General features: G+C 71.9%; 51 protein-coding genes. 32 read left to right on the top strand and 19 right to left on the bottom strand.

The window, feature by feature from the left end:
* Positions 1 to 436 precede the first annotated feature (436 nt).
* Together ADK54_RS31270 and ADK54_RS31265 are read left to right on the top strand one after the other, a co-directional pair.
* Positions 437 to 1294, top strand: coding sequence for a helix-turn-helix domain-containing protein (locus ADK54_RS31270; RefSeq protein WP_234392274.1), 858 nt, complete (start codon positions 437 to 439; stop codon positions 1292 to 1294).
* Between the two features lie 135 nt (positions 1295 to 1429).
* Positions 1430 to 2437, top strand: coding sequence for a PhlD (locus tag ADK54_RS31265; protein ID WP_234392273.1), 1008 nt, complete (start codon positions 1430 to 1432; stop codon positions 2435 to 2437).
* Between the two features lie 24 nt (positions 2438 to 2461).
* Here ADK54_RS31265 and ADK54_RS31260 read toward each other — a convergent pair whose 3' ends face one another.
* Together ADK54_RS31260 and ADK54_RS31255 are read right to left on the bottom strand one after the other, a co-directional pair.
* Positions 2462 to 3604, bottom strand: a complete 1143-nt coding sequence (locus ADK54_RS31260) for an NADH-quinone oxidoreductase subunit D (RefSeq protein WP_053729125.1) — start codon at positions 3602 to 3604, stop codon at positions 2462 to 2464.
* Between the two features lie 353 nt (positions 3605 to 3957).
* Positions 3958 to 4941 carry an SAM-dependent methyltransferase gene (locus tag ADK54_RS31255; RefSeq protein ID WP_053729130.1) on the bottom strand — a complete coding sequence of 328 codons (984 nt, stop codon included), beginning with the start codon at positions 4939 to 4941 and terminating at the stop codon, positions 3958 to 3960.
* Between the two features lie 96 nt (positions 4942 to 5037).
* Here ADK54_RS31255 and ADK54_RS31250 point away from each other — a divergent pair, with 96 nt between their 5' ends.
* The 3 genes from ADK54_RS31250 to ADK54_RS31240 all read left to right on the top strand — a co-directional run bounded on the left by ADK54_RS31250 (position 5038) and on the right by ADK54_RS31240 (position 7653).
* Positions 5038 to 6246 carry a sensor histidine kinase gene (locus ADK54_RS31250; protein WP_053729124.1) on the top strand — a complete coding sequence of 403 codons (1209 nt, stop codon included), beginning with the start codon at positions 5038 to 5040 and terminating at the stop codon, positions 6244 to 6246.
* 81 nt (positions 6247 to 6327) lie between these two features.
* The gene (locus ADK54_RS31245) at positions 6328 to 7002 is read left to right on the top strand and encodes a response regulator (RefSeq protein ID WP_053729123.1); all 675 of its coding nucleotides are present in this window, start codon (positions 6328 to 6330) and stop codon (positions 7000 to 7002) included.
* Positions 7003 to 7047: 45 nt separating this feature from the next.
* Positions 7048 to 7653 carry an AAA family ATPase gene (locus tag ADK54_RS31240; RefSeq protein WP_053729122.1) on the top strand — a complete coding sequence of 202 codons (606 nt, stop codon included), beginning with the start codon at positions 7048 to 7050 and terminating at the stop codon, positions 7651 to 7653.
* 188 nt (positions 7654 to 7841) lie between these two features.
* On the opposite strand, the gene ADK54_RS31235 is transcribed toward ADK54_RS31240, so the two are convergent.
* On the bottom strand, positions 7842 to 8954 hold the full coding sequence (locus tag ADK54_RS31235) for a DUF5937 family protein (protein WP_053729129.1): 1113 nt from the start codon (positions 8952 to 8954) through the stop codon (positions 7842 to 7844).
* A gap of 163 nt (positions 8955 to 9117) precedes the next feature.
* On the opposite strand from ADK54_RS31235, the gene ADK54_RS31230 reads away from it, so the two are divergent.
* Positions 9118 to 9348: a hypothetical protein gene (locus tag ADK54_RS31230; RefSeq protein ID WP_053729121.1), complete on the top strand. Its 231-nt coding sequence runs from the start codon at positions 9118 to 9120 to the stop codon at positions 9346 to 9348.
* Positions 9349 to 9407: 59 nt separating this feature from the next.
* On the opposite strand, the gene ADK54_RS31225 is transcribed toward ADK54_RS31230, so the two are convergent.
* Positions 9408 to 10610, bottom strand: a complete 1203-nt coding sequence (locus ADK54_RS31225) for a threonine aldolase family protein (protein ID WP_078966778.1) — start codon at positions 10608 to 10610, stop codon at positions 9408 to 9410.
* A 132-nt stretch (positions 10611 to 10742) separates the two neighbouring features.
* On the opposite strand from ADK54_RS31225, the gene ADK54_RS31220 reads away from it, so the two are divergent.
* The 10 genes from ADK54_RS31220 to ADK54_RS31180 all read left to right on the top strand — a co-directional run bounded on the left by ADK54_RS31220 (position 10743) and on the right by ADK54_RS31180 (position 18680).
* Positions 10743 to 11666 carry a Rossmann-like and DUF2520 domain-containing protein gene (locus ADK54_RS31220; RefSeq protein ID WP_053729120.1) on the top strand — a complete coding sequence of 308 codons (924 nt, stop codon included), beginning with the start codon at positions 10743 to 10745 and terminating at the stop codon, positions 11664 to 11666.
* Positions 11663 to 12649 (top strand): pantoate--beta-alanine ligase, encoded by a 987-nt coding sequence (gene panC, locus ADK54_RS31215; RefSeq protein WP_053729119.1) that lies wholly within the window; start codon positions 11663 to 11665, stop codon positions 12647 to 12649. Before ADK54_RS31220 ends, panC begins: the two co-directional genes overlap by 4 nt.
* The gene (locus ADK54_RS31210) at positions 12646 to 14343 is read left to right on the top strand and encodes an L-aspartate oxidase (RefSeq protein WP_053729118.1); all 1698 of its coding nucleotides are present in this window, start codon (positions 12646 to 12648) and stop codon (positions 14341 to 14343) included. Before panC ends, ADK54_RS31210 begins: the two co-directional genes overlap by 4 nt.
* 2 nt (positions 14344 to 14345) lie before the next feature.
* A complete protein-coding gene (gene nadC / locus ADK54_RS31205; RefSeq protein ID WP_053729117.1) occupies positions 14346 to 15371 on the top strand; it encodes a carboxylating nicotinate-nucleotide diphosphorylase in 1026 nt (341 codons plus the stop codon).
* Positions 15371 to 16177, top strand: coding sequence for a type III pantothenate kinase (locus tag ADK54_RS31200; protein WP_053729116.1), 807 nt, complete (start codon positions 15371 to 15373; stop codon positions 16175 to 16177). Before nadC ends, ADK54_RS31200 begins: the two co-directional genes overlap by 1 nt.
* A gap of 122 nt (positions 16178 to 16299) precedes the next feature.
* Positions 16300 to 16890, top strand: coding sequence for a hypothetical protein (locus ADK54_RS31195; protein ID WP_053729115.1), 591 nt, complete (start codon positions 16300 to 16302; stop codon positions 16888 to 16890).
* A gap of 13 nt (positions 16891 to 16903) precedes the next feature.
* A complete protein-coding gene (locus tag ADK54_RS46910; protein ID WP_199827068.1) occupies positions 16904 to 17077 on the top strand; it encodes a hypothetical protein in 174 nt (57 codons plus the stop codon).
* 124 nt (positions 17078 to 17201) lie between these two features.
* Positions 17202 to 17645: a BlaI/MecI/CopY family transcriptional regulator gene (locus ADK54_RS31190; RefSeq protein ID WP_053729114.1), complete on the top strand. Its 444-nt coding sequence runs from the start codon at positions 17202 to 17204 to the stop codon at positions 17643 to 17645.
* 9 nt (positions 17646 to 17654) lie between these two features.
* Complete coding sequence (locus ADK54_RS31185) at positions 17655 to 18185, top strand: amino-acid N-acetyltransferase (RefSeq protein ID WP_053729113.1); 531 nt, start codon at positions 17655 to 17657, stop codon at positions 18183 to 18185.
* Positions 18186 to 18338: 153 nt separating this feature from the next.
* Positions 18339 to 18680: a histone-like nucleoid-structuring protein Lsr2 gene (locus tag ADK54_RS31180; protein WP_053729112.1), complete on the top strand. Its 342-nt coding sequence runs from the start codon at positions 18339 to 18341 to the stop codon at positions 18678 to 18680.
* Here the strand turns inward: ADK54_RS31180 and ADK54_RS31175 are convergent.
* Positions 18659 to 19291 (bottom strand): SCO3374 family protein, encoded by a 633-nt coding sequence (locus ADK54_RS31175; RefSeq protein WP_053729111.1) that lies wholly within the window; start codon positions 19289 to 19291, stop codon positions 18659 to 18661. The genes ADK54_RS31180 and ADK54_RS31175 overlap by 22 nt on opposite strands.
* Before the next feature lie 430 nt (positions 19292 to 19721).
* Here ADK54_RS31175 and ADK54_RS31170 point away from each other — a divergent pair, with 430 nt between their 5' ends.
* Positions 19722 to 22250: an ATP-dependent Clp protease ATP-binding subunit gene (locus ADK54_RS31170; RefSeq protein ID WP_053729110.1), complete on the top strand. Its 2529-nt coding sequence runs from the start codon at positions 19722 to 19724 to the stop codon at positions 22248 to 22250.
* A gap of 136 nt (positions 22251 to 22386) precedes the next feature.
* Here ADK54_RS31170 and ADK54_RS31165 read toward each other — a convergent pair whose 3' ends face one another.
* Positions 22387 to 25620 carry an NACHT domain-containing protein gene (locus ADK54_RS31165; RefSeq protein ID WP_063802087.1) on the bottom strand — a complete coding sequence of 1078 codons (3234 nt, stop codon included), beginning with the start codon at positions 25618 to 25620 and terminating at the stop codon, positions 22387 to 22389.
* A complete protein-coding gene (locus tag ADK54_RS31160; RefSeq protein ID WP_053729109.1) occupies positions 25617 to 26003 on the bottom strand; it encodes a trypco2 family protein in 387 nt (128 codons plus the stop codon). The genes ADK54_RS31165 and ADK54_RS31160 overlap by 4 nt, the downstream gene beginning before the upstream one ends.
* A 131-nt stretch (positions 26004 to 26134) precedes the next feature.
* Between ADK54_RS31160 and ADK54_RS47820 the strand changes: the two genes are divergently transcribed.
* The gene (locus ADK54_RS47820; protein WP_234392272.1) at positions 26135 to 26233 is read left to right on the top strand and encodes an FBP domain-containing protein; all 99 of its coding nucleotides are present in this window, start codon (positions 26135 to 26137) and stop codon (positions 26231 to 26233) included.
* A 268-nt stretch (positions 26234 to 26501) separates the two neighbouring features.
* Complete coding sequence (locus ADK54_RS31155) at positions 26502 to 27152, top strand: M23 family metallopeptidase (RefSeq protein ID WP_053729108.1); 651 nt, start codon at positions 26502 to 26504, stop codon at positions 27150 to 27152.
* A gap of 4 nt (positions 27153 to 27156) precedes the next feature.
* Here ADK54_RS31155 and ADK54_RS31150 read toward each other — a convergent pair whose 3' ends face one another.
* Positions 27157 to 27720 carry a TetR/AcrR family transcriptional regulator gene (locus ADK54_RS31150; protein WP_053729107.1) on the bottom strand — a complete coding sequence of 188 codons (564 nt, stop codon included), beginning with the start codon at positions 27718 to 27720 and terminating at the stop codon, positions 27157 to 27159.
* 173 nt (positions 27721 to 27893) lie between these two features.
* Here ADK54_RS31150 and ADK54_RS31145 point away from each other — a divergent pair, with 173 nt between their 5' ends.
* Positions 27894 to 29498: an MDR family MFS transporter gene (locus ADK54_RS31145; RefSeq protein ID WP_053729106.1), complete on the top strand. Its 1605-nt coding sequence runs from the start codon at positions 27894 to 27896 to the stop codon at positions 29496 to 29498.
* Between the two features lie 177 nt (positions 29499 to 29675).
* On the opposite strand, the gene cseC is transcribed toward ADK54_RS31145, so the two are convergent.
* The 6 genes from cseC to ADK54_RS31115 all read right to left on the bottom strand — a co-directional run bounded on the left by cseC (position 29676) and on the right by ADK54_RS31115 (position 35034).
* Positions 29676 to 31007, bottom strand: coding sequence for a two-component system sensor histidine kinase CseC (cseC, locus tag ADK54_RS31140; RefSeq protein WP_053729105.1), 1332 nt, complete (start codon positions 31005 to 31007; stop codon positions 29676 to 29678).
* A 105-nt stretch (positions 31008 to 31112) separates the two neighbouring features.
* Complete coding sequence (cseB, locus tag ADK54_RS31135; protein ID WP_053729104.1) at positions 31113 to 31817, bottom strand: two-component system response regulator CseB; 705 nt, start codon at positions 31815 to 31817, stop codon at positions 31113 to 31115.
* 119 nt (positions 31818 to 31936) lie between these two features.
* Entirely contained in the window at positions 31937 to 32608 is a 672-nt protein-coding gene (locus ADK54_RS31130; RefSeq protein ID WP_053729103.1) for a hypothetical protein, read from the bottom strand.
* Positions 32596 to 33153, bottom strand: coding sequence for a SigE family RNA polymerase sigma factor (locus ADK54_RS31125; protein WP_053729102.1), 558 nt, complete (start codon positions 33151 to 33153; stop codon positions 32596 to 32598). Before ADK54_RS31125 ends, ADK54_RS31130 begins: the two co-directional genes overlap by 13 nt.
* 251 nt (positions 33154 to 33404) lie before the next feature.
* Entirely contained in the window at positions 33405 to 34319 is a 915-nt protein-coding gene (locus tag ADK54_RS31120) for an A/G-specific adenine glycosylase (RefSeq protein WP_053729127.1), read from the bottom strand.
* Between the two features lie 88 nt (positions 34320 to 34407).
* Positions 34408 to 35034: a phosphatase PAP2 family protein gene (locus ADK54_RS31115; protein ID WP_053729101.1), complete on the bottom strand. Its 627-nt coding sequence runs from the start codon at positions 35032 to 35034 to the stop codon at positions 34408 to 34410.
* A gap of 165 nt (positions 35035 to 35199) precedes the next feature.
* Here ADK54_RS31115 and ADK54_RS31110 point away from each other — a divergent pair, with 165 nt between their 5' ends.
* Positions 35200 to 36024 (top strand): hypothetical protein, encoded by an 825-nt coding sequence (locus tag ADK54_RS31110; protein ID WP_078966776.1) that lies wholly within the window; start codon positions 35200 to 35202, stop codon positions 36022 to 36024.
* A gap of 290 nt (positions 36025 to 36314) precedes the next feature.
* On the opposite strand, the gene disA is transcribed toward ADK54_RS31110, so the two are convergent.
* Together disA and radA are read right to left on the bottom strand one after the other, a co-directional pair.
* Complete coding sequence (disA, locus tag ADK54_RS31105) at positions 36315 to 37439, bottom strand: DNA integrity scanning diadenylate cyclase DisA (RefSeq protein ID WP_053729099.1); 1125 nt, start codon at positions 37437 to 37439, stop codon at positions 36315 to 36317.
* Positions 37440 to 37529: 90 nt separating this feature from the next.
* A complete protein-coding gene (gene radA, locus ADK54_RS31100) occupies positions 37530 to 38927 on the bottom strand; it encodes a DNA repair protein RadA (RefSeq protein ID WP_053729098.1) in 1398 nt (465 codons plus the stop codon).
* 293 nt (positions 38928 to 39220) lie between these two features.
* Here radA and ADK54_RS31095 point away from each other — a divergent pair, with 293 nt between their 5' ends.
* Complete coding sequence (locus ADK54_RS31095; protein ID WP_053729097.1) at positions 39221 to 40885, top strand: BACON domain-containing protein; 1665 nt, start codon at positions 39221 to 39223, stop codon at positions 40883 to 40885.
* A gap of 24 nt (positions 40886 to 40909) precedes the next feature.
* Here ADK54_RS31095 and ADK54_RS31090 read toward each other — a convergent pair whose 3' ends face one another.
* The gene (locus ADK54_RS31090) at positions 40910 to 41725 is read right to left on the bottom strand and encodes a hypothetical protein (RefSeq protein ID WP_053729096.1); all 816 of its coding nucleotides are present in this window, start codon (positions 41723 to 41725) and stop codon (positions 40910 to 40912) included.
* Positions 41726 to 41777: 52 nt separating this feature from the next.
* Between ADK54_RS31090 and ADK54_RS31085 the strand changes: the two genes are divergently transcribed.
* The 4 genes from ADK54_RS31085 to ilvD all read left to right on the top strand — a co-directional run bounded on the left by ADK54_RS31085 (position 41778) and on the right by ilvD (position 46495).
* A complete protein-coding gene (locus ADK54_RS31085; protein WP_053729095.1) occupies positions 41778 to 42710 on the top strand; it encodes a Ppx/GppA phosphatase family protein in 933 nt (310 codons plus the stop codon).
* A gap of 123 nt (positions 42711 to 42833) precedes the next feature.
* Positions 42834 to 43655, top strand: a complete 822-nt coding sequence (locus ADK54_RS31080; protein WP_078966775.1) for a sugar phosphate isomerase/epimerase family protein — start codon at positions 42834 to 42836, stop codon at positions 43653 to 43655.
* On the top strand, positions 43652 to 44284 hold the full coding sequence (locus tag ADK54_RS31075; protein ID WP_053729093.1) for a TetR family transcriptional regulator: 633 nt from the start codon (positions 43652 to 43654) through the stop codon (positions 44282 to 44284). The genes ADK54_RS31080 and ADK54_RS31075 overlap by 4 nt, the downstream gene beginning before the upstream one ends.
* Positions 44285 to 44644: 360 nt before the next feature.
* Positions 44645 to 46495, top strand: coding sequence for a dihydroxy-acid dehydratase (gene ilvD, locus ADK54_RS31070; protein WP_053729092.1), 1851 nt, complete (start codon positions 44645 to 44647; stop codon positions 46493 to 46495).
* Positions 46496 to 46616: 121 nt separating this feature from the next.
* Here ilvD and ADK54_RS31065 read toward each other — a convergent pair whose 3' ends face one another.
* A complete protein-coding gene (locus ADK54_RS31065) occupies positions 46617 to 48779 on the bottom strand; it encodes a protein kinase domain-containing protein (protein WP_053729091.1) in 2163 nt (720 codons plus the stop codon).
* A gap of 127 nt (positions 48780 to 48906) precedes the next feature.
* Here ADK54_RS31065 and ADK54_RS31060 point away from each other — a divergent pair, with 127 nt between their 5' ends.
* From ADK54_RS31060 to proC, 6 genes are all read left to right on the top strand, one after another.
* Positions 48907 to 49200 carry an SH3 domain-containing protein gene (locus ADK54_RS31060; protein ID WP_053729090.1) on the top strand — a complete coding sequence of 98 codons (294 nt, stop codon included), beginning with the start codon at positions 48907 to 48909 and terminating at the stop codon, positions 49198 to 49200.
* Positions 49201 to 49235: 35 nt separating this feature from the next.
* The gene (locus tag ADK54_RS31055; protein WP_053729089.1) at positions 49236 to 49754 is read left to right on the top strand and encodes a hypothetical protein; all 519 of its coding nucleotides are present in this window, start codon (positions 49236 to 49238) and stop codon (positions 49752 to 49754) included.
* A 789-nt stretch (positions 49755 to 50543) separates the two neighbouring features.
* Positions 50544 to 51305 (top strand): class I SAM-dependent methyltransferase, encoded by a 762-nt coding sequence (locus ADK54_RS31050; protein WP_053729088.1) that lies wholly within the window; start codon positions 50544 to 50546, stop codon positions 51303 to 51305.
* Positions 51306 to 51397: 92 nt separating this feature from the next.
* Positions 51398 to 52225, top strand: coding sequence for an ABC transporter ATP-binding protein (locus ADK54_RS31045; RefSeq protein WP_053729087.1), 828 nt, complete (start codon positions 51398 to 51400; stop codon positions 52223 to 52225).
* Positions 52226 to 52343: 118 nt separating this feature from the next.
* Entirely contained in the window at positions 52344 to 53129 is a 786-nt protein-coding gene (locus ADK54_RS31040; protein WP_053729086.1) for an ABC transporter permease, read from the top strand.
* Positions 53130 to 53219: 90 nt separating this feature from the next.
* Positions 53220 to 54029 carry a pyrroline-5-carboxylate reductase gene (gene proC / locus ADK54_RS31035; RefSeq protein ID WP_053729085.1) on the top strand — a complete coding sequence of 270 codons (810 nt, stop codon included), beginning with the start codon at positions 53220 to 53222 and terminating at the stop codon, positions 54027 to 54029.
* Positions 54030 to 54061: 32 nt separating this feature from the next.
* On the opposite strand, the gene ADK54_RS31030 is transcribed toward proC, so the two are convergent.
* A complete protein-coding gene (locus ADK54_RS31030) occupies positions 54062 to 54538 on the bottom strand; it encodes a hypothetical protein (protein WP_159047953.1) in 477 nt (158 codons plus the stop codon).
* Positions 54539 to 55038: the final 500 nt, after the last annotated feature.

Genomic DNA, 55038 nt, shown 5'->3' with positions numbered 1-55038 from the left:
CCCCCAAGGCCTCAAGGGCCAGGGGGGACACCCATGACAGGCTGACGATGCCTGTACCCGGCGCTCCTAGGGGCGCGGGGAACTGCGCGACCAGCCACGCACGGCCCGCAGTGAACCGAAGACATCCAGGAGGGGGCGGGGGCCGCAAGCCCCGGGGTTGATGGGGGCCCAGGGGGCTCAACAGCCCCCAGAACGAGGTCTGCGGCCGGTACCGAGGCCGCGCATCGTGGCGAGTGTCGGTACCGTCCGCAGAGTCCGGATGCGCGGGGCAGCCGGCATCCGGGCGGGCTCCTCCCCCGAGTGGGCCCGCGCGATGATTGTCGTCGGGAGCCCCGCCGTCTTTCCAGGGGGCACGGATGCAGATAATTGCTCCGGCGACCGCCCCGCGCCCCGCGACCGCCCCCACCGACCGCCCCCACCACGGAAGGCGCTCCCCTTGCCCCTCGCCGCCGCCGACCGCGCCGCCCTGCGGGCGCTGCTGCGGGAGCGGCGCGCCGCCGTCAGCCCCGGCTCCGCCGGCTTCCCGCCGCGCCGGCCCGGCCCCGGCCGGCGCGCGGCCGGGCTCAGCCAGGAGCAGATGGACCTGCTGCTCGACCGTACGCCGGGCACGTACAACCGGTTCGAGAACGGTCAACTGGGCACGCCCTCGGCCGAGTTGCTGACCGCCGTTGCCACCCTGCTCAGGTTCGACGAGCAGGAGTGGGCGTTCCTGTGGCGGCTCACCCGGCGCGAGACGCCGCCGAGCCCGCTGCACCGCGACTCCGGCCTGTCCGTGCCCGGCGAGTGGCGGCGGGCCGTCGACGGCATCAGCGGGGCGCTGGCGTACATCAACGACGCCGAGTGGAACCTGCTCGCCCACAACCGGGAGTTCGCCGCGCTCTTCCCGGGCGGCGAGCCCCCGGCCAACTCCATGCGCTGGATGCTCCTGGACCCCGAGGCGCGCGAGGTGGTTCTCGGAGACTGGGTCAATTCCTGGGCGCCGGTGGTGATGCCGCAGCTGCGGCACGCCGTGGAGCTGCATCCGCAGAACGCGGCGCTGGCCCGCCTGGAGGACGACGTACGCCGTGATCCGGTGGCCGGGCCGCTGTACGAGGTGGCCTCGGTGGCGCCCATCGCGTACCCCGACGGAACGGAGCGGCCGATCAACCACGCGCTGTACGGCCCGGGTTGGGTGACGACGTGCGTCGCCGAGCCGGTGACGTCGCCGGGCGCCCGCGTCATGCTGCTGCTCTACACGGCGGGCGACTCGCTCGCGAGCCGAAGCCAACTCGACCCGGCATCGCTGACGAGTTGACCAAGTTTTTGGATTTGTGGGGTTGATTCTAGCCATCTGGCGTACGGTGATGATCCACCCGTTTTCGATTTGTGGGGGAGATCGTCCGTGCCCGCTCACATAGCCCCTCCCTGTGTTGTTCTGCCGGGGAACGTTGTGACGACCGACGAGATCTGCGCCGACATCCGCCGTGCTCATCCGGAACTCCCGCGCCTGGAGGCCGTGTTGCGGGTCGCCCGGGCGACGACTGTGCGGACCCGGCACTTCACCCGCCCGCTGGGCGCGCCGACCGTGGCCGGAAAGGCTCTGGTCGAGGAGCGCAACAGGGCGGCCTACGAAGACGCGTTGGACCTCGCGGCCGAGGCGGGCCGGCGAGCACTGGCCAGGGCGCGGCTGCGGCCCGGGGACATCGACGCGATCGTCACCAGCCACACCACCTCGTGGACGGTGCCCTCCCTCGACGTCCACCTGGTCACCGAACTCGGCCTGCGGCCCGACGTCCGGCGCCACCCCATGGGCACGGTCGGCTGCGCGGGCGGTGCCCAGGGCCTGGTCCGCGCCCACCTGGACATCGCCGCCCACCCCGGCGCGAACGTCCTGGTCGTCACTTCCGAGTGCCTGTCGGCGGCGACGTACAACCACGAGGACACCAGCCTCGAATCCATGGTCTACAAGGTGCTCTTCGGGGACGGCGCCGCCGCCGCGGTCGTCTGCGAGCGCCCCACCTGGGACGGGCCGGGCTTCGTCGTCGAGGACACCTTCGAGTACGTGCTGCCCGACAGCGCCGACCGTTACCGGGGCCGGCTGAGCGGCGCCGGGCTGCACTTCGACTCCACCCGGGCCGCGACCGCCGCCTTCAACGACTGCCTCCCGGCGCTGCGGGAATGGCTCGGCGACGATGCGCTCGACTTCGCGGTGGTGCACCCCGGCGGCCCGCGCATCCTGGACGACACGGCGGCGGGCCTCGGGCTCGACGGCGCGGGCGGCGCCCTGCGGCATGCCTGGGAGAGCCTGGCCGCCAACGGCAACCTGGGCGGCTCCGCGGTCCTGGACGTCCTGTTCCGCACGTCCGTCCAGCCGCCGGCCGTCGGCGCCGCGGGCCTGATCATCGCGTTCGGCCCGGGTTTCGTACTGACGGCGGCGAGAGGCCACTGGTCCAACTAGGCGCGCTGGACGGGTACTTGTCGGCTACTTGTCGATGTCACCGACGACGAAGAACAGCGAGCCCAGGATCGCGACCATGTCGGCGACCAGCGTGCCCGGGAGCAGCACGGCGAGCGCCTGGATGTTGTTGTACGAGGCCGAGCGCAGCTTCAGCCGGTACGGCGTCTTCTCGCCCTTGCTGACGAGGTAGTAGCCGTTGATGCCGAGCGGGTTCTCGGTCCAGGCGTACGTGTGGCCCTCGGGCGCCTTGAGGACCTTGGGGAGGCGCTGGTTGATCGGCCCGGGCGCGAGCCCGGCCATCCTGTCGAGGCAGGCGTCGGCGAGGTCGAGGGCGTTGTGGGTCTGCTCCAGGAGGCACTCGAACCGGGCGAGGCAGTCGCCCTCGGTGCGGGTGACGACCTTCAGGGTGTCCTGCAGCTCCCCGTACGCCAGGTAGGGCTCGTCGCGGCGCAGGTCGAAGTCGACGCCGGAGGCGCGGGCGATGGGCCCGCTGACGCCGTACGCGTGCACGGCCTCGGCGGGCAGGACGCCGACGCCGCGGGTGCGCGCCCGGAAGATCTCGTTGCCGAGCACGAGCCGGTCGTAGACGTCCATGCGCGAGCGCACCGAGGCGACGGCGTGCCGGACCCGGCCGAGCCAGCCCAGCGGCAGGTCCTCCTTCAGGCCGCCGACCCGGTTGAACATGTAGTGCATGCGGCCGCCGGAGACCTCCTCCATGACCGCCTGGAGCTCCTCGCGCTCGCGGAAGGCGTGGAAGACGGGGGTGATGCCGCCGAGCTCCAGGGGGTACGAGCCGAGGAACATCAGGTGATTGAGGACCCGGTTCAGCTCGGCGAGCAGGGTGCGGGTCCACACGGCGCGCTCGGGGACCTCCATGCCGAGCATCCGCTCCACGGCCATGACCACGCCGAGCTCGTTGGAGAACGCGGAGAGCCAGTCGTGGCGGTTGGCCAGCATCACGATCTGGCGGTAGTCGCGGGCCTCGAAGAGCTTCTCGGCGCCGCGGTGCATGTAGCCGATGACCGGCTCGGCGTGCTGGATGCGTTCGCCGTCCAGGACGAGCTTGAGGCGTAGCACTCCGTGGGTGGAGGGGTGCTGGGGGCCGATGTTGAGCACCATGTCGGTGCTCTCCGCCCCGCCCCCGATCCCGACCGTCGTCTCCGTCATGGGGGTCAGTATCCCCTGCGGTGAGACGGCCGGGACGCGCTGGGGCTCCGCCCCAGACCCCGATGGCCCCTCCCCGCCCCTTCCCTGGACCCGCCGGGGGTGGGTGGGGTCGGCTGCGGACCGTGGGTGGCTGGTCGCGCAGTTCCCCGCGCCCCTGGCAGCGCCGGGTACAGGCATCTTCAGCCCGTCATGGGGGTCCCCCTGGCCCTTGAGGCCTTGGGGGAGTTTGAGGACGAGCGCCCTTGAGGCGCGAACGGGGTCTGGGGCGGAGCCCCAGGAAACCCGGCTTCCCTTCCCCCACCCCCGGAGGGTCTCGGGAAGGGGCGGGGTGGGGGCTCAAATCCGGTTGGGGGTCAAACCCGCTGGATCAGCCACCCGAAGTCCCCCAGACCGCCCCGCGCGGTGAGCTCCGCCGCCTCACCCGCCCCGGCCAGCGCCCGCACGTACCCCGCCGGGTCCGACGACGCCAGGGACAGCGGGGGGCGGGCCCCCGAGATGCCGAGGCGGGCCAGGGCCTCGCGCTGCGGGAGCAGCTCCGCGCCCGGCAGCGCGGACGCGTCCAGGGCGACATGCGCCGTGATGTCGCACGACCCGTCCGGCACGGGCGGAACCTCCCGCCCGCCCCGAAACCCGCTCAGCGTCCCGAAGAGCGGCCGAGAACCCGACGCGTGCGCATAGTCGACGGCCACGGCGACCCCCGCGTCCAGCGACGCGACCGCCCCCGCCCACGCCTCGTCCCGAGGCCACCCGATCTCGGCCCGGGAGCCCGGCTCGCTCAGCGGCCACCAGCGCGCGAGCCACTCCGCGTCCGCCCCCGACACCGGCACCCCCAGCGTCTCGGTGCCGTCGGGCCGTACGAGGACGAGCCGGGCCACCCCGTCCGGGTCGGCCTCCGCGACGTCCACCGGCACGTTGTCGAGCCACTCGTTGGCGAAGAGGAGGCCCCGGATGCCCGAGGGAATGGACGCGCGCCAGGAGATCCGGTCGTCGAGACCGTCCGGGCGGGCCGCGCGCTCGACGGCGTACGCCCGCACCGGGAACCCGGCGGGCAGCGCGGCCAGCACCCCGCTCAGGAGCTCCCCGCGCCCGGCGCCGATATCGACGAGGTCGACCGGTCCGGGCCCGAGCCCGGCCGCGACCTCCGTAAGGAGGCGGGCGACAGCCCCCGCGAAGAGCGGCGAGGCATGCACCGACGTACGGAAATGCCCGGCCGGCCCCTCGGGCCGCAGATAGAACCCGCCGTCGCCGTAGAGCGCCCGCTCGGTGGCGGCCCGCCATCCACAGGGCGCCCCGGGCCCGCTCGTACCCGGGGAGTGCTGACACGTCTCATCCGTCACGGGGCCAAGTCTCCACCTTGCGGAGTACGCCGCCGGGATCAGGATCGCCCCGGCGGTTGACCCCTGCACCTATCCGCTTTCCCTACGCTGGGTTACGTGCAGCGCCTCTACGACTTCATCCGCAGACACCCGACCGGGGTCGACACCTTCTGGGCCGTCATCCTGTTCGGGTTCTCCGGCCTGCAGATCACGTCGGTCGCGCACGACCCGAAGCAGGCCTCCTGGGGCATCCAGGTCCTGGTGGCGCTCGGGATGGGCACGGCCGTGGCGCTGCGCCGCAGGGTGCCCGAGAAGATGCTCCTGCTCGTGATCACGATGGGCCTGGCGCAGCTCGCGCTGAACGTCCAGCCCCAGATCCAGGACTTCGCGATGCTGGTCATCGTCTACACGGTGGCCTCCGCGGGCGAGCGCTGGGCCTCGCGGGTCGCGCTGGTCGGCGGGCTGTGCGCGGCGCCGCTCGCGCACTTCCGGTGGATGGACACCGGCGGCATCAACACCGCGACGGAGAAGGTCTTCTTCGTCATCATCATGACCGTCCCGTTCGTCCTCGCCTGGGTGCTCGGCGACTCGATGCGCACCCGCAAGGCGTACTTCGCGCAGCTGGAGGAGCGGGCCTCGCGGCTGGAGCGCGAGCGCGAGGCGCAGGCCAAGGTGGCGGTCGCCGCCGAGCGGGCCCGGATCGCCCGCGAGCTGCACGACGTGGTCGCGCACAACGTGTCGGTGATGGTCGTGCAGGCCGACGGCGCGGCGTACGTGATGGACACCTCGCCGGACCAGGCGAAGACGGCCCTGGAGACGATCTCGATGACCGGGCGCCAGGCGCTCGCCGAGATGCGCCGGCTGCTCGGCGTGCTGCGCACGGGCGAGCACCAGGAGGCGGGGGAGTACGTGCCGCAGCCGGACGTCCAGCAGATCGAGGACCTGGTCGAGACGGTCCGCGGGGCCGGCCTCACCGTGGACTTCAAGATCGAGGGCACCCCGCGCCCGCTGCCCAGCGGCGTCGAGCTCACGGCGTACCGCATCGTGCAGGAGGCGCTCACCAACACCCGCAAGCACGGCGGCCCGGACGCGGGGGCGAGCGTGCGGCTCGTGTACTTCGACGACGGGCTGGGCCTGCTCGTCGAGGACGACGGCCGCGGCGCCGCCCACGAGATGTACGAGGACGGCGGCGCGGACGGCCAGGGCCACGGCCTGATCGGCATGCGCGAGCGGATCGGCATGGTCGGGGGCACCCTTGACGCGGGGCCGCGCCCCGGCGGCGGCTTCCGCATCAGCGCCCTGCTGCCGCTGAAACCGGCCCACTGATTTCCTGTACATGTCTTGTGTAGTACGTGCTGCTCGACCGTTGTACGCCGTGATGTTGTTCGCCGTGATGGAGAGGGAACGATGACGATCCGCGTGATGCTCGTCGACGACCAGGTGCTGCTGCGCACCGGGTTCCGGATGGTGCTCGCCGCCCAGCCGGACATGGAGGTCGTCGCGGAGGCGGGCGACGGCGCGGAGGCGATCGACATCCTGCGCGCGACCGCCGTCGACGTGGTCCTGATGGACGTGCGCATGCCGAGGCTGGACGGCGTGGAGGCCACCCGGCGGATCTGCGAGGCGCCGAACCCGCCCAAGGTGTTGATCCTGACCACGTTCGACCTCGACGAGTACGCGTTCTCCGGCCTGAAGGCGGGCGCCAGCGGCTTCATGCTGAAGGACGTGCCGCCCGCCGAACTCCTCGGCGCGATCCGCTCGGTGCACAGCGGCGACGCGGTGGTCGCGCCGTCGACGACCCGGCGCCTGCTCGACCGGTTCGCCCCGATGCTCCCGGCCGCCGGCAAGGAGCCCGAGCACAAGCAGCTGCAGAAGCTGACCGAGCGCGAACGCGAGGTCATGCTCCTGGTCGCGCAGGGCCTCTCCAACGGCGAGATCGCCGCCCGCCTGGTCCTGTCGGAGGCCACGGTCAAGACCCACGTGGGCCGCATCCTGACCAAGCTGGAACTGCGCGACCGCGTCCAGGTCGTGGTCCTGGCCTACGAGACGGGCCTGGTGCGCGCGGGGGGCGGCGCGGTCTGACCTGATCCCGCCAGGCCCCGGCCGCCGCCGGTACGCTCGGGCGGCATGTTGCTCTGGATCAACGGTCCCTACGGCGGCGGCAAGACGCAGACCGCGTACGAGCTCCGGCGGCGGCTGCCCGGCAGTGTCGTGTGCGATCCGGAGCACATCGGCTTCGGGCTGCACCGCACGCTGCCGCCCGAGCTGCGCACGGACTTCCAGGACCTGCGGGCCTGGCGCGAGGGCGTCCACGAGGTGCTCGACCTGGCGCTGCGCGAGGTGAAGGGGCCGGTGATCGCCCCGATGACGCTGGTCGAGCCGCGCTACTTCGAGGAGATCATCGGCCGGCTGCGCGCCGAGGGCGGCCACGAGGTGCGCCACTTCGCGCTGCTCGCGGAGCGCCGGCTCGTACTGCGCCGGCTCAGCGAGCGGGGCCTCGGGCGGGGCCTCAAGCGGGACAGTTTCGCCGTCCGGCACCTGGACCTCTGCCTGGAGCGGCTGAGCGGCCCCGAGTTCGCCGAGCACATCCACACCGATGAGCTGACGGTCCCTCAGGTCGCCGACCGGGTCGCCGCGTCGGCCGGGCTGCGGCCCCTGCCCAACACCGACGGCGCCCTGCGCCACCGCCTGCGCCGCACTCGGATCGGGCTCCGCCACATCCGCTTCGACTGAGAGCCTGTGGCGGGCCCATTCACCCAAGGTGCTTCTGCGACCGGGCAGCGCCGGGTCTCCTACAGGGGCGCGGGGAACTGCGCGAGCAACCACCCACGACCCGCAGCCGAAAGAGGGTTCAGGGGGCGCGGGGAACTGCGCAAAGCCCCGCGACGGCCAGCAGTCGAATGCCTCCCACCCTGCCGGGGCTACCGCAGCACCCCTTCAAGGAAGTCGCTCCCCAGGCGGGCCACGACCGTCAGGTCGAGCTGGTGCAGCACGTACCGGCCGCGACGCCGCGTCGTGATGAGCCCCGCCTTCTTCAGGACGGCCAAGTGGCGGGAGACCTCCGGCGCCGTGATCCCGTGCGAGTCGGCGAGCTCGCTCGTCGTGTACGGGGAGCGGGCCAGGTTGCGGCACAGGCGCATCCGCATCGGGTGGGCCAGCGCCTCCATCCGCAGTTTGAGGATCTCGACCGAGGCCGGCGAGGGCAGTTCGGGCCCGTGCACCGGGTAGTGGATCACCGGCCGCCAGCCCGGCGCGTGCAGCACCATCAGGTGCGGCCAGCCGAACGAGGTGGGCACGAAGGTGAGCCCCGCGCCGGGCTCGGGGTCGGTGGCGGTCGTGCGGCCCTCGGTTAGCTTGTCCACGCTGATCCGCGTCCCGCCCTCGTCAAGGCTGAGCGCGGCCGACACCGAGGCGACGGCCTCGTCGAGCCCTTTGCGGCGAAGGATCTCCGCCTTGTGCCGGGCGTCGGTGGCCAGTTGGACCCGGACCCGCTGCCAGGTGTCCGCGAAGAAGGCCTGCTCGCAGTCCTCGAACAGGCGCCGCAACCAGGCCCGTATGGAGTCCGGATCGCTCAACAGGCGCTGGGCGAACTCCACTTGGCGCGGACCCCGGACCGCCGCCATCTCCAGGGCGCGCGCCCGCATCGCCGGGTCGTGCAGCGGGGACGGCGTCTTGACCGTGTACAGGCTGGAGCAGGTGAACTCCAGGGCGGCGGAGGCGAACCGCTCGTCGGGGAGGCGGTCGAGCAGGTCGAGGTCCTCGGCGAGTGTCGAGCCGGGGCTGCCGTCCCCGCCGGGGATGCCCGCGAACGGCATGAACACGTCGGAGAACGTGTTGCGCCACAGGAACTCGGCCTCGTGCAGCCGGTCCGCGAGGTCGGGTTTCAGGGCGGCCGCGGTCGCCGTGACCCAGCCGTGCAGGCCCGGGTGGTGGCCGGGCTCGGAGAGCGCGTGCAGGGCCAGGCCCAGCTCGGCCAGCGGCGAGACGGCGAAGCCGATGCGCTCGGGCGGCAGGCCCGTGATGTCGATGGTCACGCTCATGGGCCCATGGTGCACCGCGGCACCGACAGAGCGGCCGCCGATTGACGGTGCTGGTCAATCGACGGCGCCGGTCAGGGCCTCAGGCGCCCCAGGCTCCCATTTGACGCGGCTCGTCAATCGGCGCGACGCCCGGCCGGAACGGGTTCACCGTGGAGGCATGGACGTGATGCAGCAGCACATGATCGACAGCTACCGCGCGGCCCGGCTCGGCGCGCCCGCCCCGCCGGTGCCGGGCACCCACGACGTGGCGGTCCTGCGCGGGATGCGGGACCACCGCCGCTTCGAGGCGGTCCTGGCGGGCCGGCTCGCCACGGGCCGGCTGCGGGCGGCCCTGGCCCGCCTGTTCGCCCCCCACCACCCCCGGAACCACCCGCCCGCCTGCCGCTGAGCGGGCAGCCTTCCCAGCCGCCGCCCGGGACTCCGGTCAGCGCACGCCCGAAACCTCCGCTACGGCAGCAGCCGTACGAACTGCGCCACCGCGGCCCGTACGTCCTCGGCGCTCCACGCGAGGCCTGGGGCGTTCACCGTGACCTCCGTGACGGCCAGGCCCGCGGGGCCCGAGGGGCTCGGGAACCAGCGGCGGAACAGGCAGACGCCGCTCTCCTCGGCCTGCCGCAGGGAGGCGGCGTTGAGCACCTCGGTGTCGTAAGGCAGCCACACCTGGAACTGGTGGGTGTGCGGCGGCTCGGGATGCACCCGGAACCACGGCACGCCCGCCTCGGCGAGGCCTTCCTTCACAGCCGCGGCCACGACCTTGGCGTGGGCCACGTACGAGGGGAGTTCGGGCAGTTCCTTGCGCAGGCCGAGCAGGCCCGCCAGGGCGGCGGGGAACTGCTGGAAGAGCTGGCCGCCGTAGCGGTGGCGCCAGGTGCGGGCCTCGGCGATCAGCGACTCGGAGCCGACCAGGACGGCGCCGGACAGGCCGCCCAGCGTCTTGTAGAAGGACACGTACACGCTGTCCGCGAGGCCCGCGATCTCCCGTAGGGGGCGGCCGAAGTGGGCGGTGGTCTCCCAGATCCGGGCGCCGTCGAAGTGCACCACGGCGTCCCGCTCGCGGGCCGCCTCCACTACGGCGACGAGCTCGTCCCAAGTGGGCAGGACATACCCCGCGTCGCGCAGCGGAAGCTCCAGCATCAGGGTGCCGAACGGCTCCTCGAAGGCGAGCACCTCTTCCGCGTTGGGCAGCCGGGGCTCGTCCGTCGGGTGGACCGTACGCAAGCCGCTGAGCTGGCCGAACGCCTGGCGTTCGTGCACTTCGGGGTGGGCGAGCGGGTGCAGGGCGACCGTGGGGCTGCCGGTGCGGGCCGCCCAGCAGCGCAGCGCGACCTGCTGGGCCATCGTGCCGGTGGGGAAGAAGACGGCGGCCGGGAAGCCGAGCTCCTCGGCGGTGCGGCGCTCCAGCTCGGTCACCGCGCCGTTGCCGTAGATGTCGGCGAACTCGTCCAGGTCGTAGACCTCGGCGCCGTCGGCCAGAAGGGCCGTCAGGCGCTCCGCGAGGGTGTGGTCGACCGTATGCTCCGCCAGCGTGCGCTTGGCGCTCCTGAAGACGGCCAGGCGGCGCTGGTGGGCCTGATCCGGGGTTTCCTCCGGTGCACCGCCCGGGGTGTCGGCGGGTGATTCGGGGAGGGAATTCCGATGGGTTTCTGCCATGGGGCGATGATCGCCCACACCCTGTGGACAACCAAGGGGGTTTCCGGGGCCTGGGCGTAGCATGACGGGGCCGTTTGATTTTGGTTTGGCGTCCGGTACCCCTCGCGGACTGGAACGGAAGGCCCCCACCGCGTGAACGCACCACCAGAGCACCGCCACGAACACAGCCCGGCGGACCGCCCCGCCCGCCTCACCGTGGGCGTCGTCGGCGCGGGCCGGGTCGGCCCCGCGCTCGCCGCGTCCCTCCAGCTGGCCGGGCACCGCCCGGTCGCGGTCTCCGGCGTCTCCGACGCGTCGGTGCGCAGGGCCGCGGCCCTGCTGCCCGACGTGCCGCTGGTCCCGCCCGCCGAGGTGCTCCGGCGCGCCGACCTCGTCCTGCTGACCGTCCCCGACGACGCGCTGCCGGGCCTCGTCGAGGGGCTCGCCGAGACCGGCGCGATCCGGCCGGGCCAGCTCCTGGTGCACACCTCCGGGCGGTACGGCACGGCCGTCCTGGACCCGGCCCGGCGGGCCGGCGCGCTCCCCCTCGCGCTGCACCCGGCGATGACGTTCACCGGCACCGGCGTGGACGTCCAGCGCCTGGCCGGCTGCTCGTTCGGCGTGACCGCCCCCGAGGAGCTGCGCCTCGCCGCCGAGGCGCTGGTCATCGAGATGGGCGGCGAGCCCGAGTGGATCGAGGAGGCGAACCGCCCGCTCTACCACGCGGCCCTCGCCCTCGGCGCGAACCACCTGGTCACGCTGGTCGCCCAGTCCATGGAGCTCCTCGGCCAGGCCGGCGTCGCCGCCCCCGACCGGATGCTCGGCCCGCTGCTCGGCGCGGCCCTCGACAACGCCCTGCGCTCGGGCGACGCGGCGCTGACCGGCCCGGTCGCGCGCGGCGACGCCGGCACGGTCGCCGCCCACGTGGCCGAGCTGCGCAAGCACGCGCCGGGCACGGTCGCCGGATACCTCGCGATGGCCCGTACGACCGCCGACCGGGCGCTCGCCCACGGACTGCTCAAGCCCGAGCTCGCCCAGGACCTGCTCGGGGTGCTCGCCGAAGGAGACGACAGATGACCGCCCTGGTGCGTACGGCCGCGGAGCTCGCGGCCCTGGAGCGGACCGGCCGCCGGGCCGTCGTCATGACCATGGGCGCGCTCCACGAGGGCCACGCGACCCTGATCCGTACCGCCCGGCAGCTGGCCGGTCCCGGCGGGCAGGTCGTGGTCACGGTGTTCGTCAACCCGCTGCAGTTCGGCGCGGGCGAGGACCTGGACCGCTATCCGCGCACCCTGGACGCGGACCGCGCGATCGCCGAACGCGAGGGCGCCGACGTGGTGTTCGCGCCCTCCGTCGAGGAGGTTTATCCCGGCGGCGAGCCCCAAGTGCGCGTCACCGCGGGCCCCATGGGCGAGCTCCTGGAGGGCGCCGTGCGGCCCGGCCACTTCGACGGCATGCTGACCGTCGTCGCCAAGCTGCTCCACCTGAGCGCGCCCGACCTCGCCCTGTACGGCCAGAAGGACGCCCAGCAGCTGGCGCTGATCCGGCGCATGGTGCGCGATCTGAACTTCCCCGTGGAGATCGTCGGCGTGCCGACGGTCCGCGAGGACGACGGGCTCGCCCTGTCCAGCCGCAACCGCTACCTCGACCCGGCGGAGCGGACCGCGGCGCGTGCCCTGTCCCGCGCGCTGTTCGCGGCCCGCGACCGGCTCGCCGCCGAGCACGCCCTGCACGCGCGGGCCGCCGCCGAGGGCGCGGTCTCGGGCCGGGCCGACGCGCTCACCGCGATCGGCGAGGCCAGGGCCGCCGCCGACGCCCACGCGGTCGCCGCGGCCGCGCCGTCCCCCGCGTCGATCAAGGCCGTGGCCCAGGGCGTGCTCGACGAGGCGGCCAAGGTCGAACCCCCGGTCGTGGTCGACTACTTGGCGATGGTCGACCCGGCGACGTTCAGGGAGGCCCCCGAGGGGTTCGGCGGCGAGGCGATCCTCGCGGTGGCCGCCCGCGTCGGCACCACGCGCCTCATCGACAACATCCCGCTCACGTTCGGAGCACCGGCATGACAAGCACCGGAATACGGCTCGACGCCCCCGCACCCGGCTGGGCCATCGACGCGGACGTCGTGGTCGTCGGCTCCGGCGTCGCGGGCCTGACCGCGGCCCTGCGCTGCACGGCGGCGGGCCTGGCCACCGTCGTCGTCACCAAGGCCCGCCTGGACGACGGCTCGACGCGCTGGGCGCAGGGCGGCATAGCGGCCGCCCTCGGCGAGGGCGACACCCCCGAGCAGCACCTGGACGACACCCTGGTGGCCGGCGCGGGCCTGTGCGACGAGGACGCGGTACGCCTCCTGGTCACCGAGGGCCCGGACGCCGTACGGCGGTTGATCACCACCGGCGCCCACTTCGACACCGACGACTCGGGCGCGATCTCGCTGACCCGCGAGGGCGGCCACCACCGCCGCCGCATCGCGCACGCGGGCGGCGACGCCACCGGCGCCGAGATCTCCCGCGCGCTCGTCGAGGCCGTCCGCACCCAGGCGGTGCGCACCATCGAGAACGCCCTGGTCCTCGACCTCCTGAAGGACGAGCACGGCCGCACCGCGGGCATCACCCTGCACGTCATGGGCGAGGGCCAGCACGACGGCGTCGGCGCGGTCCGCGCGCCCGCGGTGGTCCTCGCGACCGGCGGCATGGGCCAGGTGTTCTCGGCGACCACCAACCCGTCCGTGTCCACGGGCGACGGCGTGGCCCTCGCGCTGCGCGCGGGCGCCGAGATCTCCGACCTCGAATTCGTCCAGTTCCACCCCACGGTCCTGTTCCTCGGCGCCGACTCGGAGGGCCAGCAGCCCCTGGTCTCGGAGGCCGTACGCGGTGAAGGCGCCCACCTCGTCGACGCGGCCGGCACGCGCTTCATGCTCGGCCGGCACGAACTGGCGGAGCTCGCCCCGCGCGACATCGTCGCCAAGGCCATCACCCGCCAGATGCAGGCGCAGGGCGCCGAGCACATGTACCTGGACGCCCGGCACTTCGGCGCCGAGATGTGGGAGCAGCGCTTCCCGACGATCCTGGCCGCCTGCCGCTCGCACGGCATCGACCCGGTGACCGAGCCGATCCCGGTCGCCCCGGCCGCGCACTACGCCTCCGGCGGCATCCGCACCGACCTGCGCGGCCGCACCACCGTGCCCGGCCTGTACGCGTGCGGCGAGGTCGCCTGCACCGGCGTGCACGGCGCCAACCGGCTCGCCTCCAACTCCCTCCTGGAGGGCCTGGTCTTCGCCGAGAACATCGCGGCGGACATCGCGGCCGGTGCCTCAACTCCCGTACGGGACAAGGTGGTTGACCCGAGCCTGCCCGCCGGTCCGAACGACGGGCCCGTGCCGCTGCTCGACCCGGCCGCCCGCATCCACATCCAGCGGATCATGACCGAAGGCGCCGGGGTGCTGCGCTCCGCCGACAGCCTCGCCGAGGCGGCCGGCCGCCTGGAGGCGATCCGCGCGGACGAGCACAAGGCCGCCGTGCCGGGCGTCGAGGCGTGGGAGACCACCAACCTGCTGCTCGTCTCCCGGGTCCTGGTCGCCGCGGCCGCCGCCCGCGAGGAGACCCGCGGCTGCCACTGGCGCGAGGACCGGCCCGACCGCGACGACGCGGCCTGGCAGCGCCACCTCGTCGTCCGCATCACCCCCGAGCGGTCCCTGGACATCCGTCCCACCGCCAGCGCCACCTTCCCCCCGACCGCCGCCACCCCCCTGGAGCCGTAACCGTGAGCACGCCCGAGGAACTCCGTCCCCAGCCGGTGGACGTCCCCCTGATCCAGATCGGTGCGCCCGCCCAGGGCGGCGGCTGCGGCGACGACTGCGGCTGCGGCGGCGAGGAGGAGGTGTACGAGTGCGGCCTCGACCCCGCGCTCGCGGCCCTGCTCGCCGAGTCGGGCCTGGACCCCGTCCAGGTCGAGGACATCGCGCACCTCGCCATCGAGGAGGACCTGGACGGCGGCGTGGACGTCACGTCGGCGGCCACCGTCCCCCAGGACGCCGTCGCCACCGGCGACTTCACGGCCCGCGAGGCCGGCACGGTCGCGGGCCTGCGCGTCGCCGAGGCGATCCTGTCCATCGTCTGCACCGAGGAGTTCGAGGTCGAGCGGCACGTCGCGGATGGCGACCGCGTCGAGGCCGGCCAGAAGCTCATCAGCGTCACGACCCGCACCCGCGATCTGCTGACCGGCGAGCGCAGCGCGCTCAACCTGCTGTGCCGCCTGTCCGGCATCGCGACGGCCACCCGCGCCTGGGCGGACGCCCTCGAAGGCACCGGCGCCAAGGTCCGCGACACCCGCAAGACCACCCCGGGCCTGCGCGCACTGGAGAAGTACGCGGTCCGCTGCGGCGGCGGCGTCAACCACCGCATGTCCCTGTCGGACGCGGCGCTTGTCAAGGACAACCACGTGGTCGCGGCCGGCGGCGTCGCCGAGGCCTTCAAGGCCGTACGCGACCGCTTCCCGGACCTGGCCGTCGAGGTCGAGGTCGACACCCTGCCCCAGGTCACCGAAGTCCTGGACGCGGGGGCCGACCTGATCCTGCTCGACAACTTCACCCCCGAGCAGACGGCCGAGGCGGTCGCCCTGGTCGCGGGCCGCGCGATGCTCGAATCCTCGGGCCGGCTCACCCTGGCGAACGCCGCCGAGTACGCCGCGACCGGCGTCGACTACCTGGCGGTCGGCGCCCTCACCCACTCCTCGCCGATCCTCGACATCGGCCTGGACCTGCGCGAGGCCGGAGAGGGCCGGGCCTGATGCTGCTCACGATCGACGTCGGCAACACCCACACCGTCCTCGGCCTGTTCGACGGCGAGGAGGTCGTCGAGCACTGGCGGATCTCCACTGACGCCCGGCGCACCGCGGACGAGCTGGCCGTGCTGCTCAACGGCCTGATGGGCACCCACCCGATGCTCGGCGCGGAGCTCGGCGACGGCATCGAGGGCATCGCGATCTGCGCGACCGTCCCGTCCGTCCTGCACGAGCTGCGCGAGGTGACCCGCCGCTACTACGGCGACGTCCCCGCGATCCTGGTGGAGCCGGGCATCAAGACGGGCGTGCCGGTCCTGACCGACAACCCGAAGGAGGTCGGTGCCGACCGCATCGTCAACTCGATCGCAGCCGTCGAGCTCTACGGCGGCCCGGCGATCGTCGTCGACTTCGGCACGGGCACGACGTTCGACGCGGTCAGCGCGCGCGGCGAGTACATCGGCGGCGTCATCGCCCCCGGCATCGAGATCTCCGTCGACGCGCTCGGCATCAAGGGCGCCCAGCTCCGCAAGATCGAGGTGGCCCGCCCCCGCTCGGTGATCGGCAAGAACACCGTCGAGGCCATGCAGGCCGGCATCGTGTACGGCTTCGCGGGCCAGGTCGACGGCGTCGTCAAGCGCATGAAGCGCGAACTGGTCGGCCCCGACGGCGACCCGGACGACGTCACCGTCATCGCCACCGGGGGCCTGGCCCCGATGGTGCTCGGCGAGGCCGAGGAGATCGACGAGCACGAGCCGTGGCTGACGCTGATCGGCCTGCGCCTGGTGTACGAACGCAACGTCTCGCGCTCCTGAAGCGGCGGCCGGGCGCGCCGGGACCACCCCGACACGCGCCCGGCATCGGCCTGTTAAGCGGATTTTGTCCTTTCAGGTCGTATCGTCGCCGCATGCCCACGCCCTACGGATCCCGAGGCGGCATGGCGTTCGGCGCGGACGAGCTGCGTGTGCTCCGACGCGCCCTGGCCATCGCCCTGCACCCCACCGCCGTCAAGGACCAGGACATCCAGGACTGTCTGCGCCTGGCCGACTCCGTGGACGAGGCCGTCCGCGAGGCGGACCGGCTGCGCGCCTTCCTCCTGGCCGACCTCGCCCGTTACCGTGACGCGCTGCCCGGCTCGCTGCCCGGCTACACCGAGCTGCTCCAGGACGCCCTGGCGGCCGGCTACGACCCCGGGCCCGACGACCTGGCCGCCCTGCGCGCGCTGCGCTCGGACCCGGTCTGCGCGGCCCTCCTGGAGCGCTGCCGCCGGATCGCGGAACGCTCGGTGCGGGCCCGCCTGGCCGGCCGCGCGGTCACCGCTCCGGCCCAGCGCACCCGGCTCCTGACGCTGGTCGACGGAGGCGCCGCGGACAAGGGCAAGGACAAGTCCGCCGAGCCGCGCCCCGCCACCCCGGCCCGCCCGGCCCCCGCGCACCCCGCGCCGGACCGCCCCGTACCGAAGCCCTCCGAGGTCTTCCCGCCGCGCCGCCGACCCGTGCCCCCGCCAGAGGAGCGCAGGGCGGGCTAGCTACTCTGTCGGTATGGACTACGTTTCCGCGCTTCTGCCCCCCGTGGTGATGGCCATCTTCTTCATCGCGCTCGTCGTGACGATCGTGAAGAGCCAGGGTGGTCCCAACAAGGGCAAGGAGGACGCGGCCGTGGACAGCGCGCTCGCCCGCGCCGAGGCCGCCCGGCAGAAGCCCGCCTCGTCCTGACCTCACCGTCCGGACGGGCACACACAGCGGGGGCGCACGGGGTATTTCCCCACGTGCGCCCTTTTTGCTGCGCGCTAACTGCAAATAACCAGCCATTCGCGACATCTCCCACTATGGTGCAGATGTGCCCCGCCAATTGGGAGAGCTGGAAGACGCCGTCATGACCCGCGTCTGGCAGTGGAACCGTCCCGTGACCGTCCGGGAAGTCCTCGAAGACCTTCAGCAGGAACGGTCCATCGCGTACACCACGGTCATGACCGTAATGGACAATCTCCATCAGAAGGGCTGGGTCCGCCGGGAAGTCGACGGGCGGGCCTATCGATATACGGCGGTCTCCACCCGCGCCGCGTACGCCGCGGCCCTGATGAACGAAGCCTGGTCCCAGAGCGACAACCGGGCGGCCGCACTCGTCGCCTTCTTCGGCATGATGTCCCCCGAGGAGCGCGAAGCGCTGCGCGATGCCGTGCGCATGGTGCAGGAGCCGGAACCAGAACGGGACCGCGAAGCCGAACACGGATCCGAAGAGTCCCGAGAGGGCGATGCGCCCGGGGACAGTGCGGGGCGATAGCGTCCAGGCATGTCTTATCCCGCCGCAAATGCGGTCACCGTCCGCCGGGCCAGGACCGGCGATGTACCGTCCGTGCGAAGCCTTCTCGATGCGTACGTCGGCGACGGGATCCTGCTCGACAAAGCAACGGTCACCCTTTACGAGTCCATCCAGGAGTTCTGGGTGGCGGAACGCGACTCGGACGCCCGGGTGGTGGGGTGCGGGGCGCTGCACGTGATGTGGGAAGACCTCGCCGAAGTGCGCACTCTTGCCGTGGACCCCGAGTTCCACGGATCCGGGATCGGACATCTCGTACTCGGCAAGCTGCTCCAGACCGCGCGCTGGCTCGGAGTGCGCCGGGTTTTCTGTCTTACCTTCGAGGTCGCCTTCTTCACGAAGCACGGGTTCACGGAGATCGGGGAGACTCCGGTCGATACCGTCGACACAGATGTCTACAGCGAGCTGCTGCGCTCCTATGACGAGGGCGTCGCCGAGTTCCTCGGTCTCGAACGAGTGAAGCCGAACACCTTGGGCAACACCCGGATGCTTCTGCACCTGTGATCGGGGAAGCGGCAGGAAGCTGTCAGAACCCTATGTCCGAATCGCGTACGTTTCCCGCAGAGCAAGGATCCTGAACCTCTCCTGGGGGTTTGTGTTTTCCAGGCAAAAGCGGTTTCCTTTCCGCGTACTGCATTTTCGATGAAAGGAAATCCGGTGGCACAGAAGGTTCAGGTCCTTCTTGTCGATGACCTCGACGGTGGCGAGGCTGACGAGACCGTGACGTTCGCTCTTGACGGGAAGAGCTTCGAGATCGACCTCACCACCGCCAACGCGGACAAGCTCCGGGGTCTCCTTGAGCCGTACGTGAAGAGCGGCCGGCGCACCGGTGGCCGCGCGGCGGGCGGTCGCGGCAAGGCCCGTGGCGCGCTGCTCGGCACCGGCAACCAGAACACTGCCGAGATCCGCAAGTGGGCCAAGGAGCAGGGTTACAACGTGAACGACCGCGGACGCGTCCCGGCCGAAATCCGTGAGGCCTACGAGAAGCAGAACGGCTGAGTTCCCGCGTTCCCCGCACCACCTGGGGATTTCGCGTGAAACAACCGGGCCCGGTGGCATTCCGTCGCCGCCGCTGCCACCAGCCTCACGAGGCTGAGGCACGCGGCGCGACCGCCCGGCAGGGTCCCCGGACCCTGGGAAGCACCCTTTTCACCGGCACCACCGCACTGAGTGAATCCGGTGAATGAGGGCAGCCGCGCTTCCACCTCGCACCCGGGCTCGGGGGGCCGCAGCCAGACGGCGGCCCCCCGCGAGCCGGACCATCCCGGCGGCACGGGTGCGGTGATCCGGCCTCCGGCGCCGACGGCCGTCAGATCGAGGCCGACGCCGCCCCACTCCAGCCAGTCGAGCAGCCCCGGCAGCTCGTCCGCGCTTCCGGCCGCCACGAGCAGCCGCATCCGGCACCCCACCAGGGCGACCGGTCCCGTCCGCTCGTGCCGCTTCAGCAAGGCGAATCCGGCGGTCGCCGGGAGCTCCAGGACGTCGAAGCGCAGTCCGGTGAGCAGCTGGACGGGGGGACCGGACGAAACGGCCCAGCCGAGCTCGCGTTCGTACCACTGCGCGAGCGGGCCATCCAGGGGGGCGCGAGGTGCCGGCACGGTGAAGGCCATGCCCGGAGCAACTGGAGAAACGTCGCTGGGTTACGCTGAGTTTCCGGACGACTGCGCTCCGTTGTGGAAAGTGCGGCGCTTGGGGGCGTGAGCGGGCGCAAGGTTGTTCGCCCGTAGCTTACGGAACCGGGGTGCGCCGCATGGAGTGTCAGTCCGGACGGGTAAGACATTCCTAGTGGGGAGGGGCGACACGCTCGTCAGGCGGTCTCACGTTCGCCATCGGCGTACTGGAGACAGGGGTATCTGCCTGGCCTGCGGGAACATCGTCTCGCACCATCGGGTTGGAGCAGTTGTCGGCTGTTCGGGCCGGGAGGCAATGAACGGGTGTCGGCAGTTGGAATGAGCTGTCCCGCCCTGCGGGACTAGCATGCGGAAGGACAGGGAGGGGACCGCCCCCTTACTGCCCGACCGCTCTGAGGAGCGATTAACGATGTTCGAGAGGTTCACCGACCGCGCGCGGCGGGTTGTCGTCCTGGCTCAGGAAGAAGCCCGGATGCTCAACCACAACTACATCGGCACCGAGCACATCCTCCTGGGCCTGATCCACGAGGGTGAGGGTGTCGCCGCTAAGGCCCTGGAGAGCCTCGGGATTTCGCTCGAGGCGGTCCGCCAGCAGGTGGAGGAGATCATCGGCCAGGGCCAGCAGGCCCCGTCCGGGCACATCCCCTTCACGCCCCGTGCCAAGAAGGTCCTGGAGCTGTCGCTCCGCGAGGCCCTCCAGCTCGGCCACAACTACATCGGCACCGAGCACATCCTGCTCGGCCTGATCCGCGAGGGCGAGGGCGTCGCCGCCCAGGTCCTCGTGAAGCTGGGCGCCGATCTCAACCGGGTGCGGCAGCAGGTCATCCAGCTGCTCTCCGGCTACCAGGGCAAGGAAGCCGCCACCGCCGGCGGCCCTGCGGAGGGCACTCCCTCCACGTCCCTGGTGCTCGACCAGTTCGGCCGCAACCTGACGCAGGCCGCTCGCGAATCCAAGCTCGACCCGGTCATCGGGCGCGAGAAGGAGATCGAGCGCGTCATGCAGGTCCTGTCGCGCCGTACCAAGAACAACCCGGTGCTCATCGGCGAGCCCGGCGTCGGCAAGACCGCCGTCGTCGAGGGCCTGGCCCAGGCGATCGTCAAGGGCGAGGTGCCCGAGACGCTCAAGGACAAGCACCTGTACACGCTGGACCTCGGCGCCCTGGTCGCCGGATCCCGCTACCGCGGTGACTTCGAGGAGCGCCTGAAGAAGGTCCTCAAGGAGATCCGCACCCGCGGCGACATCATCCTGTTCATCGACGAGCTCCACACCCTGGTGGGTGCGGGTGCCGCCGAGGGCGCGATCGACGCGGCGAGCATCCTCAAGCCGATGCTGGCCCGCGGTGAGCTCCAGACCATCGGTGCCACCACCCTCGACGAGTACCGCAAGCACCTGGAGAAGGACGCGGCCCTTGAGCGCCGCTTCCAGCCGATCCAGGTCGCCGAGCCGTCGCTGCCGCACACCATCGAGATCCTCAAGGGTCTGCGCGACCGCTACGAGGCCCACCACCGCGTCTCGATCACGGACGAGGCCCTCGTCCAGGCCGCGACGCTGGCCGACCGGTACATCTCGGACCGCTTCCTGCCGGACAAGGCGATCGACCTGATCGACGAGGCCGGTTCCCGGATGCGCATCCGCCGGATGACCGCGCCGCCGGACCTCCGCGAGTTCGACGAGAAGATCGCGGGCGTGCGCCGCGACAAGGAGTCGGCGATCGACTCCCAGGACTTCGAGAAGGCGGCCTCTCTCCGCGACAAGGAGAAGCAGCTGCTCGCCGCGAAGGCCAAGCGCGAGAAGGAGTGGAAGGCCGGCGACATGGACGTCGTCGCCGAGGTCGACGGCGAGCTGATCGCCGAGGTCCTGGCCACGGCCACGGGCATCCCGGTCTTCAAGCTCACCGAGGAGGAGTCCTCGCGGCTGCTCCGCATGGAAGACGAGCTGCACAAGCGCGTCATCGGCCAGAAGGACGCCATCAAGGCGCTCTCGCAGGCCATCCGGCGTACCCGTGCCGGCCTGAAGGACCCGAAGCGCCCCGGCGGTTCGTTCATCTTCGCGGGCCCGTCCGGTGTCGGTAAGACCGAGCTGTCCAAGACGCTCGCCGAATTCCTCTTCGGCGACGAGGACGCACTGATCTCCCTCGACATGTCGGAGTTCAGCGAGAAGCACACGGTTTCCCGCCTCTTCGGTTCGCCCCCCGGCTACGTGGGTTACGAAGAGGGCGGCCAGCTCACCGAGAAGGTGCGCCGCAAGCCGTTCTCCGTCGTCCTCTTCGACGAGGTCGAGAAGGCCCACCCCGATATCTTCAATTCCCTGCTCCAGATTCTGGAAGACGGTCGCCTGACCGACTCCCAGGGCCGGGTCGTGGACTTCAAGAACACGGTCATCATCATGACGACCAACCTCGGGACCCGGGACATCTCCAAGGGCTTCAACCTGGGCTTCGCCGCCCAGGGCGACGTCAAGACCGGCTACGAGCGCATGAAGGCCAAGGTCAACGAGGAGCTGAAGCAGCACTTCCGCCCCGAGTTCCTCAACCGTGTCGACGACACGGTGGTCTTCCACCAGCTCACCGAGGAAGACATCATCGAGATCGTCGACCTCATGATCGCCAAGGTGGACGAGCGCCTCAAGGACCGCGACATGGGCATCGAGCTCAATGCCGAGGCCAAGTCGCTGCTCGCCAAGAAGGGCTACGACCCGATCATGGGCGCCCGGCCGCTGCGCCGGACGATCCAGCGGGAGATCGAGGACATCCTCTCCGAGAAGATCCTCTTCGGTGAGCTGCGCCCCGGTCACATCGTGGTCATCGGCACCGAGGGCGAGGGTGAGGAGAAGAAGTTCACCTTCCGCGGCGAGGAGAAGTCGGCTCTGCCCGACGTCCCGCCGATCGAGGACGCGGCCGCCGGCGGCGCGGGTCCGAACCTGAGCAAGGAGGCGTAGTCCTCTCCGGAGGCCTTGCCTGAAGGGGCTGCCCCGGCTTGTACGTGACGAACGTACGAACCGGGGCAGCCCCTTTTTCGTGCCGCTGTGGAAGCGCCTTCGTAACGCAACGGCAGCGCACCAACTCCCTTATTTCTCAGGTGAGTTCGGGTGGTGGCGGCCCGCCGTTGACCGTGACCGTCAGGCCGGGGCGACGCAGCAGGGCGGCCGGGTTCCAGGAGCCGGCCTGGACGATGCCCACCGCGAGGTCCACTGTCGTCAGCGCGGGGAACACCGTGAGGACCGCGCCGAGGTCGCCGTCGGAGTTGGCGAGCCACAGGTCGAGGTGGCGCACGCTGGGCAGCGGCGCCACCCCGGCGAGGGCCGCCACCGAGCTGAGCGCGACCCCGAGCCGGGTGATGCCGGGCCGCCCGCGTACGTACGCCAGGAGCCGCCGGGTGGTGGCCGAGGAGGAGGGGGCGAGCTCCAGGTAGCTGAGGGCGGGCCAGTGGCTCAGGGCGTCGAAGCCGGCGACCTGGTCGGCCTCCAGGTGCAGGGTGGTGACGCCGTTCAGGACCGGCAGCTGCGCCAGGTGCAGGTCGGTGCTGCTGCCGAACAGCAGGGTGCGCAGCGCGGGGAGCTCGCCGAGCGGGGCCAGGTCGACCTCCTGGGCGGACACGTCGAGCAGTCCGAGCGAGGTCAGGCCCGGCAGCCGGGCGAGCTGGGAGAGGTCGCGCAGTCCCGAACCCCGCAGCACCTCCAGGTCTTCGAGGCGTTCCGCACTGTCCCGCAGGAACGCCAGGTCGGTGAGGCTCTCGCAGCCGTTCAGGCGCAGGGCCGCCACCTTCCTGCCGCGCAGCGCGGTGTGCAGCTCGTCCGCGGTGAGGTCGGGCGGCACGGTGATCCACAGCCGGCGGGCGTCGGGGACGTGCGGGAGCTGGGCGAGCTGCCAGCGGGTCTCCACGTGCAGCCGGGCCTCGCGCAGGTCGAGGCGGGCGAGCACCTCGCGGGCGTACCGCTCGGCGGGGTAGCGCGACCACTCGGTGGCGAACAGGTCGACGGCGTCCGGGTGGGCGGCGGACCAGGCGCGGGCGTGCTCGATGGACTCCGCGTTGCCGACCCGGTTGATGAGCCCGACGACGTTCGCCAGTGCTTCGGGGGGCGTCTCGCACGGGGCCGGCAAGTGATCGAGGACGGTCGGGCCGAGGCGGGCCAGGAGCGTGACGGTCTCCAGGTCGCGGGGCGGGAGCAGCGCGCTGATGTGCTCGCGGACCCGGCGGGCGGTCGTCTCGTCCAGGTAGGCGGCGTGCTGGGCGCAGCGGGCCGCGAGCACGTGGATCTTCGCCTTGTCCTGGTGGCTCTGCCGGCGGGAGCCCGCGTCCAGGAGGCCGTTGATGAGGACCGGCCGGTCGCGGCGGCCGCAGTGCCCGGCGGCGAGCAGGATCACGTCCTGCCACTGCTGCTCCTCGGAGGCGTGCCGCAGGAGCTCGCCCAGGTGGCCGTCCTCCACGAACTCCTTGGCGGCCAGGAAGTCCTGGAAGGTGCGGTGGGTGAACTGGAAGACGTCGTCGGCGCGTTCCTGGAGCAGCCCGCTGCGGTTGAGCAGATGCCGCAGCACGTCTTCGGGGGTGCCCTGGCCGCGTACGTTCTCCATGCCCGACAGGGCCCGCTTGAGCTGGCGCAGCGCCTGGTCGCGGGAGAACTCCGACTGGCCCTCGCGCACCAGCCACACCGCGATCCGCTGGAGCAGCTCGGTGCACTCGTCCGCGCTGATCTGGATGCCCTCGGGCGCCTCGACCTTGCGCTGCTGGTCCCGGTTGCCGAGCAGCATCCGTAAAGCCGCCTCGTACAGCTTCCAGCGGGTGTCCGGCAGGAAGCCCTGGCGCAGCCGGTGCAGGGCGCAGATCACCGCGCACAGCAGCGGGGTGCGGGCCAGGCCCCGCAGGGTGCTGTTCTGTTTGAACTGTTCGGACAGGTCGCGCTCCAGCTCGTCCAGGTCCTCGTGCGGGCCGCTGTCGAGGCGGGCCGCGCGGTGCCAGGCGGCGATGAACGCGGTGATGTCCTCGTCGTTCATGGGGAGCAGCCTGAGCTCCTCGAAGCCCGCGTACTTCAGCCAGTCCGGCTCGACCGCCATCGGCCGCACCGTCACCACGCAGCGCGTGCGCGGATAGCGGTCCAGGAGGGCGGCGAGCCAGCGGTGCGCCTCCTCGCGGTCCTCCTGGGGAACCTCGTCGAGGCCGTCGACCAGGAGCAGCGCCTGCCCGGTCTTCAGGACGCGCCCGGCCCAGCCCTCGGGCGCCGCGTCCACCACGAGCCGTGCGGCGGTGGGGAGTTGGGCGGGCAGCGGGAAGGTGGCGCCCTGGGCGCGCAGGGTGCGCAGCGGCACCACGAACGGGACGAGCGCGTTGAGGTCCGCGAGCCCCGGGCCGAGCCGGCCGGCCGCCGCGTGCGCCGCGAGCCACCACACCAGGGTGGTCTTCCCGGCGCCCGCCTCGCCGCGGATCAGGACCCGGGGTCGGGAGGCGAGCAGGGTGTCGATGCGCTGCGGCGCGCTGTCCATCAGGGGGCGGCCGGCCTGCGGGGGCTCGGTGGCCTTGGGTCTGGCCTCCAGGCTGAGGTAGGCGGTGTCGAGGTCCCATTCGGAGTCCCGCTTGTTCAGCTCGTCCAGGCCGAAGATCTTCGTCTTGCGGTACGAGGCGCCGATCGCCTCGGCGTACTCGTGCTCGTAGCGCTGGTCCTCCGGGGGGACGCCGGTGACCAGTTCGAGGGTGGTCACGGCGGCGAGCGTGGCGAACGCGGCGCGGAATCCCTCCGAGGCGAAGATGCCCCGCAGCGGCACGCACACCACCCGGCGGTGGCCGCGCCCGCGCGGGATCTCCTTGACCAGGCCGAGCAGGGTGGCCGCCGCGAAGAGCGGCGCGCCGGACAGACCCGCGAGCGGCGAGCTGCCGTCCGCGCGCTCGGCGGCAGGGGGCCGGTGCAGCTCGCAGACCAGGTCGTCGCGCAGGCTGCCCGCGACCGGCAGGACCGTGCCCACGAACTGGTCGTAGTCGAGGTGGTGGTCCGCGCCGTAGCGCTGGATGTCGGGGAAGCCGATGATCTCGCAGCCGGGCAGCGACTGCGCGGTGTCGACGGTGCCGAGCCGCAGAAGGCCGGGCAGCAGCTCCTCGGCGCTGTAGATCAGCGCGGCGTCCAACTGGGCGTCCTGCCACAGGACTTGGGCGGTCACCTCGCCGATCGCGGGGTGCGCGAGCCGGACCGGCGGGGCGCCGACCAGGTTGTGCGCACAGGTCAGCACCAGCCACGGGGACACGATGACCCCGCTGCCCTGGTGCCCGTCGGACAGCACGGCCACGACCCGGTCGGCGGTCGTGGGCAGTGACGTACTCACCGCGGCCCGGTCCCGAAGCCGCCGCCGGGCCGGTCGTTGCCGACCTTCCAGGCGGCGCCGTCGTCGGCGGCGTGCGGCTTCAGGGTGAAGGACACCTTGTGCGTACGCCCCGTGCTGCGCCCGGCGTCGGCGCCCGCGTCCACCACCCAGGCCCGGACCTTGAGGCCGCCCTTGACTTCCTTGCGCAGTTCGAGCGTGAACTCCATCTGGATGTCGCCGAGTTCGAAGACCAGCGGCTGCCCGGTGGCCCGGGCGGCGGCTTCGGTGAGCTGATCGCGTACGGACTCGATGGCGTCGGCCAGCTCGATCCCGTCGAATGCGTGCGTGCCGTCCTCGTGCGTGCCGTCGTCATGCGCGTCGTCGGTATGTCTGTCGCCGGTCATGGTGCGGCCCCCTCGCCTCACCCCAATTCTGGCTCTGTGAACGGGAGTTGGGACAGAGGCGTGCGCCTGCGGCGCTCGGCCTCGAAATGTTAGGTTGCTGCCTAATGGTCCTAGTATCAGCGTCCCGCGGCATGAAGGCCGTAACCGAGCGGGACATCCGCGCATCGTTCATCAACTGCCCCAAGGGCGAGTTCGCGCGCCTGGCGAGGCTCGCGGGACCTTGGTCCTGAAAGGGACGGGCTTGCGACCCGGCGGCGGTGACAAGGCGCACAGGGGGTTTCGCGCCTACTAGGCGACATAGGCGTTGTTGGCCGGGGATTCGCGGTATTCCCGTTCTGATCGTTACGGCTTTCGTTAGTAGATGGGCGGTTTGGGTGGCAATGGGGGTTTGGGTTACCAAGGTGGGGCGACCCGGTGTGCCGTTGTGCGTGCCGGGTCCTCGCACGCCGCCGGCCTCGTTCGGTGGCCGACCCTGTCGCCGTACGGAAGAGCTCCCGCATGCCCCAGCGCACCCCGTCCAAGCCCGCCCGCCCGTCCGCGTTCCGTCTGCGTGCCGCGGCCGTGACCGCCGTCGCCGCGATGGGGGGCGCCGCCCTCCTCGGCACGGGTGTCGCGGTCGCCGACGAGGTGAACGCGGCGCCGCTCGCGACCGCCTCCGCCACCACGAACGCGGTCGCCAAGCAGGCCAAGGCTCAGACGAAGGCTGCCGCGGTGAAGCAGGCCAAGGCCGCCTCCTGGGTGCACCCGGTCGCGCGCTACACGCTGAGCGCGAGCTTCGGCCTGGGCGGTTCGATGTGGGCGAGCAAGCACTCCGGGCAGGACTTCGCGGTGCCCAGCGGCACGCCCGTCTCCGCCGCGCACGCCGGAACCGTCGTCAAGGCCGGCCCGGTCGGCGCCGGCGACGGCCCCGCGTACGGCAACGCGATCGTGATCCGGCACGCCGACAACACGTACTCGCAGTACGCCCACCTGTCGAAGATCAACGTACGGATCGGCCAGGGCGTGGCCACCGGCGAGCGCATCGCGCTGTCCGGCAACACCGGCAACTCCAGCGGCCCGCACCTGCACTTCGAGATCCGCAAGACGCCGAACTACGGCTCGGCCGTCAACCCGGTCGCGTTCCTGCGGACGGTGGGCGTGACCGTCTGACCGCCTATGCGCGGGTGTTGTGGTGGGCCTGGACGACCAGGTCGTTGGCGACTTCGAGGATGCTGGTGCGCTTCTCCTCGGGGTCGCCTTCCATGTCTTTGAGGACGAACATCCCGGCGTGCATCGAGAACAGCGCCGTGAAGCACCGGATGCGGTCGGCCATGGCGGAGTCCGGGTCCTTGAGCAGGTCGACCATCGCGTGCATCCGCTCCTTGAACATCTCGCCGATGCTCAGTTCGCGCATGGTCGCCTGGTTCTCCTGCATGAAACGGAAGAGCGGCTCGGCCCCGATCAAGGCCTCGCTGTAGCGGCCCAGGATCTCCAGCTTCACGTCCAGCGTCTTCGGCTGCGTGCGGCCCCACTCGATCACCTCGTCCATGGGCCTGGTGAGGTCCTGGAAGAGGCTGATGATGATGTCTTCCTTGGTCTTGAAGTGGTAGTAGAGCGCGGCCTTCGTCACATCGAGCCGCTCGGCGATCTCGCGCAGCGAGGTCTTCTCGTACCCCTGCTCACCGAAGAGCTCCAGGGCAACGTCCTGGATCCGCTGGCGGGTGTTTCCTCTGGCCATGCCGCTCTCCCGAATGCGTACGGCCGCCGTCCCCCGACGGCCGTGCCGTTTGTCATTTTACTTACTTGACGCCCGGCAAGTTGGGGTCTACCTTCCCCAGTGTAGTGGTAACTAGCCGGGCGACAAGTAAGTGCCTCGCCCGGTGGACGGCAGGTTTCAGGGAGTTGGGGACGATGGCGACGGGGATACCGGAAGAAACGGCGGCCGAGGCGGGGGTGACCGACGGGCCACAGCCCCGCAGCGTCCGCGTCGTGCTGCTCGCGCTCATGATCGCGATGCTGCTCGCGATGCTGGACAACATGATCGTGAACACGGCGATGCCGACGATCGTGGGCGAGCTCGGCGGGCTTGAGCACCTGTCCTGGGTGGTGACCGCGTACACCCTGGCCACCGCCGCGTCCACGCCGATCTGGGGCAAGCTCGGCGACATGTACGGGCGCAAGGGCGCCTTCCTCACCTCCATAGTGATCTTCCTGATCGGCTCCGCGCTCAGCGGCATGGCGCAGGACATGGCCCAGCTCATCGGCTTCCGCGCGATCCAGGGCCTCGGCGCTGGCGGCCTGATGGTCGGCGTCATGGCGATCATCGGCGACCTGATTCCGCCCCGGGACCGCGGCAAGTACCAGGGCATGATGGCCGGCGTCATGGCGCTCGCGATGATCGGCGGCCCGCTGGTCGGCGGCGCCATCACCGACCACCTCGGCTGGCGCTGGACGTTCTACATCAACATCCCGCTGGGCGCGGTCGCGCTCGCCATGGTCACCGCCGTACTGCACCTGCCCAAGAAGCGGGCGCGCGGGCGGATCGACTACCTCGGCACGATCCTGCTGACCGTCGGCATCACCTCGATCGTCCTGGTCACCACGTGGGGCGGCTCGCAGTACTCGTGGGGCTCCGCGATCATCATGGAGCTCATCGCGCTCGGCGTTGCCTCGATCGTCGGCTTCCTCTTCGTCGAGACGAAGGCCGCCGAGCCGATCGTGCCGCTGCACATCTTCCGCAACCGCAACTTCTCGCTGATGTCCGGGATCGGCTTCCTCACCGGCTTCGTGATGTTCGGCGCGATGCTGTTCCTGCCGCTGTACCAGCAGTCCGTACAGGGTGCCTCGGCCACCAACTCCGGTCTGCTGCTGCTTCCGATGCTGCTCTCGATGATGGTCGTCTCGCTCATCGCGGGCCGGGTCACCACCAACAGCGGCAAGTACAAGATCTTCCCGATCCTGGGCGGCGCGCTGGTCGTGGTCGGCCTGTTCCTGCTCTCCACGATGGACACCACCACGACCCGGCTCATGTCCGGTGTCTACATGGCGGTGCTCGGCGCGGGCATGGGCTTCCTGATGCAGATCACGATGCTGGTCGCGCAGAACAGCGTCGAGATGAAGGACATGGGCGTCGCCTCGTCCTCCACGACCCTCTTCCGTACGCTCGGCTCGTCCTTCGGCGTCTCGATCATGGGCGCGATCTTCACCAACCGGGTGGGCGACGAGATGACGCGCCGCCTCGGCTCGGCGGCCTCTTCGGGCGCGGGCAAGCTGGCCAACGCCCAGCTGGACCAGGCGAGCCTGGCGAAGCTGCCGGCTCCGGTACGTGAGGCGTACCAGTACGCGGTGTCCTCCGGTACGCACGGGACGTTCCTGGTCGGTTCGATCATCGCGGTGGCCATGTTCGTGGCGGCCCTCTTCGTCAAGGAGGTCCCGCTGCGGGGCTCCGCCCCGGCCCCCGAGCCGGAGAAGTCCGCCCCGGCGGACGCGGCGGCCCTCTCGGAGCCGGTGGCTTAGGTACGCCAACGCTGGGGCTCCGCCGTTGGGGGTGGCGGAGCCCAGGGGGCTCTTCCACCCCGGCCGGCCAGCGGGACCAGCGCCGAGATCAGCAGTGCCGTCGCCAGGCGGCCGGCCGAGCCGAGCGTCGGCTCGGCGCTGATCGGTGCGCGTACGGACCACGTATACGCGTAACGACTACACCTGCCGCGCGTCCTTCGGCGGCGGCTGGACCGGGAAGCTGCCCGTGTTCGTCGGCGCGTGTTCCGGGAGCCAGAGCACCGCGATCGCGCCGCCCGTGCCCGGCACGTGGGGCGCGCCCTCGGGGGCCACGTTGCGGAAGGTGAGCCGGGCACCGAGCACCTTGGCCTGGCCCGCGGCGATCGTCAGACCCAGGCCGTGCCCGTTGCCCGCCCGGTCGCTCGACCCCGTACGGAACCGGCTCGGCCCCTCGCGGAGCAGCGCCTCGGGGAAGCCGGAGCCATGGTCGCGGACCCGTACGACCCGGCCCTCGACGGTGACCTCCACCGGCCCCTCGCCGTGCTTGGCGGCGTTGCCGAGCAGGTTGCCCAGGATGCGTTCCAGGCGGCGGGGGTCGGTGGAGACCCACGACTCGTGGACGACCCGCACCTTCACCTCGGGGTCGAACACGGCGACCCGCCGGCTCACGAACTCGCCGAGCGCGATGTCCTGCAGCTCGGCCCGCTCGGAGGCGCTGTCGAGCCGGGCCACCTCCAGGACGTCCTCGACCAGCGTGCGCATGGCCTGCGCCCGGTTGCGCACCAGCTCGGTGGGGCGGCCGGGCGGCAGGAGTTCGGCGGCGGTGAGCAGCCCGGTGACCGGGGTGCGCAGCTCGTGCGCGATGTCGGCGGTGACCCGGCGCTCGGCCTCGATGCGCTCCTGCAGCGCGTCGGTGAGCGCGTCCACGGCGCGGGCGAGCTCGTCGGTCTCGTCGCGCACGACACCGCCGATGGCGTCCCTGACCCGTACCTCCGTGTTGCCCTCGGCGACCTTGCCCGCGGCGTCCGCCGCCTTGCGGAGCCTGCGCGAGATCTGGCCGCCGATGAGGATGCCGAGCGCGCAGCCGCCGAAGACGACCGCGACCGAGCCGATGACCAGGGCGCGGTCGAGGTCGGCCATCACGTTGGAGCTGCGGTCGGTGAAGGTGGAGTGCAGCGACAGCACGTCGCCGTTGCCCACCGGCACGGCGGCCCAGATGTCGGGCGGGCCGCTGCCGCGCTCCTGCACGGACGAGACCTTGCGGCCCTGCAGCGCCTTGGACTTCAGCACGGCCGGCAGCGCGGGATCGTTCAGCTTGGTGCCGAAGCGGACCCGCTTGTTGCTGGTCTCGTAGTAGTTCTGCGCGAAGTTGAGCCGCTCCATCTGCACTTCGCGGGCGTTGTCGAGCATGGAGACGCGGGCCGCGTTGTGCACGACGAGGCTCAGCGCCATCACGGTGAGCGCGCCGACCGCGGTGATCGCGATGCTGATCTTCCAGCGGACGCCGGTCCGCAGGGCCGGCCACCTCATGCGACGTGCTCCTGTTCGGCTTCGGCGCGGGTACGGGGGCCGGGCCCCGGGAGATCCCGGAGCCCGCGGCGGCCGGCCTGCGGCGCGGGGCGCCTCACTTGCCCATCACGCCTTCAACTTGTAGCCGAAGCCACGGACGGTCTCGATCCGGTCCTGCCCGATCTTGGTGCGCAGCCGCTGGACGTGGACGTCCACGACCCGGGTGTCACCGCCCCAGCCGTAGTCCCAGACCCGCTCAAGGAGCTTGTCGCGGGACAGTACGGTGCCGGGCGCCGAGGAGAATTCGAGCAGCAGCCGCATCTCGGTCGGGGTCAGCGCGACGGTCTCGCCGCCCTTGCGGACCTCCATGCCCTCGGTGTCGATCTCGATGTCGCCGAAGGCGAGCACCCCGCGCTCGGGCGCCTCCTCGGGCGTCTCGGTGGCGGTGCCCGGCCCGCCCGCGTGCCCGAAGCGGCGCAGCACCGCGCGGATCCGGGCGACCAGGACGGCGCCGTCGAACGGCTTGGTGACGTAGTCGTCCGCGCCGGCCTCCAGGCCGAGGACGACGTCGATGGAGTCGGCCCGCGCGGACAGCATGATGACCGGCACGGTCGACTCGTCGCGGATCCGGCGGCACAGGCTGACGCCGTCGAGGCCCGGCAGCATCACGTCGAGCAGGGCGATGTCCGGCCGGTCGGCGCGGAACGCCTCCAGCCCGGAGAGCCCGTCGGGCATGGCGGTCACGGTGAAGCCGTCCCGCTCAAGGGCGAGCTGGGTGGCTTCACGGATGACGTCGTCGTCCTCGACGAACAGAACATGGGTTTCGGCCATCGCGCTGCTCTCTCAGTTCTCCGGCGGTCTCTTCCGTCGCCCGGCCGTCGTGCTGGGGCCGGGCGCAGTACCAGTCTGCGGCATGCCCACGGCGACGGTTGCCGATCCGGGCGGCCGGATCAGGGGGTGGCGGGCACGGGGGCGGCGGTCTCGTTGCCGCCGACCGCCTTGCTGTAGTCGTTCTCCACCTGGTCCTGCTGGGCGAATTTACCGCCCGAACCGCCCGCACCGGCCGTCCAGTGGTAGGTCGTCACGACCTCGCTGGACGCGAACGCCGGCTTGTCACCGGCCGCGTACTGCTGTCGGGTCACCACCAGGTCGCCCCGGTCGATCTCGGCGTACACGGGCGTCTCCTCGGCGGTGAAGACGTTGTCGTACGAGGCGCCCGATGCGCGGTACACATACGCGCCGAGGCCGACGGCGTCCGCGCAGTTCATGACGTTCACGATGACGTCCTGGCCGGTCGCGCCGGTCAGGTGCCCGTACGTCACGTCGATCGGGTACTCGTCCTTGGTGCAGGGCTTGAGCTGGGCCTTGACCCGGGCGCTGACCTTCGGGTCGGCCTTGAGCAGCTTCACCGGGTCGACCTTGGTGAACGGCGCCGGGCTGGTCGCGCTCGGCGACGGCGTGGCGTGGGAGACCTTGTCCGACTTCGGGGCCTCGCCCTCGTCCCGGGTGCCGGTGCCGCCGGTGGAGCAGCCGGCCATGAGCAGCCCGAGGGCGGAGAGCCCGGCCAGTGCCGTGGTCCCCGCCGTCAAAGCGCCCCCGCTGTGCCTGCTCAGGCCGCGCACCGCTCCCGCCCCTTTACCTCGCCCGTGTAACCGCGCTCCAGCGCACGGAAGTCCAGCTCGCGGCTCTCCAGCTCCTGGCGGAGCCGGGCCAGCGCCCGGTGCAGCGTGCTCTTGACCGTGCCGGCCGACATGCCGAGGGCGGCGGCCGTCTCCTCGGTGCTCATCTGCTCCCAGTGTCGCAGCACGACGACGCTGCGCTGCTTGGGGGCCAGGACCTTCAGGACGTCCATGAGCAGGGCGCGGTCGGCGCGCTGCTCGGAGCCGTCCTCGACGCGGGCGTCGGGCAGCTGCTCGGTCGGCACCTCTTCGAGCTTGCGGGCCCGCCACCACTCGGTCCGGGTGTTGATCATGACCCGGCGCAGGTACGCGTCGGCGAGCGTCTTGTCGGCGATGCCGTCCCAGCGGCCGTAGGTGCGGGCCAGCGCGGTCTGCAGCAGGTCCTGCGCGTCCACCGGGTCCGGAACGAGCCGCCGGGCACTCCGAAGAAGCGCGTCCTGCCGGGTGCGTACGTACTCCTCGAACTCAAGCACCTCGCCCTGCGCCATACCCAACCGCCTCCGTCGTCCCCGTGAGCTGGTCCCGCTCGTCCTGCTGGTCGCTTACGTCAATGAAGCTACGGAGGACTTGTCACGGGGCTGTGCGGAGCAGCCGTCGGCAGACGCACGGAGAGCCATCGGTTGTGTAACAGCCGAGGTTTACCGCCGTTTTCCAGGGGTAACGCCGCTCTTTCGGGCGTTACGGACACAGTCGGGCAGGACGGCGGCCGGGGTGGTCGTCGCCGCGATCACGGCTCTGGTCACGACTGCGGCAGGCGGTAGAAGCCGTCTTCGAGCGGCTCCACGAGACCGTCCGCGACGAGCCCGTCGAGCGCCCGGGCCCGTTGCACCGGCTCGTGCCACACCGCGTCCAGCGCCGACTGCGGTACGGAACCGGTGGCATCGCGCAGCACCGCGAGGAGCCGGCCGCGCACCTGACGGTCGGTGCCCGCATACGTCTGGCCGCGCCGGGCGGGGCCCTCGTGCGCGGGCTTTCCGGCGAGCCGCCAGGCGCACTGCGCGGCGATCGGGCAGCGCAGGCACGTCTCGTTCTTCGCCGTGCAGACCAGCGCGCCGAGCTCCATGGAGGCGGCGGCCCAGCGGGCCGCGGTGGCCTCGTCCTCGGGCAGCAGCGCGCGGGCCAGGCGCCGCTCGGCCGCGGTGGTCGCGGTCGGCGGGTACTGGACCCCGGTGACGGCGCGGGCGAACACCCGGCGCACGTTGGTGTCCAGGACGGCGTGTCGCTGCCCGTACGCGAACGAGGCGACGGCGGCCGCCGTGTACTCGCCGATGCCGGGCAGCGAGAGCAGCTGCCCGTGATCCGCCGGTACGTCGCCGCCGTGCCGTTCCGTTATGGCGAGGGCCGCTCCGTGCAGCCGCAGCGCCCGGCGCGGATAGCCGAGCCGGCCCCAGGCGCGGACGGCCTCGCCGGGCGCCTCGGCGGCCAGGTCGGCCGGGCGCGGCCAGCGCGCCAGCCACTGCTCGTACACCGGGAGCACCCGGCTGACCGGGGTCTGCTGGAGCATGAACTCGCTGACCATCACGCCCCAGGCGCCCGCTTCGGGGCGCCGCCAGGGCAGGTCGCGGGCGTGCTCGCCGAACCATCCGATGACGGATTCGTGCAGCACGGCGGGCTCGGTCTGCGGGTTCGTGGCGTTCTTCTCGTTCATGGGCATGCTGGGCACGGTCGGCCTCGTCGGCAGAATGTTCATCGCAGAGCCGATCCTGGCACGTTCGACCCCCGAGGGGGGCGCGCAAAGGCGCTCATCGGCGCGCGTGCTGCCTGGCGTGCACGCGTGCGCCGGGTCCGGCGAACCAGGACACCGCCGAGACGTCGCTCGTACGCATCGACTCGGCCAGCGACCGCACCGGCCGGGTGCCTGCCTTCACGACGAGCAGCGCGACCAGGGTGCCCAGCACCAGGCCGACCGCCACGTCGTGCGGGTAGTGCACCCCGACGAAGACCCGCGAGAAGGCCATCGCGAGCGCCATCGGCACGGTGAGCAGCCAGATCCGTGACCAGGCCAGCGCAAGCGCGACGGCCGCGGCGCCCGCGATGGTGGCGTGGTTGGACGGGAACGACCAGTCGCCGTTGGCGGGGCAGGCGATCAGCGAGGTCGCCGCGCCCGCCACCGCCCGGCAGGGCCGTTCCTCGTCGATCAGCGACTTGATCACCTCGCTGCACACATAGGCGACCGCCGTCGCGACGGGCGCGAGCAGGGCGAGGGCGAACGACGTCGTGTCCCGGCGGCGGGCCCGCCACCAGGCGCAGACGAACAGCACGCCGAACAGGAGCAGGCCGAGCTCCGTCCAGACCTCGACGAAGCTCTGCACCCAGGACGGCATGTCGTGGGCGAAGTCGGTGATGTTGCGGTAGAGCTCACTATCCATGGTGACGGACAGTATGAATCATGAATGGGGGGTGACCACGAGCCGGCCGCGAGGCGGCGCCCAGACTGCGGAGGCACCCGCTCCAGAATGATGATCTGGAAAACTTGGGCACAGTGGCGGCGGGTGGGGCGGGAGTTGCCCCCGATCTCTCGTAAGGTTCGGTGCGTGGGATCTCTGCGCAATCCGGTCGGGCCGCTTCCCTCCTCCATCTATTGGCGACGGAGGGCAGTCGCGCTGTCCTTGATCGCGCTGCTCTCGCTCCTCGTCCTATGGGTCGTCACTTCCGGTGGCGGCAAGGGGAACAAGAGCGCCGGCAACAACAAGGGCCCGGACCCCACGCAGTCGATCACGCCGGGCCCTTCGGGCTCCGGCCCCGCGATCAGCACGGCACCGGGTGGCCGCGACGAGTCCAGCGGCTCGGGCGGCTCGGGCGGCTCGTCCGGTTCCGGAGGTTCGGGCGGCTCCAACTCCAGCTCTGGTGGTACGAGTACGGGCTCGGGCGGCTCAGGCGGCTCCAACTCCGGCTCCGGCGGCGGGAGTTCGGTCGGCAGTGGCGACACGGGCCGTCAGGTCCCGGCCGACTCCGGCCTGCCGACCTGCGCGCCGGGCTCGCTGACCCTGATCCTGCGCAGCACCAAGACGTCGTTCGCGCCGGGGGAGAAGCCGCGCCTCGAAGTCGTCGTCAAGAACAACTCGGCCTCCACGTGCAAGGCGGACCTGGGGCCGAAGGGGGCGGTGGTGACGGTGACGTCCACCGGGAACGACCGGGTGTGGTCCACGGAGGACTGCCCGTCGGGTGACGCGGACGTCTTCTTCCAGGTGCCGGGCAGCTCCGCGATCACCCACACAGTGGAGTGGAACCGCACGCAGTCCGCGCCGGGGTGTGCGACGCCGGGGGCGGGGGTGGTGAGCCCCGGCACGTACCTGGTAGAGGCCCACTTCCCGGGCCTCCCAGTGGCAAGAGCATCATTCGCCCTGGCCCAGGACTAACACCGGGGCTCCGCCCCAGACCCCGTTCGCGCCTGAAGGGCGCTCGTCCTCAATCGCCGGACGGGCTGAAGATGCTCGACCCTGCCAGGATCGATGCGGCTAGGGGCGCGGGGAACTGCGCGACCAGCCACGAACGACCCGCAGACGAAAACCGTCCGTACGGGTAGCCTCTCCGGCGTTTGAGGAGCGGGGGTCCGGGGGCGGAGCCCCCGGGAGGGGCCGGGCCTGGCAACCCTGCGCGTACGGGTGGGCGGGTGGGCGGGTGGGAAAACCCTGCTCCCTCGCCCCAACTACACGTACCGCTCCAGGATCGAACTCTCCGCCAGCCGCGACAGCCCCTCGCGCACGCTCCGGGCCCGCGCCTCGCCGACGCCGTCGACCGTCTGGAGGTCGTCCACCGAGGCGGCCAGCAGTTTCTGCAGGCCGCCGAAGTGTTCGACGAGGCGCTCGATGATCGCGCCCGGCAGGCGCGGCACCTTCGCCAAGAGGCGATAGCCCCGCGGGGACACCGCCGAGTCCAGCGTCTCGGGGGAGCCGCTGTAGCCCAACGCCCTTGCCACTATGGGCAGTTCGAGCAGCTCCGCATGCGTGAGGTCGTTGAGCTCGCGCAGCGCCTCGTCGACCGTGCGGGAGCGCTTGGCGGTGGGCTCGGGCACGTAGTCCCGTACGACCAGCTCCCGCTCGGGCTCGACGCCCGCGATCAGCTCGTCCAGTTGCAGGGACAGCAGCCGGCCGTCCGTGCCCAGCTCCACCACGTACTCGGCGATCTCCGTCGCGATGCGGCGCACCATCTCCAGGCGCTGGGCCACCGCCGTCACGTCCCGGACCGTCACCAGGTCCTCGATCTCCAGGGCGGAGAGGGTGCCGGCCACCTCGTCCAGGCGGAGCTTGTACCGCTCAAGGGTCGCCAGCGCCTGGTTCGCGCGGGACAGGATCGCCGCCGACTCCTCCAGGACCCGGCGCTCCCCGTTCACGTACAGCGCGATCAGGCGCATGGACTGCGAGACCGAGACGACCGGGAAGTTGCACTGCTTCGAGACGCGGTCCGCCGTGCGGTGGCGGGTGCCGGTCTCCTCGGTGGGGATCCCCGCGTCCGGCACGAGCTGCACACCGGCCCGGTGGATCTTGGTGATGTCCTTGTCGAGGACCAGCGCGCCGTCGAGCTTGCACAGCTCGCGAAGCCGCGTCGCGGCGAACTCGACGTCCAGGACGAAGCCGCCCGTGCACATCGAGTCGACGGTCTTGTCGAGGCCGAGCACGATCAGACCGCCCGTGTTGCCGCGCAGGATGCGCTCCAGGCCGTCGCGGAGCGCGGTGCCGGGCGCGACGGCGCTCAGCGCGGCACGCATCAGTGCTTCGTTACCGGAGCCTGTGCCGGACTTTCCGGGTGCTGATGCCCGGTCGTTGGCTGCCACTGCACTCCTCCGGTGTTGCTCATACGGCGCGTACTGCTCGCGTACTGCTCGTACGGACGGGCGAGACCAGGGCAAAGTCTACCGGCGCGGCTACTCCTCCCGTGGGGCCTGTGCGCGACGCCCGCGCGGGAGCACCCGCAGCGCGTCACCCATGTCGGCGACTTCCGTGACCTTCATACCGGCCGGGACCTTGCCCGGGTCGGTCGGCACAAGGGCGTGGGTGAAGCCCAGGCGGTGGGCCTCGGCCAGTCTGCGCTGCACGCCCGTGACCCGTCTGACCTCGCCCGCGAGGCCCACCTCGCCGATCGCGACCAGGTTCTTGGGCAGCGGAGTGTCGCTGGCGGCCGAGGCGAGGGCCAGCGCGATCGCCAGATCGGCCGCGGGCTCGGAGAGCTTCACCCCGCCCACCGTCGCGCTGTAGATGTCGCGCTTGCCGAGCGCGGTGATCCGGCCCCGCTGTTCGAGCACCGCGAGCATCATCGAGACGCGGGAGGTCTCAAGGCCCGAGGTGGTGCGGCGCGGGGAGGGGATCTGCGAGTCGACGGTGAGCGCCTGGACCTCGGCCACCAGGGGCCGGCGGCCCTCCAGGGTGACCGTCAGACAGGTGCCGGGCACCGCCACGTCGCGCCGGGTGAGGAACAGGCCGCTGGGGTCGGCGAGTCCGGTGATGCCCTCGTCGTGCAGCTCGAAGCAGCCGACCTCGTCCGTCGCCCCGTAGCGGTTCTTGACGCCCCGTACGAGACGCAGGCGCGCGTGCCGGTCGCCCTCGAAGGAGAGCACCACGTCCACCAGGTGCTCCAGGAGGCGGGGGCCGGCGATCGCGCCGTCCTTGGTGACGTGGCCGACCAGGAGCGTGGACATGCCGCGCTCCTTGGAGGCGCGGATCAGCGCGCCCGCGACCTCGCGGACCTGGGCCATGCCGCCGGGGGCGCCGTCGATCTCGGGGGACGCGACGGTCTGTACGGAGTCGAGGACGAGCAGGGACGGCTTCACCGCGTCGAGGTGGCCGAGGACGGCGGACAGGTCGGTCTCGGCCGCCAGGTACAGATGGTCGTTGAGCGCCTTGATGCGGTCGGCGCGCAGCCGGACCTGGCTCGCCGACTCCTCGCCCGTGATGTAGAGCGTGCGGTGGTCGTCGGTGGCCGCCTTGGCCGCGACGTCCAGGAGCAGCGTGGACTTGCCGACGCCGGGCTCGCCCGCGAGCAGCACCACCGCGCCCGGCACGAGACCGCCGCCGAGCACCCGGTCGAGCTCGTCCACCCCGGTGGTGCGGGCGGTCGCCTGGCGGCCGTCCACCTGCCCGATGGGCAGCGCGGCCGTGGAGACCCGGCCCGCGGCCGTGGTGCGCACCGCGGGCGCGCCGTACTCCTCGACCGTCCCCCAGGCCTGGCACTCGGGGCAACGGCCGAGCCACTTGGCGGTCGTCCAGCCGCATTCGGTGCAGCGGTAGGACGGCCGGTCCTTCGCGGATTTAGTACGGGCAGCCATGGCGTCACCGTATAGGGGGCCACTGACAATCCCGCACGGGCTGGGGAAGCGGGCCCCTGGGCCTGGCCCCTGGGCACAGGCCGGTTTTCCGCGCCCCGCCGTTCGGGTGGACGCGGCCGGGCGCGCGTCGCCCTGATTGGTTGCGTCCGTTTGCACAGTGCGTAGCTGGTCTGCCATGGAATGCCATGGAATTCCCGATTCCTGTCCCCTTTTGAGGGATACGTTCACCCGTAAGGATTAAATGTGCTCAACCGGTACGAAGAAGCCGTGATGCTCCGCCTACGGTCGCTCGCGTGACGAGCAGCAGACCGGATCAACCAGCGCACAACACCGGCGCACACCGGGCGCAGAGCCGTGCGCCCCGTACGTTGGCCCAGCGCCCGCCCGCGCGTTACGAGGCCTACCTGGACGGCCTGTTCACGTACTGCCTGTCCGTCCTGTGCGACCACGACGAGGCGACCGCCGCCCTCGGCGACGTACTCGCCGTCTCCGAGCGCCAGTACGCGCGCTGCCCCTCGGCCGAGGCCGAACGCAAGGCGTGGCTGTACGCGCTCGCCCGCTGGGCCTGTCTGCGCAAGCTGGCCGAGCGCAAGAGGAACCGGCAGGGCGCCCACACCGGACGCGCCGCCGAAGAGGCCCCCGCCGTAGCGGTGTCCGAGGAGGAGCAGGAGCGGCGCCGTCGCGAACTCGCCCTGCTCGCCTGGCCCGAGGCCGCCGGCACCACCCCCGAACAGCGCGAGGCCCTCGAACTCGCGGTCCGCCACCAGCTCGGCGCCCGCGAGGTCGCCTCGGTGCTCGGCATGAACTACCCGGCCGCGCGCGAACTGCTCGCCGCGGGCGCCTGCGAGGTCGAGCGGACCCGCGCGGCGCTCGCCGTCGTCGAGATGGGCGGCTGCCCCACGGTCGCCCAACTCACCGGCGACCACCAGGTGTTGCTCTCGGCGGCGCTGCGCCGCGAACTGGTCAGGCACGTCGACGACTGCCCCCGCTGCCGCCGCGCCGCCGAGCGCACGGGAGCGTCCGGACCCTGGCCCGGGGCGACCGTCACCCCGGCCGCGCTGCCGCTGGCCGAGGCGCCGCGGGCCGCGGCCCAGGCCGCGATGCTGCACGTGCCGAGGGCGCGCGGCGGGGCACCGCGCTTCGACCGCGCCGGGTTCCCGATGGACCCGAAGGACCGGGCCGCCCGGCGCGACCGGCTGCGGGCCAGGGCCGTGACCACCACCGTCGTCGCGACCGTCGTCGCGGCCCCCGTCTTCGCGCTCTGGGCCGCCTACCGCGGCGCCCCCGCGACCGGCGAGCCGGAGGGCGGCGCCAAGGTCACCGCCAGTGAGGCCGACAGCCCGGGCGGACTGAGCGGGCATCCGTACGACCGCTACGAGAACGCGGGCAACGCCCGCAGCGAGCCCGACACCCGGTTCACCGCGGGCAGCCGCGCCCCCGACGTGTCCGTCGAGGTCATCAGCCCCACGACCGCCCCGGCGGGCCCCGCCCGGCTCGGGGTCGCGGCGAGTTCGGCCGGCGACACGACCGTGCTCACGCTCACCTCGACCGGCGGCGCACCCGTCGACTGGTCGCTGCGCAGCCGCGCCCACTGGCTCACCTTCAGCCAGAGTGCGGGCAGGCTCGCGCCGGGGCAGAGCGTCACCGTGTACATCCGGGTCGACCACGCCCAGGAGCCGCACCACGCGTGGTCGGCACGGGTCGAGGTGGCGCCGTCGGGCGCGGCGGTGCGCATCGCGGGCGACGGCACGCCCATCGCGACGCCGTCCTCCCCCGACCCCGGCACCACGGGCCACCCCGGCCCGGGCGGATCCAGTGCGCCCGCCTCGACGCCGCCCACGCAGAGCCCGAGCAGCCCGACGCCCACGCCCACCCCGACGCCGCCGAGCCAGAGCCCCACCCCGACGGCGGCGCCCACACCCACGGGGACCCCGCCGTCACCGCCCCCGAGCAGCTAGCAACTGCCGTACGGGGTAAGGGAGTTACCGCTTCGGATCGGCCGGGTGCGGGGCGACCAGGGGGAGCTGCGAGGCGAGCCGCGCCTCGCACTGCTCGACGAGGACGGCGTACGCCTCCTTGCCCATCAGCTCGGTCAGCTCCGGCTTGTACGTCACGTACACCGGCTCGCCCGCGCCGTGCGCGGAGGTCGCCGAGGTGCACCACCAGTGCAGGTCGTGGCCGCCGGGGCCCCAGCCGCGGCGGTCGTACTCGCCGATCGAGATCTGCAGCACCTTGGTGTCGTCCGGCCGCTCGATCCAGTCGTACGTCCGGCGCACCGGCAGCTGCCAGCAGACGTCCGGCTTGGTCTCAAGCGGCTCCTTGCCCTCCTTCAGGGCCAGGATGTGCAGCGAGCAGCCGGCGCCGCCCGCGAAGCCCGGCCGGTTCTGGAAGATGCACGAGCCGTTCCAGCGGCGGGTCTGGCGGTCGCCGTCCTCGTCGGTCTGGATCCAGCCCGACTCGGTGCCTACGTCGTGGAACTGCCACAGCTCCGGGGTGAGCCGCGCCACGTGCCCGGCCACCCGCTTCTCGTCGTCCTTGTCGGAGAAGTGGGCGCCGAGCGTGCAGCAGCCGTCGTCGGCCCGGCCCGCCTCGATGCCCTGGCAGCCGCTGCCGAAGATGCAGGTCCACCGCGAGGTGAGCCAGGTCAGGTCACAGCGGAAGACCTGCTCGTCGTCGGCGGGGTCGGGGAACTCGACCCAGGCGCGCGGGAAGTCGATCCCCTGCTCGTCCTGAGTCTTGTTCGCGGGGTTCTTCGGGGCCTTGGCTTTGCCCGGCTTCGCCTTTTTCGTCTTTGGCACACCTCAAGCGTATGTCCGAGGCCATGTCCGGACGCGCAGTAGCGTTCAGTCCATGAGACTCGGAGTCCTCGATGTGGGGTCGAACACGGTTCATCTGCTGGTGGTGGACGCGCACGCCGGTGCCGCGCCGCTGCCCGCGCACTCGCACAAGGCCGAGCTGCGGCTCGCCGAACTCCTCGACGAGGACGGTGCGATCGGACCGGAAGGCATAGACCGCCTCGTCGCCACGATCAGTGGCGCGCTGCTGTCGGCCGAGGACAAGGGTGTCCAGGAACTGCTCCCCTTCGCGACGTCCGCGGTGCGCGAGGCCAGCAACGTGGACGAAGTGATCGCCCGGGTCCGCGCCGAGACCGGGGTCGATCTGGTGGTGCTCTCCGGTGAGGAGGAGGCCCGCCTCACCTTTCTCGCGGCGCGCCGCTGGTACGGCTGGTCGGCCGGGAAGCTGCTCCTGCTCGACATCGGCGGCGGCTCCCTGGAAGTCGCGTACGGCATCGACGAGGAGCCGGACGCGGCGGTCTCGCTGCCGCTGGGAGCCGGGCGGCTGACCGCGGGCTGGCTGCCGGGCGACCCGCCGGACCCGTCCGACGTACGGGCCCTTCGCCGTCACGTGAGGGCTCAAATCGCCGAAACCGTAGGGGAGTTCACCCGCTCGGGGCGGCCCGATCACGTGGTCGCCACGTCGAAGACGTTCAAGCAGCTTGCGCGGATCGCGGGGGCCGCACGGTCGAGCGAGGGCGCCTACGTCCAGCGCACTCTGAGTCGTAAATCACTGGAGGAGTGGGTGCCCAAGCTCGCCGCCATGACGACCGAACAGCGCACCACGCTGCCCGGCGTCTCGGAGGGCCGGGCTCCGCAGCTGCTCGCGGGGGCGCTCGTCGCCGAGGGTGCGATGGACCTGTTCGCGGTCGATGAGCTGGAGGTCTGTCCCTGGGCGCTGCGCGAGGGCGTGATCCTGCGCCATCTCGACCACCTGCCGGTGGGCTGACGGAGCGAAGGGGCGGGGCGGGCACGGGGGAGAGCCGGACCCGGAGTTACCGGCGAGTGTGACGTTCGTCGGGCTCGCCGGACCGCCTCCCCCCTCGGCGGTGGCGGCCCGTACCCTGTCTGCGTGGCAGAACCAGTGGTGCGCATCCCGGATGCGAAGGTCGCCCTGTCCACGGCCTCGGTCTATCCGGAGTCGACGGCAACGGCCTTCGAGATCGCCGCGCGCCTGGGCTACGACGGCGTCGAGGTCATGGTCTGGACCGACCCCGTGAGCCAGGACATCGAAGCCCTGCGGCGGCTCTCCGACTACCACCAGGTGCCGATCCTGGCCGTCCACGCGCCGTGTCTCCTGATCACGCAGCGGGTCTGGTCCACCGACCCGTGGGTGAAGCTGCAGCGGGCCCGGGCGGCGGCGGAGAAGCTCGGCGCGTCGGCGGTGGTGGTCCATCCGCCCTTCCGCTGGCAGCGCCAGTACTCCCGCGACTTCGTGAACGGCATCTGGCGGATGGCGGACGAGACCGACGTCAGATTCGCCGTAGAGAACATGTACCCGTGGCGCTACCGGGACCGCGAGATGCTGGCGTACGCGCCCGACTGGGACGTGACGAAGGACGACTACCGGCACTTCACGGTCGACCTCTCGCACGCCGCGACCTCCCGCACGGACGCGATGGCCATGGTCGACCGGATGGGCGACCGGCTCGCCCACGTCCACCTCGCGGACGGGCGCGGCTCGGCGAAGGACGAGCACCTGGTGCCGGGCCGCGGCACGCAACCCTGCGCGGAACTCCTGGAGCGCCTCGCCCTGACCGGGTTCGACGGGCACGTCGTCATCGAGGTGAACACCCGGCGGGCGATGTCCGCTGCCGAGCGCGAGGCCGACCTCGCGGAAGCCCTCGCCTTCACCCGGCTGCACCTGGCGTCCGCGCCGGCCCGCCGCGCATGACGGACCCCGGGGGCGGTACGGGGCCGGCCACCCCGCGCCGGCGCGGCCGGCCTCCGCGGGCCGCCGCCGAAGCGGGCCCCGGCACCCGCGAACGCATCCTCGCCGCCGCGCGCACGGAATTCTCTGACCGGGGTTACGACAAGACATCGATGCGGGGCATCGCCAAGGCGGCGGGGGTGGACGCGGCGCTGGTCCACCACTACTTCGGCACCAAGGACGAGGTGTTCGCGGCGGCCATCGAGGTCGACTTCGAGCCGGCGCTGACGGTGGACGCGGTCCTCGGCGACTCCCTCGACGGCGTCGGCGAACGCCTGGCCCGCCACTTCCTGGCCATCTGGGAGAACCCGGCGACCCGCACCCCCTTGATCGCCGTGATCCGCTCGGCCCTCACGCACGACGCGGCGGCGAAGGTGCTGCGGGGCTTCGTCCTGCGCCGCCTGCTGGAGCGGGTGGCGGGGGACCTTCGGGTCCCCGACCCCCGCTTCCGCGCGGAGCTGGCGGCGTCGCACATGATGGGGATCGTGATCATGCGGTACGTCCTGGAAGTGGAGCCGCTGGCCTCGGTGCCGGCGGAGCGGATCGTGGAGATGGTGGGGCCCACGTTGCAGCGATACCTGACCGAGGGATAGCCCGGCCCCTGCACCCCCGTATCGCGCCTTGAGAGCGCTCGTCCTCAATCTCCCCCAAGGCCTCAACGGCCAGGGGGACCCCATGACAGGCTGGGAATGCACCCTGCCAGGGGCGCGGGGAACTGCGCGACCAGCCACGCACGGTCCGCAGCCGAATCACTCCCCCCGGCGGGTTTCGGGAAGGGGCGGGGTGGGGCCTCCCCGGGGTCTGGGGCGGAGCCCCAGCGCGACCCGCCCCCGCCCGGACCGCAGGGCCAAATGGCGAACCCGGCATCCCGTCATCCGGACACCCTGTCCAAATCTTGGAGCCGCGGCGTAGGCTCACAGACAGCCCACCCTGTCTGAAGGAGACGAGCGACGATGCCCGAGCTGAGGTCCCGCACAGTCACCCACGGCCGCAACATGGCGGGCGCCCGCGCCCTTATGCGGGCCTCCGGTGTAGCGAGCGAGGACATCGGCAAGCCGATCATCGCCGTGGCGAACAGCTTCACCGAGTTCGTGCCGGGCCACACCCACCTCGCCCCGGTCGGCCGCATCGTCAGCGAGGCGATCCTGGCCGCCGGCGCCGTCCCCCGCGAGTTCAACACCATCGCCGTGGACGACGGCATCGCGATGGGCCACGGCGGCATGCTCTACAGCCTCCCCTCCCGCGACCTCATCGCGGACAGCGTGGAGTACATGGTCGAGGCGCACTGTGCCGACGCCCTGATCTGCATCTCCAACTGCGACAAGATCACCCCCGGCATGCTGATGGCGGCGCTCCGCCTCAACATCCCCACCGTCTTCGTCTCCGGCGGCCCGATGGAGTCCGGCAAGGCGACCCTGGTCGACGGCACGGTCCGCACCCTCGACCTGGTCGACGCGATCTCGGACGCGGTGAACGACAAGATCTCCGACGAGGACATCCTCCGCATCGAGGAGAACGCCTGTCCCACCTGCGGCTCCTGCTCCGGCATGTTCACGGCCAACTCGATGAACTGCCTGACCGAGGCGATCGGACTCTCCCTCCCCGGCAACGGCTCGGTCCTGGCGACCCACACCGCCCGCCGCGCCCTGTACGAGAACGCGGCCCGCACGGTCGTGGAGATCACCAAGCGGCACTACGAGGACGACGACCACTCCGTCCTGCCCCGCTCCATCGCGACCCGCGCCGCGTTCGAGAACGCGATGGCGCTCGACATCGCCATGGGCGGCTCCACCAACACGATCCTGCACCTGCTCGCCGCCGCCCAGGAGGCCGAGCTCGACTACGGCCTCAGCGACATGGACGCCATCAGCCGCCGCGTCCCGTGCCTGGCCAAGGTCGCCCCGAACGTCGCCAAGAACCGTACGTACTACATGGAGGACGTGCACCGCGCCGGCGGCATCCCCGCGATCCTCGGCGAGCTGTACCGCGCGGGCCTGCTCAACGAGGACGTGCACACCGTCCACTCCCGCTCCATCAAGGGGTGGCTGGACGCCTGGGACGTGCGCGGCGGCTCCCCGTCCGCAGAGGCGGTCGAGCTGTGGCACGCGGCCCCGGGCTGTGTCCGCTCGGCCACCGCGTTCTCGCAGTCCGAGCGCTGGGACACCCTGGACACCGACGCCGCCGAGGGCTGCATCCGGGACGCGGCGCACGCGTACAGCAAGGACGGCGGCCTCGCGGTCCTGCACGGCAACCTCGCCGAGGACGGCTGCGTCGTGAAGACGGCCGGCGTCGACGAGTCGATCTGGACCTTCGAGGGCCCGGCCGTCGTCTGCGAGTCGCAGGACGAGGCCGTCGACAAGATCCTCCGCAAGGAGATCACGCACGGCGACGTCGTCGTGATCCGTTACGAGGGCCCCAAGGGCGGCCCCGGCATGCAGGAGATGCTGTACCCCACTTCCTTCCTCAAGGGCCGGGGCCTCGGCAAGACCTGCGCGCTGATCACCGACGGCCGCTTCTCCGGCGGCACCTCGGGCCTCTCCATCGGCCACGCCTCGCCCGAGGCGGCGTCCGGCGGCACGATCGCGCTGGTCGAGGACGGCGACCGCATCCGGATCGACATCCCCAACCGTACGATCGAACTCCTCGTCCCCGAGGCGGAGTTGGCGACCCGTCGGGACGCGCTGGGCGGCGTGTACGCCCCGAAGAACCGCGAGCGCAAGGTCTCGGCCGCGCTGCGCGCCTACGCGGCGATGGCGACCAGCGCGGACCGGGGCGCGGTGCGCGACGTCTCGAAGCTGGGCTGACGCCACATCAGGTGACGTGCGAGCGCTGGGCTGGCGCCGCATCAGGCAGCGGGCCCAGCAGGTCGCCAACTGGTGGATCCGGCAGGTCGCCAACTAGCGAATCCAGCAGGTCATCAGCAGGTCACCAACTGGCGACGTCCCCCGGATCGACCCCGAACACCGACCCGTCGGGGGAGGCGGCATACACCCGCCCCCCGGCGGCGAGCGGCGCCGGGAGGGCGGGCGTGAAGGTGTAACGCCCGTTGTTCATGCGGGGGTTGGTCTGCCCCGCGAGCACGCCCTTGCCCGCGTCGAACGCGAGCAGCCGCCCGTCCGCGCCGGTCAGGAACACCTGGCCGGCCGAGGCGACGGGCCGCGAGGCGCGGGCCACCCCCGTGTCGAGCCGCCACTTCTCGCCGCCCCGTACGGAGTCGACCGCGACCAGCGCCCCGCCCGCCCCGAACAGGTAGACGGTGTCCCCGGCGGCCCCGGCCTGCGCCTGGTCGAGCGGTGCGGTGAGCGCGGTGCGGCGGGCGGTGTGCGCGGCGGCGTCGAGGCGTACGACCGCCGTGGTGAACCCGCCGGCGTCGGTGGCCAGCAGGAACACGGCCTTGCCGTCGGCCGCGACGGGCCTGAGCCGTCCGTCGGCCCGAGCCTGCCAGCGTACGGATCCGCTGGAGGGATCGAGGGCGGCGACGGAGGTCGAGCGCCCGTCGGCGGACGGGGTGGCGACGAAGGCGGCCCCTTTGCCGTCGGCCGGCACAACCCACTGGGAGCGGGGCCCGCCGACCGCCTTCCGCCAACTCTCCTTGCCCGTAACGGAGTTGAGGGCGGTGACGTGCCCGTCCGCCGTGGCGAGCAGCACGGTGGCGCCTGCGGGATGCACCCCGGAGTACGCCGATACGTCGGCGGACCACACCGGCTTCCCGGTCCCGGCGTCGTACGCCCGCAACGATCCGCCTCCCGGCGCCCGCACAAGGACCCTCCCGCCGGCCACGACGGGAGCGAGGTCCTCGGACAGCAGCTGCCCGCCGTCCCCCGCCACCGACCAGAGGACCTTCCCGCTGAGGGCGTCGAGCCGGGCGGCGGCGACGCCGGGCGCGGCGCAGTACAGGGCGCCGCCGCCCGCGTCCGCCGAGCAGGAGGCCGTACGATTCCCGTCCCCCTGGGTGGCCAACCGCACGTTCCAGGGCCGGAATTGAGCCGCCGCGGGCTGCTCGGGAGCGGCGACGGTCCCGGTGCCGTCGGGCAGCGCCCGGACGGCGGCCACGCCCCCGCCGACGACCCCGATGAGCACGAGCGCGCCGACGACCCAGCGGGCGCGCCGGCGCGAGGGGGCGGGGGAGTGGGGGGAGCTCGGGGACTCGGGGGACCCGGGGGACTCGGGGGAGTCGCTCTCGGTCCGAGGCGGAACAGGATCACTGGGCGGAACGGGATTACGGAACCGCTGCGTAGGGATATGGGCCTCGGACCCGTACGCGGCGGACCGCAGCGCGGACATCAGCTCGTCCGGGGTGGGCCGGTCGCCGGGATCCTTGGCGAGGCACAGGCGCAGCACGGGCGCGAGATCCTCGGGCACCCCGTCCAGGTCGGGCTCGTTGTGGACGACTTGGTACGCGACGACGTACGGCGAAGCGGAGTCGAAGGGCCCGCTCCCGGTGGCGGCGTGCACGAGCACGGCCCCCATGGCGAACACGTCGGCTGCGGGCCCGACCTCGCGGGGCCGCTGGAACTGCTCGGGCGCCATGAAGGGCGGCGTGCCGATGAGCTTGCCGGTCTCGGTCCGCAGATCGCTGTCGTACGGACGCGAGATCCCGAAGTCGATGACCTTGGGCCCGTCGGCGGCGAGCAGCACGTTGCTCGGCTTGAGGTCGCGGTGCACGACCCCGGCCCGGTGGATGTCGCGCAGGGCCTCGGCGAGCCCGGCTCCGAGCCGGCGTACCTCGGCGGCGCCGAGCGGCCCGTTGTCCTTGACGCGTTCGGCGAGGGTGGGCCCCGGGATGTGGACGGTGGCCATCCAGGGCCGGTCGGCATCGGGGTCGGCGTCGACGACGGAGGCGGTGAAGGCCCCGCTGACCCGCCGGGCCGCGGACACCTCCTGCCGGAAGCGGGCCCGGAACTCCGGGTCGGCGGCGTGCTGGGCGTGCACGACCTTGACGGCGAGCCGCATGCCGGAGGGAGAGGTGGCCAGGTGCACCACACCCATCCCGCCCGAGCCGAGTACGGATTCGAGCCGGTACGCCCCGACGGACTCCGGATCCGCGGCGCCCTCCGCCCCGAACCCGATACTGCGCGGCGAGGCCATGGTCCACCCCCGAGTGTCCGTTGTACGCGCGCGTCCCGGCGGAGCCTAGTCGATGGGGCGTACGGGCCCGATGGGGCTTGCTAGCCTGCGTGTTGCACGCAGAGTGAAACCGATGGGGGAGCTTCACATGGCATCAGAATCAGCCGAATCCATGGCGTCCACGTCGCTGGGGACCCAGCGCTATCCGGTGGCACCGGGCTGCGAACTGAACGTGCGCAGCGGCCCCGGCACGGGCTACTCGATCATCGACGTGCTGCCCCAGGGCGCCACGGTCCCGGTGAACTGCCAGACCCCGGGCACCCGGGTCTCGGGCCCGTACGGCACCTCGAACATCTGGGACAACATCGGCAACGGCCGGTTCGTCGCGGACGCGTACGTGAAGACGGGAAGCGACGGCTACGTGGCGCCGCGCTGCGGCTGACGGGCTACGTGTCCGCCCCTGGGATAATCGACCCCATGAGCGAGCCCGAGAATCCCGAGAACCCCGAGAGCAAGGGCGCAGGCACCGCGGGCCCCCAGCCCGAGCCCATCCGCTTCTTCGGCACGACGTGGGTGGACCACGACAACGGGTACGGGCTGCGCAGGGCGGGCGCGGCGATCGGCTCGCTGGCCGCAGCGGTGGCGGCGTGCTTCGTCCTGCGCTTCGCGTACGAGGGCCTGCAGCTCTCGAACACCGGCAGCTTCGTGAACGTGCTGGTGGTGGTGATGTTCGCGATCTGCAGCGCGCTGGCGTTCCGCAAGACCTGGGACGCCTTCTCGACCCGCCCGGCCGACCCGGAAGCGGACCGCTCACTCCAGGGCCTGAAGGCGATCGGCTTCATCGGCTCGCTGCTCGCCTACTTCTTCCGCACCTTCACCGAGGCCCCCGGCGAGGCCCTGCACCGCAAGGAATACGAAACGGCCCGCGCCCAGTACGCCCGCCGTCGGGGCAACCCGTCGACGAAGTCGACAAAGAAAAAGCCAAAGCGAAAGTAGCCGGGGCCCCGCTGAATGGGCCCCCTTGGAGGGGCCCGCCCTGCTGTCGGGCTTGGTGGGGCTGGGTCTGGGGCGGCGGGCCACGGGTGGCCGACCGCGCGTTTCCCGCGCCCCGTGGGGGTGGGCGGCCCGGGGCATTCGGGGGCCGTCGGAGCTGCCGACCGTGGGGGCGATGAGCCGGGCCCGAGCAACGGCTCGGCGTTTGACGAGACGGAACGCGCATGCGGGGGCCAGCAGCCCCAGGCACACAGGAGCAGCGAGCCCATTGATGAGCGGGTGTGTGCCCACCCGTCGGCCCCCGGGCCACCGGCGAGCCACTTCCCCTGCCCACGGGCCGTCAGCCGCCAACGATCCGGCGCCCCCACTGGTGCCTCGCTCTCTTGAGGAGGCAGAACGGGTGGGCAGGTGGGAAGGCGGCGCCTTGGTGCACGCACCGCCACGGGTCGCCATGCGCCGACAGGCCGGGCCCCTGGCCGTCAGCTATCGACGCGCGGGACCCATCGGTCGTTAGCCCACGCGCTGGAATCACCCGGCCGTCGGCCCATCGGCGAGCTGGTCCCCAGCCGCCAGGCCATCGACAAGCCGGTAGCTAGTCACCGGCCGCGAGGCCATCTGCGAGCCACGCCAGCCAGCCAGCCAGTCCGCCCACGCACCCACCGGCCGTCAGCCGCCAACGATCTGGCACCCTCACCAGTACATCGCGTGCCTCGCCCTCTTGACCCCGCCGAGCGGGCGGGCGGGTGGGAAAACGCGCCCCCCGCTCCCACCCCACCCGGCAGACTCGCCCCCATGACAACAACCCGCGCCCACTCCTTCAACGCCGCCGCCGCGCAATACGCCGCGAACCGCCCCTCGTACCCCCCGCTTCTCCTCGAAACCCTGGAGGAGCTGGCAGGACGCCCCCTGCGGAACGCCCAGGTCGCTGACGTCGGCGCCGGCACCGGCATAGCCACCAGCCTCCTGCACGCCCGCGGCGCGAAGGTCACCGCGGTGGAGCCCGGCGACGGCATGGCGGCCGAGTTCCGCAGGAACAACCCCGGCATCCCGCTGGTGCGGGGGGACGGCAACCACCTCCCCCTCGCCACCGCATCCGCGGACTTCATCACGTACGCCCAGGCCTGGCACTGGACCGACCCGGCGAAGGCGGGCCCGGAAGCCCGCCGCGTACTGCGCGAGGGCGGCGCGCTCGCCCTGTGGTGGAACATGTCGGACAACTCGCAGGAGTGGGCGGCCGCCCAGGACGCCCGCCTGCGCGACTTCTTCCAACACGACTCGTTCCGGCCGGCCAGCGGCGAGGGCAAGCAGCGAGGGGGTCACCCCTGGACCGACGTCCCCGGCCTGGACTTCACGGAACGCGAAATCCCGCACACGCGCAAGGTCCCCCTGGTCACCCACCTGGCGAACCTGGGAAGCCACTCGGCGTTCCTGGTCCTGGGCGAGGAGAGGACGAGGGAGTTCATGAAGAGGGAGCACGAGGTCCTGAGCGAACGCTTCCCCGACGGCACGGTGGAGGAGTGCTACGTGGTCCACGTACGACTGGCCCTCAACTAACAGCCGCCCCCCAGGGCCGTGGGGGATGGCCCCGGACAGCCCCGGCCCCCGATCCTTGACGCCCGAACCCCGGCAGGCGCACTATTCATCACATGGTGAATTATGGCCCGAACCCCACGGGCAACAGCACCTCCCCAGGGCGCGACACCGCGCCGGGCCCCCAAGACGCCCCCGCCGTAACGGCCCGGTCCCTCACCGTCGTACGCGGCGACCGCCAAGTCCTGAAGGCCCTGGACTTCACCGTCCCGCGCGCCCGCATCACCGGCCTCCTCGGCCCGTCCGGCTGCGGAAAGTCGACCCTGATGCGCGCGATCGTGGGTACGCAGGCGAAGGTCACCGGCACCCTCACCGTCCTCGGCGCCCCCGCGGGCACCCCGGCCCTGCGCGAACGCATCGGTTACGTGACCCAAGACCCGTCCGTCTACCAGGATTTGACGGTGCGTCAGAATCTGGACTACTTCGCGGCCGTACTGAACCCCGGCCGAGCCCACCGCGCGGCCCGCGCCGAAGCGGTCACCCGGGCCATCACGGACGTCGACCTCACCAGCCACGCCGACGACCTGGCGGGCCGGCTCTCCGGCGGCCAGCTCAGCCGCGTCTCACTGGCCGTCGCCCTGCTCGGCACCCCGGAACTCCTTGTCCTGGACGAACCGACCGTGGGCCTCGACCCCGTACTCCGCCGCGACCTCTGGAACCTCTTCCACACCATCGCCGCCACGCGCGGCACCACCCTGCTGGTGTCCTCGCACGTCATGGACGAAGCGGAACGCTGCCACCGCCTGCTCCTCCTGCGCGACGGCGTACTCCTGGCCGAGGACACCCCGGACGACCTGCGCACCCGTACCGCCAGCGAAACCGTCGAGCAGGCCTTCCTCCACCTGGTGGACGAGGCCGCCACCCACCCCGAGGCCTCCCGATGAACACAACCCGCACCTCCGGCAACCCGCAGCCCGCCGCAAGCCACCTCGCCCCTTCCCGGGCCCCGAGGCCGACCGATGAACACCGCAGCCGCGCCTCCGAAGAGCCCGGGGGCTCCCGATGACCAACCCCCGCACCGCGCCAGCCCCCCCACCCCGAGGTCCGCTCATGACCGCGTCCCGCACCCTCGCGACCGCCGCCCGCGTCCTGCGTCAGCTGCGCCACGACCCGCGCACGATCGCGCTGCTCCTGATCATCCCGTCCCTGATGATCATCCTGCTCCGGTACGTGTTCGACGGCAGCCCGACCGTCTTCAACAGCATCGGCGCCTCGCTGCTCGGCATCTTCCCGCTGATCACGATGTTCCTGGTGTCCTCCATCGCCACCCTGCGCGAACGCACCTCGGGCACCCTGGAACGCCTCCTCGCCATGCCGCTCGCCAAGGGCGACCTGATCGGGGGCTACGCACTGGCCTTCGGCGTGCTCGCCGTACTCCAGTCGCTCATCGCGACGGGCATCTCGGTCTGGCTCCTCGACCTGAGCGTGGTCGGCTCCCCTTGGCTGCTGCTCCTGGTCGCCCTGCTCGACGCCCTGCTCGGCACCGCCCTCGGCCTGTTCGTCTCGGCCTTCGCCGCGTCCGAATTCCAGGCGGTCCAGTTCATGCCGGCGGTGATCTTCCCCCAGCTCCTGCTGTGCGGCCTGTTCACCCCGCGCGACTCGATGCAGCCGGTCCTGCGCTGGATCTCGGACGTCCTGCCCATGTCGTACGCCGTCGACGCCATGACCCAGGTCCTCCACCACCCGGACGCGACGGCCACGTTCGCGAAGGACACCGGCATCGTGGCGGCGGTAGCGGTCCTGGTCCTCACCCTCGGCGCCGCCACCCTGCCCCGCCGGACCCCGTAGCCGTACCGCCCCTCGGACACCCCCTTCCGGCACCCGTCCTCGATGCGAGGATGACGTCACGAAACGCCGCACCACCTGGAGGGTGACCGCATGACCCAGACCGTCGCAGTCCTCGGCACGGGCAAGATCGGTGAGGCCCTCCTCAGCGGAATGATCCGGGCCGGCTGGCACCCAGCCAACCTCCTGGTCACCGCCCGCCGCCCGGAGCGCGCCGCGGAACTCCACGCCCGCTACGGCGTGGACACGGTCACCAACGCCGAGGCCGCCAAGCGCGCCGACACCCTGATCCTCGCGGTGAAGCCCCAGGACATGGGCAAGCTCCTGGACGAACTGGCCCCGCACGTCACGAGCGACCGCCTGGTGATCAGCGCCGCGGCCGGCATCCCGAGCTCCTTCATCGAAGCCCGCCTGGCCTCCGGCACCCCGGTCGTGCGCGTCATGCCGAACACCCCCGTACTGGTCGACGAGGGCATGTCGGTGATCAGCGCCGGCAGCCACGCGACGCCGGACCACCTCGCCCATACGGAGGAAATCTTCGGCGGCGTGGGCAAGACCCTGCGCGTCCCGGAATCCCAGCAGGACGCGGCAACGGCCCTCTCCGGCTCGGGCCCGGCGTACTTCTACTACCTGGTCGAGGCGATGACCGACGCCGGAATCCTGCTCGGCCTGCCCCGCGCCCAGGCGTACGACCTGATCGTGCAGTCCGCGATCGGCGCCGCGGTGATGCTCCGCGACAGCGGCGAGCACCCGGTGAAGCTCCGCGAGGCGGTGACGTCCCCGGCGGGCACGACCATCAGCGCGATCCGCGAGCTGGAGAACCACGGCGTACGGGCCGCCCTCATCGCAGCCCTGGAAGCCGCCCGCGACCGCAGCCGCGAACTGGCCTCCGGCAACAGCTGACCGGCTGCGCCCTCTTGCTGCGCCTCTTCTTGTTACGCCTTCTTTCGTGGCCGCCGCACCACAGTGGCGGCCACGCCCCCGCCGACCAGCGCCAGCGCGCCCCCGCCGACCAGGCTCAGCACCCCGGCGGGAGTATGCGGAAGAGCCGCCCGCGCCGCCTGGAACACGGTGCCCCCGGACGACTTGTCCCCACCACCGGCCGAACGGATGGGGGTCTCCGCTCCGGTGCCGCGCGGCACGACCGCTCGCACCGTCCGCAGGTCCGCCGCGAGCCGGCTCCCCTTCTGGAACTTCTCCTCAAGCCGCGCCACCTCACCGGGCGGGGCGAGGCTCGCCCGCGCCCGCTCGATCTCGGCCCGGGTCTCCGCATTGACGGCGTCGACGACCCGCAGCCGTATGCGGGCAACGTGCTCGTCACCGTCCGCGGCGTAGGCAGCCCCGGGTCCCACGGCCATCCCCAGGACGAGGAGGGTCGCGGCGGCCACGGCAATCCGAAGAAGAGACCTCATACCCGCCAAACTAGGACGCCCGACAGGACCACCAGATCGGCCGTCCCGCCAGGCCTGCCTCGGCCGAAAGCACGAGGTCCGAGGCGTGCGGGGGCCCTGAGCAGGACCTCAGCCGGACCCCTGGCCGAGGGTTGACACAGCCATCCCCGGTACGTAATGTTCTCCGAGTTGTCCGACGTGAGCGCCGACCCCGGTCGGTCCCCGGACAGCCATTCCGCACCAACCACTTCTTATGAACGACACCTCGTCGTCTCATTTTTCGTGCGCTTTTGCGAAATGAGGAATCCGCGTTCGAGAACGCACCCCGATTGGCGTCGGGGGCCAGGATTCCGCTAATGTCTCACTCGTCGGAACGGCCCAACAGCCGGGAAGACAAGCCGACTTGGACCCGGGAGACCGGAAATCAGGCCCGAAAGGATCTGATAGAGTCGGAACCGCCGGAAAGGGAAACCCGAGAGGGAGAACCGGAAAGGCACCGAGGAAGTCGGACACGAAAGAGT

The organism is Streptomyces sp. WM6378, assembly GCF_001279695.1.
In the GTDB taxonomy this organism is placed as follows: Bacteria; Actinomycetota; Actinomycetes; order Streptomycetales; family Streptomycetaceae; genus Streptomyces.
Note: the sequence above shows the minus strand (reverse complement) of the source record. Positions and strands in the feature narration are given on the sequence as shown.

Bases quoted from the DNA above. Each gene is read 5' to 3' on its own strand.
- ADK54_RS31085 (WP_053729095.1), top strand. From the start codon at position 41,778: ATGAGACTCGGAGTCCTCGATGTGGGGTCGAACACGGTTCATCTGCTG.
- ADK54_RS31060 (WP_053729090.1), top strand. From the start codon at position 48,907: ATGGCATCAGAATCAGCCGAATCCATGGCGTCCACGTCGCTGGGGACC.
- ADK54_RS31040 (WP_053729086.1), top strand. From the start codon at position 52,344: ATGACCAACCCCCGCACCGCGCCAGCCCCCCCACCCCGAGGTCCGCTC.
- ADK54_RS31230 (WP_053729121.1), top strand. From the start codon at position 9,118: ATGGACGTGATGCAGCAGCACATGATCGACAGCTACCGCGCGGCCCGG.
- ADK54_RS31115 (WP_053729101.1), bottom strand. From the start codon at position 35,034: ATGGATAGTGAGCTCTACCGCAACATCACCGACTTCGCCCACGACATG.
- ADK54_RS31065 (WP_053729091.1), bottom strand. From the start codon at position 48,779: ATGGCCTCGCCGCGCAGTATCGGGTTCGGGGCGGAGGGCGCCGCGGAT.
- ADK54_RS31260 (WP_053729125.1), bottom strand. From the start codon at position 3,604: ATGACGGAGACGACGGTCGGGATCGGGGGCGGGGCGGAGAGCACCGAC.
- ADK54_RS31210 (WP_053729118.1), top strand. From the start codon at position 12,646: ATGACAAGCACCGGAATACGGCTCGACGCCCCCGCACCCGGCTGGGCC.
- proC (WP_053729085.1), top strand. From the start codon at position 53,220: ATGACCCAGACCGTCGCAGTCCTCGGCACGGGCAAGATCGGTGAGGCC.
- ADK54_RS46910 (WP_199827068.1), top strand. From the start codon at position 16,904: ATGGACTACGTTTCCGCGCTTCTGCCCCCCGTGGTGATGGCCATCTTC.
- ADK54_RS31245 (WP_053729123.1), top strand. From the start codon at position 6,328: ATGACGATCCGCGTGATGCTCGTCGACGACCAGGTGCTGCTGCGCACC.
- ADK54_RS31120 (WP_053729127.1), bottom strand. From the start codon at position 34,319: ATGCCCATGAACGAGAAGAACGCCACGAACCCGCAGACCGAGCCCGCC.
- ADK54_RS31050 (WP_053729088.1), top strand. From the start codon at position 50,544: ATGACAACAACCCGCGCCCACTCCTTCAACGCCGCCGCCGCGCAATAC.
- ilvD (WP_053729092.1), top strand. From the start codon at position 44,645: ATGCCCGAGCTGAGGTCCCGCACAGTCACCCACGGCCGCAACATGGCG.
- ADK54_RS31145 (WP_053729106.1), top strand. From the start codon at position 27,894: ATGGCGACGGGGATACCGGAAGAAACGGCGGCCGAGGCGGGGGTGACC.
- ADK54_RS31045 (WP_053729087.1), top strand. From the start codon at position 51,398: ATGGTGAATTATGGCCCGAACCCCACGGGCAACAGCACCTCCCCAGGG.
- ADK54_RS31160 (WP_053729109.1), bottom strand. From the start codon at position 26,003: ATGACCGGCGACAGACATACCGACGACGCGCATGACGACGGCACGCAC.
- radA (WP_053729098.1), bottom strand. From the start codon at position 38,927: ATGGCTGCCCGTACTAAATCCGCGAAGGACCGGCCGTCCTACCGCTGC.
- panC (WP_053729119.1), top strand. From the start codon at position 11,663: ATGACCGCCCTGGTGCGTACGGCCGCGGAGCTCGCGGCCCTGGAGCGG.
- ADK54_RS31075 (WP_053729093.1), top strand. From the start codon at position 43,652: ATGACGGACCCCGGGGGCGGTACGGGGCCGGCCACCCCGCGCCGGCGC.
- ADK54_RS31150 (WP_053729107.1), bottom strand. From the start codon at position 27,720: ATGGCCAGAGGAAACACCCGCCAGCGGATCCAGGACGTTGCCCTGGAG.
- ADK54_RS31155 (WP_053729108.1), top strand. From the start codon at position 26,502: ATGCCCCAGCGCACCCCGTCCAAGCCCGCCCGCCCGTCCGCGTTCCGT.
- ADK54_RS31175 (WP_053729111.1), bottom strand. From the start codon at position 19,291: ATGGCCTTCACCGTGCCGGCACCTCGCGCCCCCCTGGATGGCCCGCTC.
- ADK54_RS31055 (WP_053729089.1), top strand. From the start codon at position 49,236: ATGAGCGAGCCCGAGAATCCCGAGAACCCCGAGAGCAAGGGCGCAGGC.
- ADK54_RS31030 (WP_159047953.1), bottom strand. From the start codon at position 54,538: ATGAGGTCTCTTCTTCGGATTGCCGTGGCCGCCGCGACCCTCCTCGTC.
- ADK54_RS31185 (WP_053729113.1), top strand. From the start codon at position 17,655: ATGTCTTATCCCGCCGCAAATGCGGTCACCGTCCGCCGGGCCAGGACC.
- ADK54_RS31125 (WP_053729102.1), bottom strand. From the start codon at position 33,153: ATGGCGCAGGGCGAGGTGCTTGAGTTCGAGGAGTACGTACGCACCCGG.
- ADK54_RS31200 (WP_053729116.1), top strand. From the start codon at position 15,371: ATGCTGCTCACGATCGACGTCGGCAACACCCACACCGTCCTCGGCCTG.
- ADK54_RS31170 (WP_053729110.1), top strand. From the start codon at position 19,722: ATGTTCGAGAGGTTCACCGACCGCGCGCGGCGGGTTGTCGTCCTGGCT.
- cseC (WP_053729105.1), bottom strand. From the start codon at position 31,007: ATGAGGTGGCCGGCCCTGCGGACCGGCGTCCGCTGGAAGATCAGCATC.
- ADK54_RS31225 (WP_078966778.1), bottom strand. From the start codon at position 10,610: ATGGCAGAAACCCATCGGAATTCCCTCCCCGAATCACCCGCCGACACC.
- ADK54_RS31240 (WP_053729122.1), top strand. From the start codon at position 7,048: ATGTTGCTCTGGATCAACGGTCCCTACGGCGGCGGCAAGACGCAGACC.
- ADK54_RS47820 (WP_234392272.1), top strand. From the start codon at position 26,135: ATGAAGGCCGTAACCGAGCGGGACATCCGCGCATCGTTCATCAACTGC.
- cseB (WP_053729104.1), bottom strand. From the start codon at position 31,817: ATGGCCGAAACCCATGTTCTGTTCGTCGAGGACGACGACGTCATCCGT.
- ADK54_RS31195 (WP_053729115.1), top strand. From the start codon at position 16,300: ATGGCGTTCGGCGCGGACGAGCTGCGTGTGCTCCGACGCGCCCTGGCC.